The sequence below is a fragment of the Ferrimonas aestuarii genome, from assembly GCF_005116665.1.
Taxonomy (GTDB): domain Bacteria; phylum Pseudomonadota; class Gammaproteobacteria; order Enterobacterales; family Shewanellaceae; genus Ferrimonas; species Ferrimonas aestuarii.
On record NZ_SWCJ01000005.1, the window covers coordinates 229602 to 287073 of the forward strand.

At 51.5% G+C, this 57472-nt stretch carries 54 protein-coding genes (2 of these 54 only partly in view); 28 read left to right on the forward strand and 26 right to left on the reverse strand.

What is annotated here, in order from left to right; translation table 11 throughout:
• Positions 1-40, forward strand: the final stretch of a protein-coding gene (locus FCL42_RS09880; RefSeq protein ID WP_136863241.1) for a methyl-accepting chemotaxis protein. 1505 nt of this gene lie to the left of the window's left edge; the window shows 40 of its 1545 coding nt (coding positions 1506-1545); its start codon lies off the left edge, out of view; the stop codon is at positions 38-40.
• Between the two features lie 299 nt (positions 41-339).
• Positions 340-1239 carry a LysR family transcriptional regulator gene (locus FCL42_RS09885; RefSeq protein ID WP_169308354.1) on the forward strand — a complete coding sequence of 300 codons (900 nt, stop codon included), beginning with the start codon at positions 340-342 and terminating at the stop codon, positions 1237-1239.
• 63 nt (positions 1240-1302) lie between these two features.
• On the opposite strand, the gene FCL42_RS09890 is transcribed toward FCL42_RS09885, so the two are convergent.
• The 7 genes from FCL42_RS09890 to FCL42_RS09920 form a co-directional block, all read right to left on the reverse strand.
• On the reverse strand, positions 1303-2679 hold the full coding sequence (locus tag FCL42_RS09890; RefSeq protein WP_136863243.1) for a tetrathionate reductase family octaheme c-type cytochrome: 1377 nt from the start codon (positions 2677-2679) through the stop codon (positions 1303-1305).
• 52 nt (positions 2680-2731) lie between these two features.
• Positions 2732-4318, reverse strand: a complete 1587-nt coding sequence (locus tag FCL42_RS09895; protein ID WP_407644370.1) for a DUF3373 domain-containing protein — start codon at positions 4316-4318, stop codon at positions 2732-2734.
• A 32-nt stretch (positions 4319-4350) separates the two neighbouring features.
• Complete coding sequence (locus tag FCL42_RS09900) at positions 4351-4671, reverse strand: c-type cytochrome (protein ID WP_136863245.1); 321 nt, start codon at positions 4669-4671, stop codon at positions 4351-4353.
• Positions 4672-4947: 276 nt separating this feature from the next.
• Complete coding sequence (locus FCL42_RS09905; protein WP_136863246.1) at positions 4948-5700, reverse strand: META domain-containing protein; 753 nt, start codon at positions 5698-5700, stop codon at positions 4948-4950.
• Positions 5701-6014: 314 nt separating this feature from the next.
• Entirely contained in the window at positions 6015-6932 is a 918-nt protein-coding gene (locus tag FCL42_RS09910; RefSeq protein WP_205729253.1) for a helix-turn-helix domain-containing protein, read from the reverse strand.
• 97 nt (positions 6933-7029) lie between these two features.
• Positions 7030-7953, reverse strand: coding sequence for an alpha/beta hydrolase (locus tag FCL42_RS09915; RefSeq protein ID WP_136863247.1), 924 nt, complete (start codon positions 7951-7953; stop codon positions 7030-7032).
• Between the two features lie 311 nt (positions 7954-8264).
• Positions 8265-9728: an FMN-binding glutamate synthase family protein gene (locus FCL42_RS09920; RefSeq protein ID WP_407644371.1), complete on the reverse strand. Its 1464-nt coding sequence runs from the start codon at positions 9726-9728 to the stop codon at positions 8265-8267.
• Positions 9729-9915: 187 nt separating this feature from the next.
• Between FCL42_RS09920 and FCL42_RS09925 the strand changes: the two genes are divergently transcribed.
• The 9 genes from FCL42_RS09925 (at position 9916) to FCL42_RS09965 (ending at position 18643) form a co-directional block, all read left to right on the forward strand.
• Entirely contained in the window at positions 9916-11100 is a 1185-nt protein-coding gene (locus FCL42_RS09925) for a thiolase family protein (protein WP_136863249.1), read from the forward strand.
• Between the two features lie 205 nt (positions 11101-11305).
• Positions 11306-12799: a CoA-acylating methylmalonate-semialdehyde dehydrogenase gene (locus FCL42_RS09930; protein ID WP_136863250.1), complete on the forward strand. Its 1494-nt coding sequence runs from the start codon at positions 11306-11308 to the stop codon at positions 12797-12799.
• 11 nt (positions 12800-12810) lie between these two features.
• Complete coding sequence (locus tag FCL42_RS09935) at positions 12811-13968, forward strand: acyl-CoA dehydrogenase family protein (protein WP_136863251.1); 1158 nt, start codon at positions 12811-12813, stop codon at positions 13966-13968.
• A 94-nt stretch (positions 13969-14062) separates the two neighbouring features.
• A complete protein-coding gene (locus tag FCL42_RS09940; protein ID WP_136863252.1) occupies positions 14063-14836 on the forward strand; it encodes an enoyl-CoA hydratase in 774 nt (257 codons plus the stop codon).
• A gap of 14 nt (positions 14837-14850) precedes the next feature.
• A complete protein-coding gene (locus tag FCL42_RS09945) occupies positions 14851-15969 on the forward strand; it encodes an enoyl-CoA hydratase/isomerase family protein (RefSeq protein WP_136863253.1) in 1119 nt (372 codons plus the stop codon).
• Entirely contained in the window at positions 15970-16857 is an 888-nt protein-coding gene (gene mmsB, locus FCL42_RS09950; protein WP_136863254.1) for a 3-hydroxyisobutyrate dehydrogenase, read from the forward strand.
• 25 nt (positions 16858-16882) lie between these two features.
• Entirely contained in the window at positions 16883-17644 is a 762-nt protein-coding gene (locus tag FCL42_RS09955; protein ID WP_136863255.1) for an SDR family oxidoreductase, read from the forward strand.
• A gap of 165 nt (positions 17645-17809) precedes the next feature.
• On the forward strand, positions 17810-18322 hold the full coding sequence (locus FCL42_RS09960; protein WP_136863256.1) for an EndoU domain-containing protein: 513 nt from the start codon (positions 17810-17812) through the stop codon (positions 18320-18322).
• A gap of 24 nt (positions 18323-18346) precedes the next feature.
• Positions 18347-18643 (forward strand): hypothetical protein, encoded by a 297-nt coding sequence (locus FCL42_RS09965; RefSeq protein WP_136863257.1) that lies wholly within the window; start codon positions 18347-18349, stop codon positions 18641-18643.
• A gap of 7 nt (positions 18644-18650) precedes the next feature.
• Here the strand turns inward: FCL42_RS09965 and FCL42_RS09970 are convergent, their stop codons facing one another.
• Genes FCL42_RS09970 through FCL42_RS09980 form a run of 3 tightly spaced genes read right to left on the reverse strand, consistent with a single transcriptional unit; the run spans position 18651 to position 19715 of the window.
• Complete coding sequence (locus FCL42_RS09970; RefSeq protein WP_136863258.1) at positions 18651-18872, reverse strand: type 2 periplasmic-binding domain-containing protein; 222 nt, start codon at positions 18870-18872, stop codon at positions 18651-18653.
• 29 nt (positions 18873-18901) lie between these two features.
• Positions 18902-19270: a LysR substrate-binding domain-containing protein gene (locus tag FCL42_RS09975; protein ID WP_136863259.1), complete on the reverse strand. Its 369-nt coding sequence runs from the start codon at positions 19268-19270 to the stop codon at positions 18902-18904.
• A 28-nt stretch (positions 19271-19298) separates the two neighbouring features.
• Positions 19299-19715 (reverse strand): MAPEG family protein, encoded by a 417-nt coding sequence (locus FCL42_RS09980; protein ID WP_136863260.1) that lies wholly within the window; start codon positions 19713-19715, stop codon positions 19299-19301.
• A gap of 114 nt (positions 19716-19829) precedes the next feature.
• Here FCL42_RS09980 and FCL42_RS09985 point away from each other — a divergent pair, with 114 nt between their 5' ends.
• Genes FCL42_RS09985 through FCL42_RS09995 form a run of 3 tightly spaced genes read left to right on the forward strand, consistent with a single transcriptional unit; the run spans position 19830 to position 21825 of the window.
• Positions 19830-20327 carry a MarR family winged helix-turn-helix transcriptional regulator gene (locus tag FCL42_RS09985; protein ID WP_136863261.1) on the forward strand — a complete coding sequence of 166 codons (498 nt, stop codon included), beginning with the start codon at positions 19830-19832 and terminating at the stop codon, positions 20325-20327.
• 28 nt (positions 20328-20355) lie between these two features.
• Complete coding sequence (locus tag FCL42_RS09990) at positions 20356-21390, forward strand: murein transglycosylase domain-containing protein (RefSeq protein WP_136863262.1); 1035 nt, start codon at positions 20356-20358, stop codon at positions 21388-21390.
• 36 nt (positions 21391-21426) lie between these two features.
• Complete coding sequence (locus FCL42_RS09995; protein ID WP_136863263.1) at positions 21427-21825, forward strand: VOC family protein; 399 nt, start codon at positions 21427-21429, stop codon at positions 21823-21825.
• Positions 21826-21887: 62 nt separating this feature from the next.
• Here FCL42_RS09995 and FCL42_RS10000 read toward each other — a convergent pair whose 3' ends face one another.
• Positions 21888-23339 (reverse strand): methyl-accepting chemotaxis protein, encoded by a 1452-nt coding sequence (locus FCL42_RS10000; RefSeq protein WP_136863264.1) that lies wholly within the window; start codon positions 23337-23339, stop codon positions 21888-21890.
• A gap of 516 nt (positions 23340-23855) precedes the next feature.
• Between FCL42_RS10000 and FCL42_RS10005 the strand changes: the two genes are divergently transcribed.
• Positions 23856-24281, forward strand: a complete 426-nt coding sequence (locus FCL42_RS10005) for a hypothetical protein (protein WP_136863265.1) — start codon at positions 23856-23858, stop codon at positions 24279-24281.
• 75 nt (positions 24282-24356) lie between these two features.
• On the forward strand, positions 24357-24842 hold the full coding sequence (locus tag FCL42_RS10010; protein WP_136863266.1) for a GNAT family N-acetyltransferase: 486 nt from the start codon (positions 24357-24359) through the stop codon (positions 24840-24842).
• 146 nt (positions 24843-24988) lie between these two features.
• Here FCL42_RS10010 and FCL42_RS10015 read toward each other — a convergent pair whose 3' ends face one another.
• The gene (locus tag FCL42_RS10015; RefSeq protein WP_136863267.1) at positions 24989-25693 is read right to left on the reverse strand and encodes an SDR family NAD(P)-dependent oxidoreductase; all 705 of its coding nucleotides are present in this window, start codon (positions 25691-25693) and stop codon (positions 24989-24991) included.
• A gap of 148 nt (positions 25694-25841) precedes the next feature.
• Here FCL42_RS10015 and FCL42_RS10020 point away from each other — a divergent pair, with 148 nt between their 5' ends.
• Complete coding sequence (locus FCL42_RS10020; protein WP_136863268.1) at positions 25842-27167, forward strand: SLC13 family permease; 1326 nt, start codon at positions 25842-25844, stop codon at positions 27165-27167.
• Between the two features lie 60 nt (positions 27168-27227).
• Here FCL42_RS10020 and FCL42_RS10025 read toward each other — a convergent pair whose 3' ends face one another.
• Positions 27228-28184 carry an alpha/beta fold hydrolase gene (locus FCL42_RS10025; RefSeq protein WP_136863269.1) on the reverse strand — a complete coding sequence of 319 codons (957 nt, stop codon included), beginning with the start codon at positions 28182-28184 and terminating at the stop codon, positions 27228-27230.
• A gap of 755 nt (positions 28185-28939) precedes the next feature.
• Here FCL42_RS10025 and FCL42_RS10030 point away from each other — a divergent pair.
• The 10 genes from FCL42_RS10030 to FCL42_RS10075 all read left to right on the forward strand — a co-directional run bounded on the left by FCL42_RS10030 (position 28940) and on the right by FCL42_RS10075 (position 40087).
• Entirely contained in the window at positions 28940-30322 is a 1383-nt protein-coding gene (locus FCL42_RS10030; protein ID WP_136863270.1) for a Na+/H+ antiporter NhaC family protein, read from the forward strand.
• Positions 30323-30627: 305 nt separating this feature from the next.
• Entirely contained in the window at positions 30628-31620 is a 993-nt protein-coding gene (locus FCL42_RS10035; protein ID WP_136863271.1) for an AraC family transcriptional regulator, read from the forward strand.
• 270 nt (positions 31621-31890) lie between these two features.
• Complete coding sequence (locus tag FCL42_RS10040; RefSeq protein WP_136863272.1) at positions 31891-34584, forward strand: multiheme c-type cytochrome; 2694 nt, start codon at positions 31891-31893, stop codon at positions 34582-34584.
• Between the two features lie 84 nt (positions 34585-34668).
• Positions 34669-35478: a glutathione S-transferase family protein gene (locus FCL42_RS10045; RefSeq protein ID WP_136863273.1), complete on the forward strand. Its 810-nt coding sequence runs from the start codon at positions 34669-34671 to the stop codon at positions 35476-35478.
• Between the two features lie 191 nt (positions 35479-35669).
• On the forward strand, positions 35670-35999 hold the full coding sequence (locus FCL42_RS10050) for a hypothetical protein (protein WP_136863274.1): 330 nt from the start codon (positions 35670-35672) through the stop codon (positions 35997-35999).
• 24 nt (positions 36000-36023) lie between these two features.
• Positions 36024-36215, forward strand: a complete 192-nt coding sequence (locus FCL42_RS10055) for a hypothetical protein (protein WP_136863275.1) — start codon at positions 36024-36026, stop codon at positions 36213-36215.
• A gap of 1 nt (position 36216) precedes the next feature.
• Entirely contained in the window at positions 36217-36717 is a 501-nt protein-coding gene (sodN, locus tag FCL42_RS10060) for a superoxide dismutase, Ni (RefSeq protein ID WP_136863276.1), read from the forward strand.
• 9 nt (positions 36718-36726) lie between these two features.
• Complete coding sequence (locus FCL42_RS10065) at positions 36727-36951, forward strand: S24/S26 family peptidase (RefSeq protein ID WP_267873234.1); 225 nt, start codon at positions 36727-36729, stop codon at positions 36949-36951.
• A 522-nt stretch (positions 36952-37473) separates the two neighbouring features.
• Positions 37474-39432, forward strand: coding sequence for a methyl-accepting chemotaxis protein (locus FCL42_RS10070; RefSeq protein ID WP_136863278.1), 1959 nt, complete (start codon positions 37474-37476; stop codon positions 39430-39432).
• Positions 39433-39640: 208 nt separating this feature from the next.
• Complete coding sequence (locus FCL42_RS10075; protein ID WP_136863279.1) at positions 39641-40087, forward strand: hypothetical protein; 447 nt, start codon at positions 39641-39643, stop codon at positions 40085-40087.
• 163 nt (positions 40088-40250) lie between these two features.
• Here the strand turns inward: FCL42_RS10075 and FCL42_RS10080 are convergent, their stop codons facing one another.
• Positions 40251-41810 (reverse strand): SulP family inorganic anion transporter, encoded by a 1560-nt coding sequence (locus tag FCL42_RS10080; protein ID WP_136863280.1) that lies wholly within the window; start codon positions 41808-41810, stop codon positions 40251-40253.
• A gap of 435 nt (positions 41811-42245) precedes the next feature.
• Between FCL42_RS10080 and rssA the strand changes: the two genes are divergently transcribed.
• Positions 42246-43208, forward strand: a complete 963-nt coding sequence (gene rssA / locus FCL42_RS10085; protein ID WP_136863281.1) for a patatin-like phospholipase RssA — start codon at positions 42246-42248, stop codon at positions 43206-43208.
• Positions 43209-43236: 28 nt separating this feature from the next.
• Here rssA and FCL42_RS10090 read toward each other — a convergent pair whose 3' ends face one another.
• The 12 genes from FCL42_RS10090 to FCL42_RS10145 form a co-directional block, all read right to left on the reverse strand.
• Complete coding sequence (locus FCL42_RS10090) at positions 43237-43587, reverse strand: rhodanese-like domain-containing protein (RefSeq protein ID WP_136863282.1); 351 nt, start codon at positions 43585-43587, stop codon at positions 43237-43239.
• A 5-nt stretch (positions 43588-43592) separates the two neighbouring features.
• Positions 43593-43817, reverse strand: a complete 225-nt coding sequence (locus FCL42_RS10095) for a YgaP family membrane protein (RefSeq protein WP_136863283.1) — start codon at positions 43815-43817, stop codon at positions 43593-43595.
• A 202-nt stretch (positions 43818-44019) separates the two neighbouring features.
• Complete coding sequence (locus tag FCL42_RS10100) at positions 44020-45411, reverse strand: DUF1302 family protein (RefSeq protein WP_136863284.1); 1392 nt, start codon at positions 45409-45411, stop codon at positions 44020-44022.
• Positions 45412-45423: 12 nt separating this feature from the next.
• Positions 45424-46203, reverse strand: a complete 780-nt coding sequence (locus FCL42_RS10105) for an outer membrane lipoprotein-sorting protein (RefSeq protein ID WP_136863285.1) — start codon at positions 46201-46203, stop codon at positions 45424-45426.
• Positions 46200-48746 carry an efflux RND transporter permease subunit gene (locus FCL42_RS10110; protein ID WP_136863286.1) on the reverse strand — a complete coding sequence of 849 codons (2547 nt, stop codon included), beginning with the start codon at positions 48744-48746 and terminating at the stop codon, positions 46200-46202. The genes FCL42_RS10105 and FCL42_RS10110 overlap by 4 nt, the downstream gene beginning before the upstream one ends.
• Positions 48747-48866: 120 nt before the next feature.
• On the reverse strand, positions 48867-50102 hold the full coding sequence (locus FCL42_RS10115) for an OmpP1/FadL family transporter (protein WP_136863287.1): 1236 nt from the start codon (positions 50100-50102) through the stop codon (positions 48867-48869).
• A 442-nt stretch (positions 50103-50544) separates the two neighbouring features.
• On the reverse strand, positions 50545-51903 hold the full coding sequence (locus FCL42_RS10120; protein WP_136863288.1) for an outer membrane protein transport protein: 1359 nt from the start codon (positions 51901-51903) through the stop codon (positions 50545-50547).
• Between the two features lie 349 nt (positions 51904-52252).
• Positions 52253-53692: a sodium/proline symporter PutP gene (gene putP / locus FCL42_RS10125; RefSeq protein WP_136863289.1), complete on the reverse strand. Its 1440-nt coding sequence runs from the start codon at positions 53690-53692 to the stop codon at positions 52253-52255.
• A 530-nt stretch (positions 53693-54222) separates the two neighbouring features.
• Positions 54223-54921, reverse strand: a complete 699-nt coding sequence (locus FCL42_RS10130; protein WP_136863290.1) for a DUF3379 family protein — start codon at positions 54919-54921, stop codon at positions 54223-54225.
• On the reverse strand, positions 54914-55477 hold the full coding sequence (locus tag FCL42_RS10135; protein ID WP_136863291.1) for a sigma-70 family RNA polymerase sigma factor: 564 nt from the start codon (positions 55475-55477) through the stop codon (positions 54914-54916). The genes FCL42_RS10130 and FCL42_RS10135 overlap by 8 nt, the downstream gene beginning before the upstream one ends.
• Positions 55478-55680: 203 nt before the next feature.
• Positions 55681-57303 (reverse strand): BatD family protein, encoded by a 1623-nt coding sequence (locus FCL42_RS10140; RefSeq protein ID WP_136863292.1) that lies wholly within the window; start codon positions 57301-57303, stop codon positions 55681-55683.
• Positions 57297-57472, reverse strand: partial view of a VWA domain-containing protein gene (locus FCL42_RS10145; RefSeq protein WP_136863293.1) — the 3' portion only. The gene runs 1699 nt beyond the window's last position; the window shows 176 of its 1875 coding nt (coding positions 1700-1875); its start codon lies off the right edge, out of view; the stop codon is at positions 57297-57299. Before FCL42_RS10145 ends, FCL42_RS10140 begins: the two co-directional genes overlap by 7 nt.

Consider the following 57472-nt stretch of genomic DNA (forward strand, 5'->3'; position numbering starts at 1 on the left):
TGGGGTGATAGGCTCCCTGCATCTGAGCTTTAATCAGTAAATTCAAAGGGCGCCCACAGGCGCCTTTTTTGTGCCAAATGGGTTCAGGCAGCATCAAGGTTTAGAACGATGTGATGCAGGTGCAAGATGGGTTTGCTCGTGCTTCTCCTAATCAGTCTCCAAACCAAAAGACAAACGTCCAGTTTTACGAAAGGGCGCTGAGTAACGGCAGTGTACCACTGGTCATCTTGGAATAACCTTGGCAGGTGAGTGGGATCACATTGTGTACGCTGCCATTACTCAATCGATTCTCTTTGATGTAATCTAAATTAGAATTTTCTAATTTAAAGGGATCGAATGATGAAAACTCAAGATCTGAGTACCCTGGTGGCGGTTGTCGAACAGGGCAGCGTCACCGGTGCTGCACAGCGCCTTAACCTGACTCACTCTGCGGTCTCGCAACGATTAAAACAGCTCGAGTTACAGCTATCGACGCCTTTGCTCAATCGTCAGGTGACGCCGGTGCAGCCCACGGAAGCCGGCGAACGGGTGATTAAACATGCGCGGGAGGTGCTTCACTTAGAGCTGGAACTGCTGACCGACCTTAGACACAAACGTCAGCGGCCACTAAGGCTGAGCTGCACACCCGCTTTTGGAGCCTGCTTTCTGAGTGCGGCCTTGTCCGAATTTTCCCAATGTTGCAGTCACTCGGTGGCTTTTGATTATCAATCTGGTGAGTCCATTCTAAAGGGCTTACATCAAGGGCTTTACGACATCGCCATTGTGGAGCATTTAGAGCCGTTGGCCGAAACCGATTGGGCTCAGCCATTGCCGCCGGATCAAGTGGCGTTCGTGGGCTGTCCAGAGCGCCTGGCACGCTTGCAAGATGGAGACATCAGCAGCTTGTCATCTCAGCCTCTGTTTGTGGCGAAGCCCGGCTGCTGCTCTCGGGATCTGTTGTGTAAAAATCTGGCCACTCTGGGGCTGAATTTAGACCACTTTCAGGCGCTCACCTCTTGTGGCGATCTGCATTTTATGGAGCGAGCTCTGCTGGACGGTGCCGGAATCGGCTTTGTGTCCACTGCGTTGGTGAAATCCCACCTGAAGGCCGGTCGATTAGATGCACTGGAGTTGCCGGAATTCACCCATCGCTGTTACCGAAGCATGGTGGCCAGCGTCAGTGCGGTTGAGCAGCCCTGGTTTGCCGCCATGGTGAAAAGCATTGAGTCGGCTTTCTATACTTCAGCGAATCAAATATAAGAACGCCCGTTCCGTTGAGCGGGCGTTTGCGTTAAGGGCGCAGCAGGGAGTTGCGCCCGATTACTACTGAGCCGTGCGTTTTTTCCTCATGGGGTCTCCCTCATAGCCAAGCGCACTCCAATCTAAGCGCCCCTTTTTGCTATGACAGTCCATGCAGTTAAGCGCTTGCTCCTTTGGGGACACCATGTGGTTGAGCTTCCACCACATCTCGGTCTCGGCAAAGCCATAGTCGCCGCTATAGCTCAGGCCTTTGGCTTTCATGTCAGGGTGATCGTTCATGCCCAGTCGCGCGGCTTGATCCCAGTCGAAACTCTTCCAATAGCCCTGTTTGCCAAACACCTTGGTAGGGATAAATACCTGGTGCTTCACATCAAACAGCTGCTTTCCTCGATGCACCTTAAAGGGGTAGATTTTCGAGACTCCGTCATCCACTTGCCCTTTAGGTCGGCGCAGGGGCGTGACTTGAGCGGGATCCATCTTGTCCCCGAACAGGTAGGCTTCTGAGCTGCCGTTGTACCAGGCGTATTCTGGGGTAACGTTTTTGCCCCAGGTAAATTCCCCTTTCTTCTTCATGTAGCCTTTTTTGCCAAACTGGTCTTTGAACTCCTCTCGGTCTTCACCCGCCTTGGACCAGTCCCACCACAACTTGGTGGGCTCGACTTTGGCAAACTCGGGAATGTGGCAGGTTTGGCAGGCCACCTTTTCGGTGTGGCGATTCAGTTTGGCGTTGTCGTGAACGTCACCTTCGTGGCAATGACTGCACTCGAGGCGAGCACTGGTACGCATGCCTGGAGAGACGCTGGTCGCTTGCCCAAGAAGCTGATGTGACTCCTCTTGATGGCAATCCTGGCACTGAAAATCCATGCCATCGGCATCCATATGCACATCGGTGCTGCGATCTGGGTACGCCATGCTGGAGTCCAGATCGCCGTGTTTAACGCCATCGCCACCGCCGCCATAGAAGTGGCAGCTACCGCAGTTGTCTCGTACTGGTTGACCTACATTTTGCGCCACATTGACTAGGTTGACGCTTTTAAAGGGCAAGCCGCTGTTGTCTTTTTGATAGGTGCCGGTGGTGTCGTGACACACTAGGCAGTCCACCTTAGTGGCATCGGTGAAATCGAATGATTGGTCTTCCCAGCCATAACCTGCATGACATTGAGTGCAGCGAGCTTCGTTGCTGACTACGGAGACGCAGTAGTTGTTGATGGCGTTCTTCTTGCCTAGTTTGACCTTGTTGCCATCGATGTTTTGAGTTTTGTCCCAGGTCCAGTGGCTGGTCTGCATGAAGGACTCGGTGTGCTGTTCATGACACTGGATGCACTGTTCGGTGGCTTGTGGCCCAGTTTGGATCGGCCCTTCAATAAACTCTTGGTGAGGGTTTGCTAGCAGAGCCAGAGGCACCAGAGCCAGCATTGAGGCGAGCATATTGGGTTTCATGTGTATTTCCTTAACGCTTGAAATCGGCCCCCATGATGGATGCCGAGACAAGTTAGAATTTCAGGGTGATGGAGGCGTTGGCGTCCCACGCCGTATCGACAACAGGCATCATGGAGAACGCTTGACCGTCGATGACCTCATCGATGTTTTGAGGAGCGCCTACAGGGGAGCCGGAGCCTGAATAATCAAAGTCGTAATAGAGGCCAGCGACCTTTATGAACATCCGCGGGTTGACCTCATAGATGTAGTAGGCCTCGAACGCGTGGCCTCGGGTGGCCAGCTTGGAGCCGATGGGGTCGTCTTGGGCTTGGGTAAAGGGGGTCCAATACTTGGAGCCGTAGTTGTATTCCAGTCCCAGCTTTTGGTTGTCGGCGATGGGTAACTGGATGCCGGTGTAGATGGACCAAGCGTCGTGGGCTTCATTATCGGTGCTGCCGATGGGGCTCATGTCGACAGTGCCATCTGGGTTCATGGCATACAGGGGATCGGAGTTCATGCCGCCGAACATGCCAACGTTGCCATTGGGATCGGTTCGGGTCCAACCCAAAGAGGTAAACCATTTGAGGCCGTTGTCCTCCTCACGCACAAAGGTCAAGCCGCCTAGGTAGATGTCGCCAATGTTGGTGCTTGGCTGATAGCGGGTCACAAAATTCACGTTGGAGGGAACTTGCATGCCGGGCATCATGATGTCGATGAGCTCTTGGGGCATCGCCATGGTGCCTTTAAAGCCGTCGGCGACGTCCATGGCTGCGAATAACGTCATCTGCAGCACATTACTGCCATCATCAAGTAGATCGATATTAAAGCCGCCAAGGTGGGTGTCGTCGGTTTCGATGTTGCCAAACATCTCTCCATTGCCCCATTCGGACTCATAACCTTGGCCATAGCAAAAGCGCAGCACTTGGCCGTCGATGCCGGTGATCTCTCCCAGTTTGTAGCCAAGGGTGACGCCATCAAAATTGAAATTCACTAGGTGGCCCGATGGTGTGCCGCCACGCAGTTCGTTTTCCCTTAGGTTGGTCGGATACCCGTAACTCGAGGGACGGCGACCGATGGATAGGTAGGCATGGCTGCCGCCAATGTTTTTCCAATCGAAATAGGCCCGCTCCACGCGTAAAGTGTCACCATTGGGGTGACCACTGCTGGTGCCATCTTGGGTGAAGGAGTTCCAGGAATCGAACACATTGACTTCGGTGGAATCGCCCCAGTTTTTAAACATGGTGAGGCGTCCGGTGAAATTGACGTTGTCCCAGACCTTGGCTTTGATATTGAGGCGCAATCTGGTGGTGTAGAACAGATCGTTATCAATGTCCTTGGGCATCGGTTTTACCCCAGGGCCAAACATCGACATCGCCATTCGCTGACCGTCAGGCGTTTGCACTGTCATGCCGGGGCCCCAGCTAACGTCTTGATAGTGCAGTGAGTGAACTTTAGTTCGAAAGTCGCCGGTGATGGCAACGCGATCCGTGGCGGCGTGGGTTTCCGGTCTATCGACTCGTTCTGACAGGTACTCCACTTCTTCCATCAGCTCAGCTAACTGACGCTTTAAGGTGTCAACATCACTGGAAGTGTCTTGGGCCATGGCTTGGGGCCAGATTAAAACTTGGCTAATTATCAGTGCGAGGGCGGTGGGTTTCATCATCATTATCTCCCTATATCTGTTGTTATGGTTTAGCCACAGGTTGCAGGCTGGTCGGAGTCTGCGGCGTGGTTGTAGAGAAACTGCTGAATATCAAGCAGAGCTTTGTCGGCAAGCCCTTGAAACACCTCTGGTTTGGCTTTGTGCTTGTTGCGTTGGAAGAAGCGATCCCACTGAGCCATGGTTTTGGACATCGGGGTGAGCTCACCCCCTTGTGCACTCTGGCTGTGGCAGGCTTTGCAGTGCTTTTTGTACAGGTGTTTGCCCTTCTTCGGATTGCCGCCTTCGACGGCAATGGCGCTGCAGCTAATGGCAAGTGCCAGAGAGGAGACGATCAGAGTGTGTGTTTTCATGGTGGTATTTCCATTTTCATTTGATTCAGGAAATACTTTATTAGATCTGTCTAATGTTTTCCGTGGACAATTCTAACGGTGACGTTAGCGAATCTGACGGCGGAGCGAGGAGGCGGGGAGGAGCTGTGATCCGATTATCACTTTAGGGGGAATGGGGATCTTAATGGCGTAAAATTAGGTGCTAAATTTTGGTTAAAACTGTGAACAATAACTGTGGTTTGGAATGGAAAAGGCCACCTTTGGATGGCCTTCTATTAAGGGCAAAATATCATGGACTTATTGCTGTTTTTGATACTCCACCAACAAAGAGTCTCCTTGCCACCACTGCAGTTTATCGTCGTCGACTGTGGTGTGGTCAGCTTGGCTAAAGGCGCTCATCAGCAGCTGCTCTTGCTTTGACATCGGTTCTGGGCAGGCCATCATGGTCATGCCTGCTGAATCCAGCCACAGGGCGTCCCCGGCGGCGGTCAGTTTGCCGAAGAATCGATTGCAGCCACTGTCGCCACCGGCTTTACCCTCGGTAATATCAATGGACAGCTCCGGCGCTTTCTCGTCATTCATGCTGACGATGTCCGCCATCCCCTGAAGTGATACTAGGGTCCAGTTGCCATTTGCCTGACGGAAACTGTCTAGGCTTGTGGGTTTGTAGGCTTCCAAAATGACTTGGTCGTTGTTGAGAATCTGCAGGCGGCCATGTTGCACTTGGTAACCGGTGGCTTTAGCCATCGCTTGATTGTAGCGCTGTTCATAACCCGCAACCGGTTGCTGGCATCCCATTCTGGTGCTCATCTGAGGACCAAAGCTCTGTCCCGCTTCAGGCCACTGACCGTTAATGCGGTTACAACCAAAATAGGCCTGCATTTTGCCTTGTGCGATGGTGAGTTCCGCTTGGTTGTCCCCGGAGCCTAAGCGAACCGCTTCACCTTGTAGTCGGCCAATTGTCCACTGGCCGTCAACTTGAACAGGCTCAGAAGTCATGGAGGAGCAACCAGCTAGCAGCATCGCTGCCATTACAGCAGTGGATTTCATAATGACTCTCGATATCGGTAAATGGAAAAACTAATAGTGTAGTTAGTGACTGCAACTTTAGAGTGCGGGCACCATACAGAAGAGGTTTCATTATAGAGCCGGACAGTGGGTTTCAATAAGCGATATTTGTGTCAGCCGGTAACTGAAACTTACAATGCTATGACTTTGTTATTTGAGGCTTTGCTAGGGCTGCATATCTTTTTGATTAAGGCAAACGCGCAAACGCATAGTGGCTCGATATTGATTCTGAACTCGAAAATCAATGACTGGTGTAAAAACGAGCATGAAAGGTCAATACTCCCTATATTGCCCTGCTAATGCGCCCGATTCTCAGCTCGATATTCAGAGGGAGTCAATCCGACCTTGTTCTTGAAGAGCCGTGAAAAATACTGCGGATAATCAAAACCCAGTCCGTAGGCGATGGTTGCCACAGAATCCGATGTCGACAGCAGCAGATCTTTAGAGCGTTCTATCAGAGCTCGATGGATCCAATCTTTGGTAGTTTTTCCGGTTTCCGCTTTCAAAGCGTCGCTGAGGTAACGGCTGGTCATGTTCATCTTTTGCGCCAGCTCTTCCACTTCAGGCAGGTTCATCGATTCCGCCTCCAGTTGCTGCATACGCTGGTCCAGTATCTGGGCAAAGCGTTCATACACCGATGAGCTGGACTCTTTACGCATCAGGAACTGGCGATGGTAGTAGCGATTGGCATAGCGAAGCAGGGTGGATAACTGGGATAGGATTAGCTCTTTGGTGAACGCATCTTGATTATTGTGGTATTCCGCTTCGATGGCATCGAAGATGGCGGCCATCTGCTTCTCCTCTTTAGGAGACAGGTGCAGCGCCTCGTTAACCGAATAGTTGAAGAAGTGATATTGCTTGAGCTGCTGCTGAATTTCATGGCCACGAATGTAGTCTTCATGGAAGCAAATGGTGCGAGCCACCGAGCTTACTTTTACCCCTCGACTGGCGATCTCTTGTTCTGGTGCCATGAAGATCATAGTGCCGTTGGAGCAATCGTATTTGGTGCGGCCGTAATGGATTTCGCCTTCGGTAATGTGCTTCAAGGAGATAGAGTAGAAACTGGCTTGAAGAGACAGGTTCTCAGTACAAGCAAACTCTGATTGACGCTCATCGGAGTTGAATTTCATCACGTCAATTAGGGGATGCTCCGGTGGCCGAATTCCAAAAGCCTGGTTCTGTTCGGTAATGGATTTGAAGTGGTACTTTTTCACGACACTACCCTACCTTTCACGGTGTTAACCTTTTAAAGCAAAGCTCAGGTGCCACTATGCACCTGAGCCTGTGTGAGCATTGCTAGTCTTGGGTTCCTTAAAGCGCTTTAAAGAACTGATCAATTTGCTCTACAGCTTCGGTGACGTATGGCTCAACATCATACAAGTCTACATGAGAGGCGCCAGCAACTCGATGCAGCTGCTTGTGAGAAGCGACCTTGTCGTAAAACAGCTCGGTGAAAGGGGCGGTATCGGCGTTGCCACCAACAATGCCAATATAGGGTTGAAGCATCTTATCGGCATAACGTTCGCCGATGTTATATACCACCGTCTCATAGATATTGCTTAGAACTTGGTTGGAGAACCGTGGGTAAGTGATGCTGCCCGCACGCTCTGTACCATAAAAATCATAGCCTTCTAGAGCCGCCGGTGATGCCTCTGGATGGTTATCGATATAGTTAGGGTCGTCATAACCGAATAGGTCGAATACCTCGGCTTCCCCTGATTCATACATGCGCTGGCGAGCGTCGTTGGCAGTGGTGATCATTGCTCTGAATGCTTGTGGGTCTGCAAAGAACAGACTGTCTGTGGCCAGCATGGCGCTGATGGAGGCAAAAGCCTTAATTCGCAGATCTGTGATTAATACACCGCTCATGATGGTGCCGCCACCGCAGATGCCAAGGCCGTAAAGGCGCTGGTTGTCTACTTGAGGCAAGGCACACAGATAAGAGATGGCGCTGCGCAGATCTTCCTGCTTTCTAAAGGCGTGCTCATCATTACTTACCCCTTGAGCGTAGCTTTGAGATTCGCCTTTGGAGTTGTAATCAAAGGCGAAGAACAGATAGCCCAGCTTGGCAAACTGCGGGCCATAAACAGCAGGCGTTTGCTCCTTGATTTGATGAGCTGGGGGAGTGACAACGATGGTTGGGTACTGGCGGCTCTCATCATAGCCTTCAGGAAGGTACAGATTACCGACCAGATTTAAACCAACACTCTTGAATTCAACTTTTTGTACCTTCATAACAGACTCCGCGTCGTCATTAACTGATGCCACCATGTTACTCAGTGGCGTAAATAGGTCAGTGCACAAAAGTGTCGAATCTGTATACGCAATGACGGACTGGGGTCATTGATGGCATTTTGAGTTAAAGGGGAGGCAGTAGTTGATGATGGTTGACGCTTGGCGCCTTCTGCAGTGTAGTTGGCATGTTGTGCTAGTGATGACGGGTGAGGTCGGCGTTAAAGTAACCCTGTTCCGTTAAACAAGGTTTGAGGTTACGAAGATGTCTATTACTCCAGAAGCTCAGCAAGTTTAAAGGCCCTTTTAAGCGGTCAGCGAATCGCTTCCGGCAAGCCGTGATCGTTGATCACCTGAGCGTGGTCTCGGCGCAGTAGGCGAGGTTCCTTGACGCCACAGGAGTGCGCAATCACGCCAACTTCATGTTTGAGGTTCAAGGCGTAGTGGGCCACTCGCTGTGATTTGTCGTTTACCTCTAACCCTTTCTGCAGCTTGGGATCATGGGTAGTGATGCCGGTGGGGCAACTGTTTTTATTGCACTGCAGCGCTTGAATGCAGCCAAGGGAGAACATAAACCCTCGAGCAGACACCACCGCATCGGCGCCGACACACAGCGCCCAAGCCACATCGGAGGGGTTCACCAGCTTGCCAGATGCAAACACTTTAATTCGCTGCTTAAGCTGATGCTGCTCTAAGGTGTCTATCAGTAGCGGTAGGCTGCGCTTTAGAGGTAGCCCCATAAAGTCCATCAGTGACTGGGGCGCTGCGCCGGTACCGCCATCGGCAGAATCGAGAGTGATGAAATCCGGTGCGCAGGCCTCGCCTCGGGCTTTGATGGCAGCCATCAAATCTTGCAGCCAGCCGGTGTGGCCGAGTACCGCTTTAAAGCCACAGGGCTTGCCGGTCACCTTGCGAACATGGGCTACCATGTCGAGCAGATCATCCACGTTTTTTATCTCCGGGTGGCCGTTGGGACTGATGGAGTCTTGCCCTTCAGGAATGCCGCGAATCTTGGCGATCTCCGCCGTGACCTTACCGCCGGGCAAGATGCCGCCTTTGCCGGGCTTAGCCCCTTGGCTCATCTTAATTTCAAACATCTTCACTTGAGCGTGACGGGCCACTTCAGCCAGCTTATCGTCGTTGAGGCTACCGTCATCATTGCGCACTCCGTATTTGGCGGTGCCGATTTGAAACACGATGTCGCAGCCTCCTTCTAGATGGTAGGGCGACAGGCCGCCTTCACCGGTATTCATCCAGCATCCCGCTTGCTTTGCGCCAATGGACAGCGCCCGAACCGCAGGCACCGATAGCGCCCCAAAGCTCATGCCGGAAATATTAAAGAAGCTGTCGGTGGTGTAGGGCTGGGGAACAATGCCTTCTCCTATGGTGAGAGGCGATGCTGGCACCGCATCCTCTTTGAGGGTGGGGAACAAGCAGTTTAGGAAGATGATATCCCCCGGCTGGTTCAGTGGTCTGGTTGACCCAAATGCAATGGTACTGTCGACGTTCTTGGAGGCGCGATACACCCAACTGCGCTGGGCGCGGTTAAAGGGCATCTCTTCCCGATCTTGGGCAAAAAAGTACTGGCGGAAAAACTCCCCCATGTGCTCAAACCAATAGCGAAATCGCCCCACGACTGGGTAGTTTCGGCGAATTGCTTGTTTGGTTTGGGTGACGTCTCGAATGTAGAGGTAGATGACCACTAGCACGGCCAAACCCAAAACAAAAATAAGTAGGGCCGCGCTGAGTTCCAGTAGCCGAGTTAACCAGCTCACCATCATTTGACCATTGTTATCCATTGAGTTGCCATCAGTTTGTAATCAGATTCCCTAAGGATAGTGGACAACCCTGTGGTCGGGCTTGTTAACCCGTGGGTGAACAATAGACAATTAAACCAAAGTTTACGTTGCCGTAAACGTCACATTTCAAGTAACCTGTCTTTAACCTGATTACAAGGAGTTTGTCATGTCTAAGCAACAGCAGGTTGTCATCGCTGCCGCCAGCCGCACCGCCATGGGTGGTTTTCAAGGGGCATTGAGCGGCGTCGCTGCAACTGAGCTCGGCGCCGTAGCCATTGAAGCGGCATTGAAACAGGCGGGAATTGCCCCGGAGCAAGTGGATGAAGTGTTCATGGGGTGCGTGTTGCCTGCAGGCCAAGGCCAAGCGCCAGCACGTCAAGCCACCTTAAAGGCGGGATTGCCCCAGTCCGTAGGCGCCACCACTGTGAATAAGGTGTGCGGCTCCGGCATGAAAACCGTAATGTTGGCTCACGATCTGATCAAAGCTGAGAGCGCTAAGGTCGTCATTGCTGGCGGCATGGAGAGCATGAGTCAGGCACCTTACCTGTTAGATAAGGCCCGAGGTGGCATGCGCATGGGCCATGGCCAAGTATTGGATCACATGTTTCTAGATGGCCTAGAAGACGCCTATACCGGCAAAGCCATGGGCGTATTTGCTCAGGGTACGGCCGATGAGTACGGCCTCACTCGTCAGCAGATGGATGAGTACGCACTAGAGAGCCTGCGCCGCGCCAACGCCGCCATCGAAGCGAAGGCGTTTGACGACGAGATTGCTCCGGTAACCATCAAGACTCGCAAGGGCGAGGTAGTGGTAGACACTGATGAGCAGCCAGGTAATGCCCGCCCCGATAAGATTCCAGCCCTGCGCCCAGCTTTTGCCAAAGAGGGCACCATCACCGCCGCCAATGCCAGCTCCATCTCTGATGGTGCCGCGGCCGTTATTGTGACCACTCAAGAGTACGCTGAGGCCAATGGTTTGCCGGTACTGGCCAAAATCAGTGGCCACCACACCCACTCTCAAGCCCCCGAAGAGTTTACCATTGCGCCCATCGGTGCCATGACAGGCCTGCTGGATAAGCTGGGTTGGAGTAAGGATGAGGTAGACCTGTATGAGATCAACGAAGCCTTTGCCATGGTGACCATGCTGGCCATCAATGAATTGGGACTGGATGCGACTAAGGTCAACGTTAATGGCGGCGCTTGCGCCCTCGGCCACCCCATTGGCTGCTCTGGTACCCGCTTGCTGGTAACACTGATTCATGCTCTGAAAGCCAAAGGCTTAAGAAAGGGCGTAGCGTCATTGTGCATCGGTGGCGGGGAAGCCACCGCCATGGCGGTTGAACTGGTGTAACTGCCTGCTGATTGCGATGCAAGGCGTGGCCTTGCATCGCAATGACGCAAACCAAGAGCAAACCCGATTGCACTCAAGTTGAACAACAGGACAATCAATCGATAAGCATCATTGTTAAAAAAGGACCGGCTGCCCAGAACCTCCACAGCATCAAATATAAGCCGAAAAGGCAGGAGGGGCGGCTTTCATGAATGGGAGAAGCAACATGACACAACAAGTGAACCACCTTATCGGTGGCGAGTATTGCCAAGGCAGTGGTGACCAGCAGATTGCGGTGACCAACCCTGCCAACAACCAACCAATTGCCACCCTCAACTGCGCCACTGAAGCGGAGGTCAACCAAGCGGTAGCCTCTGCCGTGGAAGCTCAGAAAGCTTGGCGTGAAGTGCCGGTGTCTGAGCGTGCTCGAGTGATGCTGCGTTATCAGCAGCTGCTTAAAGATCATCACGATGAGCTGGCCACCATTTTGGCCAAAGAGACCGGTAAAACCTTTGCCGATGCCAAGGGCGACGTATGGCGCGGCATCGAAGTGGCGGAGCAAGCGGCCAACATCGGCTCAATGATGATGGGCGAAACCGTGGAAAACGTGGCTCGTGGTATCGACACCTACAGCTACACCCAGCCTTTGGGCGTGTGCGCCGGCATTACCCCATTTAACTTCCCGGCGATGATTCCCCTGTGGATGTTCCCGCTGGCCTGCGCCTGTGGTAATGGCTTCGTGCTTAAGCCCTCTGAGCAAGACCCGATGACGCCGATGCGCTTGGCTGAGCTATTCGAGGAAGCGGGCGCTCCTAAGGGCCTGCTTAACGTGGTTCATGGCACCAAAGAGGCCGTTGACCAGATTCTGCATCACCCAGAGATCAAAGCGATCTCCTTCGTCGGCTCCGTGCCTGTGGGTCAATACATCTACAAGACCGGCACCGAGAACCTCAAGCGGGTTCAAGCCTTTGCCGGTGCCAAAAACCACATGGTTATCATGCCGGATGCCGACAAAGCCACCGTGATTAACCAACTGGTTGGCTCCTCTGTGGGCGCTGCGGGTCAGCGCTGCATGGCGATCTCTGTGGCGGTATTCGTTGGTAATACCAAAGAGTGGATCCCAGAGCTGAAACAGGCGATGGCTAAGGTTCGCCCCGGCCTGTGGGATGACGAAGAGGCCGGCTATGGCCCACTGATTAACCCTCAGTCTAAGGCTCGAGTTCTGGACATCATCGCCTCCGGTAAAGAGGAGGGCGCCAACTGCTTGCTGGATGGCTCCGACTTTACCGTACAAGGCTATGAGTCTGGTAACTGGGTTGGCCCAACGCTATTTAGTGGCGTGACTAAAGAGATGCGCCTCTATAAAGAGGAGATCTTCGGTCCTGTGCTGTGCACCATGGAAGTGGATACGTTGTCTGAAGCCATTGAACTGGTGAACGCCAGCCCATTTGGTAACGGTACCTCCATCTTCACCAACTCCGGTGCGGCTGCTCGCAAATACCAACATGAGATTGAAGTGGGACAGGTTGGCATCAATGTGCCAATTCCGGTGCCACTGCCGTTCTTCTCCTTTACCGGTTGGAAAAACAGCTTCTATGGCGACCTGCACGCCTACGGTAAACAGGCGATCCGTTTCTATACCGAAACCAAGACCATCACCGCTCGCTGGCCTGAGTCTGGCATCGTTGAAGGCCAGAACCTGACCATCGCATTGAAGTAGTGGAGGCACCGATGAACTTTAACCTAACCGAAGACCAGCAAGCTTTTGTTGACGTGGCGCAGCAGTTTGCCGAAGCCGAACTGGCGCCCAATGCGGCTCAGTGGGACAAGGAGCATTACTTCCCCAAGGAGGTGATTCACAAAGCTGGCGAACTGGGTTTCTGTAGCCTTTACACCCCAGAAGAGGCCGGTGGCATGGGATTGTCTCGTTTGGACAGCGCACTGATTTTTGAGGCGCTCTCTAAAGGCTGTACTGCTACTACCGCGATGATCACCATCCATAACATGGCCACCTGGATGGTGGCCTCTTGGGGCTCCGACACCTTAAAGCAGCAGTGGTGCGAATCGCTAACTACCGGCAACAAGCTGGCCTCCTACTGCCTGACTGAGCCCGGTGCGGGTTCCGACGCCGCCAGCCTGCGCACCACCGCCGTTCGTGATGGTGACGACTACGTTCTTAATGGCGCTAAGATGTTCATCTCTGGCGCGGGTAGCACCGAACTACTGGTGGTGATGTGTCGTACTGGCGGTGAAGGCCCGAAAGGGATCAGTGCCATTGCCGTACCCGCCGATGCCGAGGGCATCATCTATGGCAAAGCAGAAGAGAAGATGGGCTGGAATGCTCAGCCGACTCGTCTGGTGACTTTAGATAATGTGCGGGTTCCTGCCGCCAACCTGCTTGGTGATGAAGGCCAAGGCTTTACCTTCGCCATGAAGGGGCTTGATGGCGGCCGCATCAACATCGCTGCCTGCTCATTGGGGACGGCACAAGCGGCACTGGAGCGTGCCCAGCAGTATATGACCGAGCGTAAGCAGTTTGGTAAACCGCTGGCGGCGTTCCAGGGGCTGCAGTTTAAGCTGGCTGACATGGCGACTGAGCTGGTTGCTGCCCGCCAGATGGTGCGTTTGGCCGCTTTTAAGCTAGACAATAACGACCCGGAAGCCACTGCGTACTGTGCCATGGCCAAACGTTTTGCCACAGACATTGGCTTCACCGTGTGTAACGAAGCTCTGCAGATCCACGGCGGCTACGGCTACATTCAGGAATACCCGCTGGAGCGCCACGTTCGTGACGTTCGAGTGCATCAAATCCTGGAAGGCACTAATGAGATCATGCGCCTGATTATTGCCCGCCGTCTGCTGGACGAGAATGCCAGCGCCATCCTGTAATTCGCGATAAATGGTGCAGCTGCTGAGTCCCAGTTCTCAACGACAACTCAGCCGCTGCGCCAGTTAGGATTCCCTTATCAATAAGGAGAGAGAAATGGATTTTTTGAAACTCGAGCGCCGTGGCAATACGGCGCTGGTGACCATCAATAACCCGCCGGCCAACACTTGGACCCAGCAAAGTTTGGGCGAGCTGGAAACCTTGGTTAGCGAGCTCAACAACGATCGTGATGTTTATGCGCTGGTATTGACCGGCGAAGGGGAGAAGTTCTTCTCCGCCGGTGCGGATCTGAAACTGTTTGCCAGTGGCGATAAAGGCGTTGCCGCCGACATGGCCCGCGCTTTTGGCCGAGCGTTTGAGGCGCTGTCGGGCTTTCGCTGCGTATCCATCGCGGCCATCAACGGTTATGCCATGGGTGGGGGATTGGAAGTGGCTCTGGCCTGCGACATTCGCATCGCTGAAGCTCAGGCGCAGATGGCGTTGCCAGAAGCGACCGTTGGATTGCTGCCTTGTGCTGGCGGAACCCAGAACCTGACCGCCTTGGTTGGTGAAGGTTGGGCCAAGCGCATGATTCTTTGCGGTGAGCGCATCAAAGCGGAGCAGGCTGAGCGCATCGGTCTCGTGGAGCAGGTGGTGGAAACCGGCACCGCCCTTGAAAACGCATTGGCACTGGCTGAGAAGGTCGCCAAGCAGAGCCCAGTGGCCGTGGCCTCTTGTAAGCAGTTGGTGCAGGCGGGTCGTAATATGCCGCGCAATCAGGCTCTGGTGGTAGAGCGTGAACTGTTTTTGGATCTGTTCGACAGTGAAGATCAGACCGAGGGAGTCAATGCCTTCCTTGAGAAGCGTGCACCACAATGGAAAAACTGCTGAGGGAAGCGATGCCAATGACAGATTTAGTATTGGTTCAAACCCATGAAGCGGCCGATGGCTCGCTGATTGGCCACCTTACCCTCAATAGTGAGCGCTCGCTCAATGCGCTATCGCTGGCGATGGTGGATGCCCTATTTAGCCAACTCACCGCATGGCAGCAGGATGAGCGTATCCAATGTGTGCTACTCGATGGCGCTGGCGATAAGGCCTTTTGTGCCGGTGGCGACATTCGAGCCATGTACGATGCCTGTGTGGAGAAGCCAGGCCAGCGCGTGGCCGAGGTGGAGGAGTTCTTCACCAAGGAGTATCGCCTCGACCATCTCATTCACGTCTATCAAAAGCCGATCGTGCTGTGGGGCAGTGGCATCGTGATGGGCGGCGGTGTTGGCCTAATGGCGGGCGCCTCTCACCGAGTGGTCACCGAAACTACCCGTATGGCGATGCCAGAGGTGAGTATCGGCCTGTTCCCTGATGTGGGCGGCACCTATTTTCTCAACCGTATGCCCGGTCAGTGTGGCCGTTTCCTTGGCATGACCGGCTATCAGATGAACGCTAAAGATGCCTGTTATGTGGGTCTGGCGGATTTTGCCTTTGGCAGCGATCGCCGAACCCAGCTATTGGACGACCTGAAAGGGCTTAATTGGCAGAGTGAACAGAGCAGTCAACTGCTGGTGAGCCAACTGCTTAAGGGCTATCAGGATCTGGATAGTGGCAAGTTGCCCGATACGGTACTGGGCGCTGAGCAGGCGCGCATCGATGGGATATTTGGCGGCGACAGCTTAGACGCCTTGGTTGAGCGAGTTGCCCAAACAACCAGCGACGATAAGTGGCTGTCACGAGCGCTGGCCACCATGCTTGCTGGCAGCCCGATCACTTGGCATCTGGTGTGGGATCAGCTTAAGCAGAGTACGTTGAATCTGGAGCAGGTGTTCCAGTATGAGCTGACGTTAGCCGTTCGCTGCGCCGAAATGGGCGATTTTATCGAGGGAGTTCGTGCCCTACTTATTGATAAAGATCGCAGCCCCAACTGGCGTTTTGCCAATGCTCAATCGGTACCCGCGGCGCACATCGATGCCATGGTGACTCCACCCTGGAGCAGCCACCCACTACAACAGTTAAGCAAGGAGGCCTAAATGGCAACGGTAGCTTTTATTGGTCTGGGTAACATGGGCGGCCCGATGGCCCTGAACCTAGTGAAAGCCGGTCACACCGTGAAGGTGTTCGACCTGAGCCAGGATGCGATGCACGCCGTGGCGGAGCAGGGTGCTATCCCTTGCCCATCAGCCTGCGGAGCGGCCGCCGGCAGCGAAGTGGTGATCACCATGTTGCCTGCGGGCAAACATGTGAAGGGCTTGCTTCTAGGAGAGGACGGCTTACTGGAGACGGTGGCCAGCGATACCTTAATTATCGACAGCTCCACCATCGATGCGGGCAGTGCCCGTGAGGTGGCGAGTGCGGCGAAAGCCAAGGGTTTAGATTTTGTGGATGCGCCGGTCTCAGGTGGTACCGCGGGAGCTCAGGCGGGCACCTTGACCTTCATCTGCGGCGGCAGTGACACTGCCTTTGAGCGTGCCAAGCCGATTCTCGATGCCATGGGCGCCAACATCTTTCACGCTGGTGAAGCCGGTGCCGGTCAGGTGGCCAAGATCTGCAACAACATGCTGCTGTCGGTATTGATGGCAGGGACGTGTGAAGCGCTGCAGTTGGGAATGGATAACGGTCTGGACCCCAAAGTGCTATCGGAGATCATGAAGGTAAGCTCTGGGGGCAACTGGACACTGGATAAGTACAACCCCTGCCCAGGAGTGATGGAGACCGTGCCAGCGAGTAATGGCTATCAAGGGGGCTTTATGGTGGATCTGATGTGCAAAGATCTAGGCCTTGCTATGGAAACGGCGACCCAGAGCGCCTCTTCTACGCCGATGGGGGCGCTGGCCACGAGCTTGTATCGCCTGCACCAAGGGCAGGGTAATGGCAGCCGAGATTTCTCCAGCTTGTTTGAGCAGTTCACCAAAAAATAACCAGATTAAAGACGAGAAGGTACACATGGAATTACGAGACAAGCTGGTGGTGATCACCGGCGGTGGCCGAGGATTGGGCCTAGCAATGGCTCAGCGTTTGGGCAAGCAGGGTGCCAACTTGGTGCTGTTAGACATTCAGTCTGAGGTGCTAGAAAGCGCCTGTCAGCAGCTGTCGAATCAGGGCATTCGAGCCACCGGATTTACCGTGGACATCACCGAAGAACCCCAAGTAGAAGCCACTTTTGCCAACATCAAAGCCAAATTTGGCCGTTTGGATGTACTGGTTAACAACGCTGGCATCTTGAAAGATGGCATGTTGATCAAAGCCAAAGAGGGGGAAGTTACTGCCAAGATGTCGTTGGCGCAGTTCTCCCAGGTGCTTGATGTTAACCTGATCGGAACCTTCCTGTGCGGCCGTGAAGCGGCAGCGGTGATGGTGGAAACGGGCAGCAAAGGGGTGATCGTGAATATCTCGTCGCTGGCAAAGGCAGGCAATATCGGTCAAACCAACTACTCCGCTTCCAAAGCGGCGGTGGCCACCATGGCGGTTGGCTGGGCCAGAGAGTTAGCGCGTTATGGCATTCGTACCGGTGTGGTTGCGCCTGGAGTGATTAAAACTGAGATGACCGACGCCATGAAGCCAGAGGCGCTGGCTCGACTAGAAGGGGCGGTGCCAGTAGGCCGTTTAGGTCAGCCTGATGAGGTCGCCCAAGCGGTGGAGTTTATCATTCAGAATGATTATTTCTCTGGTCGCTGCATCGAGGTGGATGGCGGCATTCGTCTGTAACCTTTTACTAAAAGCTGAATAGAGAGAGCCTTGCGCTCTCTTTTTTGGTTATGGACTACGACCTTGATGGAGACTGGCCTACACAGACTTGAGTTAGGAGGACTGGCTGAGAGTTTTAAGCTGAACTAGAACTTTGGGTAATTCAATCAACACTGGGAAAGTACCATGCGAATGACCAATTTGTTTTTCAGCCTGATCGTTTCAACTTTGATTTGGAGCTCCGTAACTCAGGCCAAAACCTGCCATCAAAATCACACCGCTTGGAGCAACACCAAGCCAGCGGTGAATGTCGGCCATGTGATCACTGGTGAGATCAACAAGAATGGCAAAGCGGTGGGCTTTCACAGTCGAAGTGGTGGCCATGATCCAGCGGGCGCAAACATGATAAAGGTGCTAAAAGGCCCTAATGCCAAAGGGATCTATACTGGACAAGTGACGCTGTGCAATGGTGCTGGTTGGACAGCGAAGAACGGTTTTAGCTCTTTCTTTCCAGACAGCTGGACCCAAGATCAGGTAGTGCAAAAGATAATCGAAGCCCATGCGGCAGCGGGAAGTCCAAAGACTGGCAAATTTAGTGGTAAGGTGGATGGCATTACTATCGAAGGCTATATGTGCAATGAAGGTCAGGCAAATTGTCCTAAGGGTAATATTAATACTGCCTACCCACTGTTTCTATAACCATAGGGTTCAAAAAGGGGCGAGATGAAGCTGTATCGAGATCAAGATGGCGTTGCTAGAGCAGAGGCTGATTCACCGCAGGTGCTGCTGGCTGAGTTTCTTGCTTCGGATATTCAAGGGGATACGGTAATGGTCGCCCACGTTATCTCCCTTTGTCTAAAGGGGCAAGGGGAGCTGACTGGCAACGCCTTCAGTTTTGAATTATCCGAGGGACAAGTGAACTTAGAGAACCTGTTCACTGAAGAGGCCGCTCAATACCCAGTTGAACAGGTGCTGTTAAGCCTTCAAAAGTGGCAGAAGTTTATCCAATGCTCTGGTTAAAACAGTCTCAGATATCGAGAGAAAACCGCTGCTGATAGCGGTTTTTTACGTAGTCGATGATGTGCCGAATCTGGCTATTGGCGTGACGCCGGCCGAGATAATAGGCGTACATCTTTCGGGTTTTTGGAGTCAGTCCTTCCATAGTCAGTTCGACCAAATTGTCACTATCAACCATCATTTTCGGCAGCATCGCCAGATGAGCGTTCTTTAGTAGGCTGTGATAGGACAAACCGAGATCATCTACGCAGAGTTCAGAGTTCAGAGTTCAGCATTCGGTGATAGCAGCTCCGCCTGTCGACTGCTGTCCATAAATGCCCACTGCTTGGCGGGTAGAGTGATGGTGCCGGGCAGGGTTTTCAGCTGCTCGACCGAGATGGCATTGGGATTCAGTGTAAGTGCTTGAACTAAGTCTTTATGAGCATACAGTCCGTAGGGAATATCCCATAAATGAACCGCAATGGCGGAGGAGTCCACCAGTGGTCCAACCCGAAAGGCCAGATCAATTTCATCTTGAACCAAGTGCTGGTTCACGTTGGACAGCTCGATATCCAGCTGCAGCTCTGGGTGATCGGCACTAAAGTCGATGAGCCAGCCACCGAGCAAATTAATGCCCGTTCGCGTGGGCATTAAAATCTGGGGTTGGCTCTTTGTCGATTTAGATAAGTGTCAGCCCAAGGTTAATCAGCAAACCAAAGTTAGCGAAGAAGCCAATGGCAAAGAAGTAGCTTCGCGGGCTTGGGTTTTTCTCGGTGGCGATGGCGTAATACAGCACCATGTGAAGCAAGCGAGCGATCACAAACACCCATGTGAATGCCGCCAGCGAAGTTGGGGTCATGCCCACAAACATGGAGGTTAGAATGGTGAGCGCCATCAGTGGTACGTTTTCCAGTGAATTTAGAAAGGTGCGGTGACTGCGAAACACGAAGGAATCGTGACCTAGGTTTTCATCCACCACTCCTGGTACATAATGGCTCTGCTTACGGTGGGCCACCATGGCGATGGTGCTTTGCATAAACATGGTAAACAGCATGAGGGCGAGAGCAATTAGGGTCAGACTGTACTGTTCAAACATGGTGGTTCCCTTATAGGTCGATGAGATGAATGATTTGAATTGTGCACAATTTAAATTGTGCGCAAGGCAGTTGTCAAGTATATTGTGCACAACTTTTATAATGCTGAGGTGTCTATGCCAAACTCGAAATCTCCCAATCATCAGTCTGCGCAACCCTGCTCGCCTCAAGCGCAACAAAGCCAAGTGGTAGACGCTCAGCTATTTGATAATCAAGTTTGTTTTCCTCTTTACAGTGCCGCTAATGCGGTCACCCGAGCTTATCGTCCTTTGCTGGATGCCATCGATCTGACCTACCTGCAATACATGGTGATGATGTTGCTATGGCAACACAAACAGATGAACGTTAAGGAGCTGGGAGAGCAGATGTACTTGGACTCCGGCACGTTGACACCGCTGCTTAAGCGGCTGGAAGCGAAAGGGTTCGTGGAGCGTCGCCGCAGTGAGCTGGACGAGCGAGTGCGGTTAATCTCCATCACCGAGGCTGGCCTAGAACTGAAATTCAAAGCCCAATCGGTACCGGGAGAGCTGGCCTGCAAAGCAGACATGAGCCCGGAGCAGGCGATGGAACTGAAACGGCTGTGTCAAACCTTGCTGGCCAACTTAGGCAGTTGAGCTTCGTTAGTTGCTTACTGGTCAAGCTATGAGAATCCTCCACCTGTTTTTGCTGCTGGCATTCATTCCGAGTGCTGGTTTCTGCCTTGATTTTAAGCATTACGATGCCGATGTGGCGGCGCTGCTCAAAGAGTATCAACGCCAAGGCAGCTCGTTAGAACAAGATGAACTGGGTGACGATCCGGCTTTGATGTCGGTGGAGTATGACAACGGCAGCCACACAGTGGTGGACTTTCGCCGTGGTGCCATCTCGGTCAGTGCAGCGGGCTTGGGCGAGCTTAAATGGACAGTCAAACAGCTACTTCTGACTCAATTTGACCCCAGTGATTTGTACGTTAACTTGGTCGAGGAGTTTGGTTTAGTTAAACAAGGTAAGGCTAAGCCATTCTTTTATGGGCAAATAGTCGATACCGATGGTCAGCCTATCGCCTATGAATGGCGAGCCAATCGTTATGCGGATCATGTGCTGGCCCAAGCGTCATCTACTGATGATGGCCGTTATCAAGTGACCATACCTCTGGTGAACAATCACAGTGAGATTGCTGGCGGCAGGTATGCTCAGTGGGTTAGGGCGGCTGGCGCTCGTCATCGAGTTAAGTTTGATCTGATGATGGCGATCATGGAGACCGAAAGTGCGTTTAACCCTAAGGCTCGTTCGCGCTCCAACGCGCTGGGGCTGATGCAGATCAAAGCCAATACCGCAGGGCGTGATTACTTTGCCATTCACAAAGGCTACAAACACACGCCGTCATCGGCATACCTTTATGATCCCAAGAACAACATTGAGGTGGCGGCAGGCTACATTCAGATTTTGCAGAGCCGATACCTCAAGGGCATCAACCATCCAACTAAACTGGAATACGCCACCATCGCCAGCTATAACGGTGGCAGTGGCAACCTGTGGAAGAGTTTGGACTCTCGAGGCAATCAGCGGCGGGCGATTGAACGTATCAACCGGATGTCGGTGAAGGATCTCTATTGGTTTATTACCAACCGCCACATTCGCCAAGAGACCCGAAATTACTTAAAGAAAGTGGCCAGCAAGCAGCCTAAATACCGGTAGCGCCGTTTAGTTGAACCTGAGCCAAGGAGGTGAGCCATGAAGATCATCGGAATCGATCATCTTGTATTGAGAACCTGTAATTTACCGAAGATGCTGAGGTTTTATGAATCTATCCTTGGGTGTTCTGTGGAGCGTCAACTGCCTCCTGAGCTTGGATTAACCCAGCTTCGTGCGGGTAATACCCTGATTGATCTGGTGACAGTGGACAGCGAACTTGGCCGTCTGGGGGGAAAACCACCGCAGCAGGATGGTCGTAATCTGGAGCACTTTTGTCTGCGGTTGACCGGCGTGAATCAGTCGCAATTGTTGGCGCACCTTAATCACCATCATATTGAAACCGACGCTTTTGAAGAGCGTTATGGCGCCACTGGGTTTGGGCATTCGGTGTACATCAAGGATCCCGAAGGTAATGTGGTGGAGTTAAAACTTGATTAGACAAAAAAGAGGAGCGCAGGCTCCTCTTTTTCTTGGTTGGCTTTTAAGTGTTAGCGGGTCGCCTAGGTACGGTACTTTTTCAGGATTTCACCAAGCTGCAATGAGCTCTCTGCCAGTTCACTGACACTCACCGCGGATTGCTCGGCGTTGGTGCGAATGGCGGTGGATTGACCCCGAATGTCGTACAGCTCAGAGGCGATCTCGTTGGCGGCTGCGGTTTGCTGCTCTACTGCCGCCACAATTTGGGCGCTCATCTCCATCACCTTACGGGCAGAGTCCGCCATGTCATTCACATCTTGGCCAATGTCACTGATCAGCTCGCGGCTATGGTGAGCTTGTTTCAGGGTATGGCTAGTGATGTCGGCAATACCGCGGGTTTCCGTTTGCAGGTTGTCGATCATCGCCTGAATCTCTACCGTGGCCTGCTGTGTGCGACTGGCCAGAGTACGAACCTCATCGGCCACCACCGCAAAGCCTCGGCCTTGCTCACCGGCTCGAGCGGCTTCAATGGCGGCGTTAAGTGCCAGCAAGTTGGTCTGCTCGCTGATGGCGTTGATGGTGGTGATCACCTCATTGATCTCTGTCGCCTTTAGGGTCAGGTTATTGACTGTTACCGAAGCTGAGTCGGTTTTATCTGCCAATTCAGTGGTTTGAACGATGGCATTTTGCACCTTCTCATTACTTTGGGCAACCTTCTCGCCATCTTGCTCCAAACGAGAGCTGGTTTGCTGAGCCAGGCTGGAAATGTCTTTGGCGGTGGCGCTCATCTCTTCCATTGCGGTGGCAACGGAGTCCAGTGAGCTGTATTGAGAGGTGATCTGCTGCTGGCTACTGCGGCTATCTTCACTGAAAACCGAGGCGCTCTGATTCAGGGTGGCGGAGCTGCTTTGCACGGTGCTAACCAGTTCGCTCAGAGTATCCATGGTGCGGTCCAACTGATGACCAATGATGCCGAACTCTTCTCGGCCAAGGTGGAAACCCAGGCGGGAGGTGAGGTCACCGTCGGCAATTCGTTGAATGGCTTGGTGTTTAACCCATAGGGCGCCGCCTAGGAAGGTTGCAAACCAGTAGCTAAGCAGGGCCAATGGAATCAGTAGCAGCGAGGAGAGCCCCAGTTGAGTCAGTGCTTGGGATTTTAACTCCGCTTCCTGTTTAGGAGCGTTGAGGGTGAGCTGGGCGTAGTCACCACTGGCCAATTGGGCGCTTACGGTGATGCGATCCCCTTGGCGTTGATACGGTGGGTTTGCGCCTTGGCCTGTTGTAATCCCTAGAGCTTTCTCAGCTTGAAAGCGCGCGTCGCCATCGAGCCGATTAAGGGCATTCACGGCAGCATTTAGTTGGCCGTCAGCAAAGGCAACGCTGTTTTGTTCTGCTTGGTGGTTGAGATCCAAATACCCCTTAAACGCCACGCCCATTACCGCCAATGCGGCCACTAGGAACAGCATCCAAAACTTCTCATTTAAGGTGAGCTTGATGAATAGCTTATCTATCGTTCTGAATTCTACTTCTCTCATGTGACCCCATTCTGCCTTGATATTGGTGTAAACACGTGATGTTTGATTGTATTTTTGCCACTACGAGGGGGCAACATTAAATTCTAACTGAATTACATTTTGGTAATTTTGATCACGATACTCATAATCCGCTTTGCCAATGGCACCACTCTTGCAGGTGGTGGTTTCCGGATTTGTAAAATAAATACAGCAAGTTGCCATCACTTACTGCTGGTGATCACCGCTTGAATCTGGCTCACCTCTAAGTTGTTATCGTCCTGTGAATCCAAGATCTTTAGCGGATTTGATAGAAATGACGTTCAAATGCGTGATAATTGACCAGTATTTAAGTCTTGCTTAGATGTGGATATTGTTTTGCTTATCTTTTCTTCGGAATTACTTAAGAGCATCAGGGGGTTGCTGTGAAAAAATAACCACAACAGTGCAACTACCCCAAACTAATAAAATTGCTGTTTTTTCGCTGCTTCGTTGTTCTAGACTGTCGATAATCTCAACCTTTGTATAAAGAATATGATTATGAGAAAACAGATAGCGGTACTCATTGCTGTAGCGGCCCTTGCGGGCTGTGAAGACGCCTCTAAGGCGATTGATCAAGCTCAAGAGGCTGCCAATGCGGCCGTCGATGGCATGCAGGAGAAGATGGCGTCACTGGACTTGAGCCAGCTGGATCTTGAACAGTTTGGCGAAGCTGCCGATTCGGCCGAGGCGTTGGCGGCGTCGTTGCAGGAGGCGGTTAATGTGGATTTCGCTGACATGGAGGCGCTGACTGAGGTGCAGGAGCATGTGGCGAATGCGTATAGCTGTTTGGTGGACGCCACTTCAGAATCGACCGCCGATAAGCTTGTGAATAGCATGATGGCGACACTTGGGGACGAGCAGGCAGAGTCTCTCATTGAGCGGGGCATTGAAAAAGCCAAGGCCGCAGGCCAATGCGTTATCTAATGTGGAAATGATTTCACTTATACCTTGGCGAGCTCTGTTATAAGCTCGCCTTTTTAATTGCGTAAAGGGAAGCAGATGACAATCGAAATTGTGCGTGTAGATTATCATGATGAAACACAAGGAAAGCAGCTGGTCGAGCTGCTAAATAACTACGCTCAAGATCCTATGGGGGGCGCAGAGCCATTAGCTAAGGCAACTCAGCAGCAGCTTACCGGCGAGTTGGCAAAGCGCTCTGATGCCATTAGCCTTATCGCTTACGTTGGCGACCAACCTGCAGGCCTGCTAAATGCGTTCGAGGGCTTCTCTACTTTTAAAGCCAAGCCACTGCTGAATGTGCATGATATTGCCGTAAATCCTGAGTTTCGTGGCCTAGGATTAAGTCACAAGCTGTTGGACGCACTGGAGGCAATCGGCCGTGAACGTGGCTGCTGCAAGATGACTCTGGAAGTGCTCAGCGGTAATACCGTAGCGTGCGCCAGTTACCGCAAATTTGGTTTCAGCCCTTATGAGCTGGATCCTAAGATGGGCGGCGCTGAATTTTGGGAGAAGCCCCTTAACTAGGGGCGGTTGAACTTCCGTGATCAAAGGTTAGTCAGGCTGTGCAGCACGCCCGGCCTTCCTTTGCCTGCTATCTAAGTCATCTACACGATTGATCTAGGGCCAGGCAACTGAGTGTCGGGCTAAAAGGTCGACAAACCCAAGAGCCTCTACCAAGGGATCGTCTGCCCTCGGTAATCTAAAAACTGGCCGCTGGTTTCAGCGGTCGTATCTTCAATGACTTTTATGAGTGCGTTGGCGCAATCCGAGGCCTGCTGCAGCTGTCCTTGAGGCAGTCGCTGTTGGAATGGTTTGGACAGTCTGCTGTCGACGGTGCCCGGATGCAGCATCAACACACCGCAGTTGGGCAGCATTCGTTGCCACTCGATACTTAAGCTTTTCATCCCCATGTTAAGGGCCGCTTTGGAGATGCGGTAGCTGTACCAGCCGCCAAGACGGTTGTCTTCTATGCTACCTACTCGAGCAGAGAGCACCACAAATTTGCTATTAAGGCTTTGCTTGAGCGCAGATTGGCAATGCTTGGCAACCAGCAAGGGAGCCAAACTGTTTATCTGCAGTGAGGTCATGCCCCACTCACTGTCGAACTGGTTGATGCTCTTCTCGGGGCGATGTCTTTCCTGATGCAGCACTCCCGCGGCATAGATAACCCAATCTAGCCGGGTAAACTGTTGGCAAAGCTGAGTAATGGCCTGATTGTCCATCAAATCCAGCGCATGCCAGTGAATCTGCGTGTTGCTATGGGGTTTGTGTTTGCCATAGGTACCGTGAATCAGAGCCTCTGGGTAACGTTCGCTAATGCTCAGCGCCAAAGCGTGGCCAATACCGCCGGATGCGCCGATGATGAGAATGTTCATGCCAAACTCCAAGACCAAAATTAGTGATTACTACGGACAAAATTGAGATATAGATTTCTGATGCGGTAGCAAAGGCGTGCACCTAGGCTCAGTTTTTTGAATCTGATTTGGTTACACTCTGCACGATTTTTGTTTGAACCGGTAAGTCATGGCTACGATTCGTCACTCCTCCCTTTTCAGCATTGTGATTGCAGCACTGTCTTTATTGCTGCTGACACCTCTAACCTCTGAATTTCAGGCGTTGGGCTTGTTGGTACTGGCCATCTTTTGTTGGGCAACCTCCTGGCTAAAACCGATACATGCTGGGGTCATGGTGCCCATAGTCGGCCTGATGTTGGGGGCGGTCTCGATGGAGGAGGTCGCCACCAAAGCGTTCAATCCGGTGGTCAGCGTCTTCGTATTCGGGTTTGTGTTTGCTCACCTATTTCGCCGTGCCGGCCTAGGGAATTGGGTCCAAGCAACGGTGCTTCGCCTCAGTGGAGGCAGTCAGCCTTTGGCGTTAATGGGCTTTGCGCTATTGGCTTTTGTCACCTCCATGGTGGTCACTAACGTCGCTACCGTGGCGCTGATGTTTCCCATCGCCTTGAGCCTAGCGCCTTACACTCCGGGAGAGCGAGGGACACCGCTGCAAAAATACATCGGTGTGGTAATTGTTCTCTATGCCACCATGGGGGGCATCTCCTCCATCATTGGCAGTACCACCAGTTTGATTGTCTCTGGGTTAACTGACATTGAACTGTCTGAGTGGACGCTGCTGATGCTGCCCATCACCTTAAGTATTACGGCGTTGGGTGCCATCATGGCGGCTTGGGTATTTCGGCCAGAGTTTGGTGCTCTGGAACAGCCTTTACCAACAGCCCCTTCACTAAACCCGCGGCAAAAGCGGATATGTGGTGCCATTGCACTGGTATTACTGTCTTGGTTTGGCTGCTATCGCTATGGCGGCGAAACCGGCCGAGTGGTGGCGACGCTCATCCCTTGGCTTAGTATTCCCCTGTTGGCGCGCATCGCTAAGGACAGAGTGTCGTCACTGCTGGCAGGAATTAAGTGGTCGGTGGTATGCATCTTCGTGAGCGCACTGATCTTAAGTACCATTTTGAGGACCCATGGGCTGGCGGATTACCTTATCGTTGAGATGAGTGATTTTATCGATGCGCTGCCCAGAGAGATTCACATCTTGGGCATGTTGCTGACCATCATGCTGTTTACTGAGTTCGTCAGTAACTCTGGCACCGTTGCTATCTGGGGTCCCTTTGTGCTGTTTCTGTCTGCGCCGCTGCAACTGGATTTGGCTCAAGTGGCCATCATTTTGGCCGTGGGTGGGTCTAGCTCGTTTATCTTACCTTCGTCGACGCCAGGCAATGCCATCTTGTATGGCGCTGGCGTGGTCACCACCAAAGAGATGGTGCCGCTGGGGTATCGTTTAAAAGCGATTACGCTTCTGGTGTGTGTGGTGGGATTGTTGTACTGGTAGTCATCAAAAAAGGGCAAGCGTTACGCTTGCCCTTAATCACTACTTGGCCAAAGCTTCTGACTAGAGAGCTTCTGTGTTTTCCAAATTGGCCACTTTCTCTGTTTGGCCTTGAGTTAACCAAGCTTCCACTTTCTGATTGACCAGATCCGGTGAAGATTGCATAAACCAGTGGCCACCAGGCAGGCTATCTACCTGACCTTTACCTAGCTCGACCACTTGCTGTTCCCAAGTTTTGGCGTGGAACCATACTTTCTTGTCTTTGCCATATAGGAACAGGAATGGGGTGGCGTACTCCTCCACCTCGGCGGATTTGCCGATGGATTTGGTCAGTACCGCATTCCAAAGGTGGTAGTAGGGGTAGGTCATGCGTGGGTCTGGACGCAGGTCGTCCACGGTCTTATTAGGATCCACATCGGTGATGTTTAAGATGCTACCAGCGGTGTACAGCGCCAGTTTTTCCCCTAAGGATTCAGGCAGGTTCCAGGCCACAGCCAGTGCGAAGGTGTACTTTACATTGATGGCTGGACGCTCCTCTTTGCCGAAGCTGCCAATATCAAAGAGTACGACGCGGTCGACTAAATCGTTTTGTTCAAGGTATTTAAAGGCATAAACCGCACCCCAGTCATGGGCCAGTACCGTTACTTTGTCTTTGTTTAGGCGTTTGATGAACTCATCGGTGATCATTCGAATCTGTTTGATGCTGTAGCTTGGGCGCTCGCCACTGTCATTCAACTCGAAGCCTGGCAGGGTAAAACGAGCCACGGTGTAGTCTTTTTTAAAGTACTCCGCTTGTTTGTCCCATAGCTCTAAGCTGTCTGGATAGCCGTGGATCATCACTAAGGCTTCTTCGCCATCGCCCTCAATTTTGGTTTCTAGATTACTCACAATGGTGGGTAACTGCTTTTGAAACTCGTCATCGGGCATGGGGCCAGTCATCGTCAAGGCATAGATGATGTACAAAATGGGGGAGAGTAACAGCAGCACCACGCCGAGAGTGATGGTTAGCTTTTTCTTCATAACGGTTCCCTTAAACTATGAAAGATTTCTTATGTAGCCCATTGATTTAAATTAGAAAGGCATCTTCCCTGCCATCTATGCGACCTTAGGGCGAACGGACTGTAAACACGGTCGGCCGTACACGCTAACGCTGCAAATTAGAAAATGCTTTCTAAGACGCCAATTGCTCGACGTCTCTTAGGGCTAACGTACACGCTTGTGTATCGAGATTTGTTGCGCCAGATCAGTGTTTAGAGTAAATGCTCAGTTTGGTTTGTGCCCATAGGTGGAATACTTGACGTTGGTCGAAGTCATGGCTCCATGCAGGCTAAAATGAGCGGAGAGATGGCATTAACAATTTGCTGGGATTTATCAATAAAATGTTTGAAAACGTTAGTTTTCATTGTCGCTGTTTATGAATCGGCAATCTACTAGCAGAGCCTATGATATCAAGGCATTAGCCGGATATTGGAAGGGTGATTTCGGGGTTGTTATTAAAGCTGGGTTGTTTCTTTTGTTGTTAACAAAAATTTTACTCGATCAAGTAAAAAATTAAATTGACTCACCCTGAAATCGGATTTAAATTCCGCTCGATGTTTTGACCAAGGCACTTACAAAAGCGGCAAATTGACCGTCTGGAGGCAGGCCCCAATATAAAGCAGAAGTTCAGTGCCTCTACATTCAACTTAACTTACTCGGTCAACAAAATAACCGGCGAATTGGCACTGTTCCTGTAACAAGCCCTTTAAGGCATTACATTACGAGGATTTAAGTGCATGTCTACTCTGACATCGTTAAGTCTGGTGCCACCTGCGGTGGTATTAATCCTGGCCATCTGGCTACGTCGTCCTATCTTTGCACTGGTTATTGGTACCCTTGTAGGTCTGCTGTTGGTGGATCCCAAGTCGGTACTGAGTAATTTTGCCGACATCTCATTAAGCGTTATGGGCGATGAGACCATCGGTTGGTTGTTCTTGGTGTGTGGTAGCTTTGGCGCCCTTATCTCCCTATTGGTTCGAACCGGTGGCGCCAATGCCTTTGGTCGTTTGGCGCTGAAATTCGCCAAAGGCCCTAAGTCGTCACTGTTTATGACCTTTGTGCTGGGGGTGATCATCTTTATTGATGATTACCTCAATGCGTTGACCGTAGGCTCTACCATGCAGCGGGTAACCGACAAATATAAGCAGTCTCGAGAGATGCTGGCTTATGTGGTGGACTCTACCGCAGCTCCTATCTGCGTGCTGATCCCACTGTCAACTTGGGCGGTGTTTTTCGGCGGCCTGTTGGTAGATAACGGTGTGGCCGCAGAGGGGCAGGGTATCGCAGTGTACATGGAAGCCATTCCTTACATGCTTTATCCATGGCTGGCGGTTGCTATGGTGATGTTGGTGATTACCGGCATTATTCCGGCGTTTGGACCGATGAAAAAGGCCCAGCAGTTAGCCATGCAGGGTGCCCCTGCGCTAAAGCAGGTGGACTTGGATCAGGTGCAAACCTCAGATGAGTATGCTGCAAAGGCGATTGAGACCGAATTTGCCAATGCCGATAGCGACGGTAAGCTGCACAACTTTTTTGTGCCGATTTTGCTGCTGGTGGGTTTCACTATCTATTTTGGCATCGATATCTGGTTGGGGTTGATTGCCACTTTAGCGATTACATTGCCCTATTACGCAGTGCAGCGTTTGATGCCATTGTCTGAAATGATGGATCAGATGATTGACGGCGTGAAGAGCATGCTGCCGGCCATTGGTACGGTAACTGCGGCGTTCGTATTCAAAGATGTGTGCGACATGCTGCATCTGACTGAGTACGTGATACAAGCGCTCAGCCCCTACATGACCGCACAGATGCTACCGGCGGTGGTGTTTGTGGCCATGGCGTGTCTGGCATTTGCTACCGGTTCCAGCTGGGGCATTTTTGCGGTATCGATCCCAATTGTGATGCCGCTGGCAGTCTCGATGCAGGCGGACATTCCGCTGGTCATTGGTGCGCTGTTATCGGCGTCCTCTTTTGGCAGTCAGGCGTGTTTCTACTCTGACTCCACGGTATTGGCCGCGCAGGGCTCTGACTGTAACTTAGTGAGCCATGGGGTAACTCAACTGCCTTATGCTCTGCTTGCCGCAGTGCTGGCCTTCTTTGGCTTTGTACTGTTGGCTTAACAAGGCTCCAACTATGAGAAAGCCGCCTATCTAGGCGGCTTTAAACCCATGACAAACCCCACTTTGAAAAAGTGGGGTTTGTCATGGGTCTGAGATTGCATTAGCAAGCTTTGTTGTTTTTGAGTGCGCATTATCCAACGGTTATAGTCATAGTCGTTAAATTTATGCTGCCTCAGTAGAGATCTATTACGCATACTTTAAGCTTACTTGTTTGTTTACAGTGGGGTTGGTGTATCATCAAAACCCAATTATGAATCTGGACTTAAAAAGCCAGAGTCAATGCTGTATACCTTGGAGGGGCGGGAATGACTAAGAAATATCTTTCTCATCTACTTAAACTGGAATTAGATATTTTTGGTAGAGAAGTTGAAGAAAGCACCTTACTTGACGGAACCGGTCTGGAGAGAGACTTCTTTACAGATCCCTATTTCATGGTTGATGAATCACAAGTAAATCGCTTTCATAAGAACTTGCTACAATCTATAGATCCTAAGTTGGCAGGCATTAAGGTTGGGAAAGCTCTGAAACTCTATAATTTCGGACCCTTCGGGCAACTACTCATGTCGTCAAAAAATACCGACCAGACTAATGGATACAAAGAGCTATCTGAAAGACTATTTTATTTACCTTTAGAAGTTAACCATGATGCCGATAGTAAATTTATTTATAAAACAGTCGTAGCTGACAAAGGTGACACCTCTTATTATCGTTTTAATGTTGAGCGTGGTTTGTCATTTTTATACAGAACCGTGAGCATCTTGTGCCCTGAAGCCAGCCAACCGTCATGGATCTGTTTGGACGCAAAGGAAAATGATGACAAGCAGGCTTTGGAGGCGCATTTCGGCTGTGAGGTCCGCTTTAATCACCCGAAGCCAATGATTGTTTATCCAAAGTTGGAAAATGGCCGAAACATAAGGAACCCTGATAGTAGGGTGAATAACGCCATGCTGTCTTTGGTTGAGTCTTTGATAGATGAAATGAAATGCCAAGGTAATATTGAGTCAGAAGTGCGAAAGTTATTAAAGGAATGCCAAGGAGACTTTCCATCATTAAGCGATATAGCGGTAGTGTTAAGGATGTCTGAGAGAACTTTGAGTAGAAAGCTAAAAGAAGAAGCTTGCAGTTATCAGCATCTTCTTGACGATGTGCGAAAATTAAAGGCTATAGACTATCTAAGACAAGGCAATAAAACGGTGCAAGTTGTTAGCGATTTATGCGGCTTTACGGATGTGAAAAGCTTTGGCAGATCTTTTAAACGATGGACTGGTAAATGCCCATCAGAATATAAAGGGAAATAAGGCTACAACCCTGAATATAGCGAATTGCTGATTTTGGCAAATATATTGGCTGTCGATCACATTTCTTCTTATTGGCGAATTTTGCCACCCTGATTGGCGTAATTGAGCGGTGCTGGGCGTTGGGTCAACTCTATAGACTCTTGGTTGCAGATTACAGTCGGCTTTCTAGTTTTTTAAGGCCAATCATATTGCCTACAATGGTTGGTGCTCTTAAGGTATCTACGAGGTGTGTGGCTGCGATCTGTTGATTATAGAAATCAGGAGATTATGATGAAACGAACTTATACGAGCCTGCTTATGTCGTCGCTATTTGCGATTGCCATTGCCGGCTGCAGTGATGGTGATCAAGGACCCAAAGGGGATAAGGGCGATCCTGGCGATCCTGCACCGGACGTAGGTGCAACCCTTTCTCGAGTAGCTGAGGCTAGTATGGTGTCAGCTGCCTTTGAGCTGGCAGACGTTAATTTAGCCGCAGGACAGAAAAATCTTTTAAAGTTTCAAGTTTCTGCCAAGAGCGATACTGGAAAGATGTTGCCGTTCGTTGGCTTGAAGACAGTCATTTTGTATGTGGCCAGTGAGCACAGCAACAACTCTGATCCATTAGTGGGTGCGCCCGTGCAGTGGGTAAGCCATACTCAATACAACAAGGCGGGCAACGGCCTTTCTTGCGGCATTGATGGGCAGGGCCTGGACCAGGAAAATGTCTCTGTGGAGACCCCGTGTCACCTGATTGCTGATGAGAGCACACCTGGTCAATACTCCCTGAAGTGGCAGGGAGAGGGCAATGCGCCTGTGGTGATGGCGGAAAACTCCGGCCAAGAGGTGCATCGTATTATGCTGCAGTTGCAGGGTATTCGTGCCCCTCAGGGTGAGTTTCTCAATACCAAGGTGTTAACCAAACCCGTGGACTTTTTGCCTGCTGATTCCAGTTTGGCTACGGCAGAGCGCAGCTCTGTGACCGATGCTGCCTGTATTCGATGCCACAAAGATCTGGATGGTTACCCCGAGGGTGACTTGCGCATCGATAATTGGAAGGCCCACGATAACTTCCAAAAACTGGAAAATTGCAGTGTCTGTCATACCCCAGCGGTTGCCGGTGGTGAAAATGACCCGACGATTGGCTGGAACGCGGACTTGGGCCCCATGATCCACCGCATCCATCGTGGCTATGATAACTTACATTGGCTGACTGGAGAGGCCAAAGAAAAGTTCGCCATGATCTCCTTCCCTGGTGAAATTCGTGAGTGTACCCGTTGTCACGATAATGGCGATGCTTACAAGACTGCGCCCAGCATGGATGCCTGCGAAGCCTGTCATGCTCAGCCCAAGGAAGAATGGCCCAACACCTTTGTTGACCACAGCACCATGGAGAATGATGAGGCCTGCTCACTATGCCACAGCCCCGATAAGATCTCGCGTGATCACCATGTGGGTGACCGTGCTAAGGCGAATAAGCGTCTGAAGGTTGAGATTGTCGGTGTGGAATACTCCGAGGATACCGGCACCATTGATCCTTATGGACAGGTTCGTGATGAGCTGTCTTTGACCCTGAAAGTTACCAAGGACGGCCAGCCAGTACCCGACGGCTTTGACTTCAAGGATTACTCCCCTGTCTATCAAAAAGGGGTGGGCAGTCGCCTGTCAAAACTGAGAATCGGTACCGTCGATGTACATGGTATGCCGACTCGTGCCTCTGAAGCTCACAATGTCTTCGACAATACCCAATTGGGTGAGGTGGACATCAGTGGTACCCCATCTGTTGGTGGTTTGATCAAGCTGCCTGCCAGAAACTCTCACCTGAACCTCAAGGGTAAGAGCTTCTACATTGCGCCTCAAATCTCCCTGTGCACTAAAGATGGTGATGTGGAGCCGTGCCCCAGCGGGTTTGACGCGATTAAGCAGAAAGCTTGGATGCAAGAGGGGTTGATCGACGCCGTACAAGTAGACATGCAGAACTACTACTTCGATGAGCCTTCCCTGGATATGGGGCTTGAGGTGAGTCAGAAGAACGCCATTCTGCCTCGTCAGGCCAAGGAAGACAGCATCTCTGTGAATGAAAGCCGCTGCCAGCAGTGTCACGATAACATCCCCGTTGGGAAGCTCTATGGGGTGTCTCACTTAGGCCAGTGCTTCGATTGCCACAACAACAACTGGGCAGGCTCCTTCCATCCTGACTTCGAGCATGATATGGGCGAACATTACCCAGATGACCTGCCACTGCCTTATGGCCCATTGTTGGCCGGTTTGCCTAAGTTTAAGCGTATACCGGAAATTCAGTACAATACTCGTGACTTTGCAACCGCAGTTCACCGTCGCCATAACGGTATGTATGACCGAAAACCTGCGCATGTAGGCCTGCCTGAAGTGCACAGGGATGAAAATCTGGAACTGGTAAGCTTCCCGGCTCGTGAAACCCGCTGTGATACCTGTCACCTGGAAGAGCAGCCTCTCTTTGCCGAAGATGGCGGCCTGAGATCCGGACGTCGTTATGTGTTTGTTGGTTCAAACACCTACAACAGAAGCATGAGTCCTATTATCTTGAAGGTTGGTGAGATCACGCAACAGCTGATGGCCGACGGTATGCCCCAGGAGCAGGCGCAGCTTGAAGCCTTTAAAGTAGCCTATGAGCTGCCAGAGGACGAAAAGCGTGAGATGTTGAAGTCACAGGTAGATCTGCTGTGGAAGGGCTATGTGTCGCCTACCGCCGAAGCTTGTAGAGGTTGTCACGCTCATACAGACAAAGCTGCGCTGGCCCACTTTAAGAGCAATGGTGCCACCGTGGTTGAGTTTGATGGCAACAGCTATCTGCGCGACGAAAACGGTGATCCTCTGCCCGATGCTGGAACCGACAACTGGGGACCCGGGCTGGCTCAGTCCAAAGAGGCCCTGGGCGTAGAGTCGTGCGGTGTTTGCCACGGCAGTGGTAAGCAATACGACGTATTGAAGGTGCACAACAAGCATTAATTATTGGTCGTCACTGTAGTCAAAAGCAAAGGCCATTGTGCCTTTGCTTTTTTCTTTTAATCATTGTGACCATTGGAGGTATACATGGCCATTGAACAGTTAAGGTGCAGTAAGTTGGCCTCTTTGCAAGGGGTGCACTATTACGGTGGTGCTTATTCCAACAGCTGCATGAGGGTAACCCTCTTGATGGAGGAGAAGGGGCTCAATTGGCGGAGTCATGGGGTAAACCTTATGCGTTCTGAGAATTTGCAAGAGCCTTATACCTCGATCAGCCCCGGTGGCACTATACCGGCCATTATCCATAATGGAGTAGCCGTCAGTGACTCTTTTCATATTCTGAAGTATCTGGAGGAACAGTTTCCAGAACAGAGATTTTTACCCGAGAACGAAAGTGACATCGAGCTGATGTGGAACAGCGTCCGTTTGGCTTGTGACTCTCATATTGATTACAACAAGTCTTATTTTTATGCGGTCGTCGGAGGCAGGCCTTGCTCGCAGCCGGACCTGGAGTGGTACCGGAAACATAACCCTGCACTCTATGAATTCCACACCAAATATCCTGATGGGATGACCTCAAAGCAAAAGCTGGAAGTTATAGAGCGAATATCAAAACTCTGTGCTCAGATGGACGCAGAATTAAAGGGTAAAGATTATCTTATTGGGAATCGCTACTCCCTGGCGGATATTGCCTGGATTGCAAACTTTCTGTTTCTTGAGGTCCTGAATTTCGATCTGTCTTCTTATCCTTACCTGGTTGCCTGGATGGCGCGAATCAAGGCCAGGCCAGCTTACAACAGCAAAACCCGAATTCCTAATGTGCCGCTTTGGTTGATGAAAGTTATGTTGTTGATAAAACGCACATTTTTAAGGATAAAAGGGGCTGCTGAATCTTGAGAACAGTTCTATTTCGGTAGTTTATCTAGACCTGTGTATGAAGAAGGCATATTCGAATCTTAAATCGCAAATGAACCTCGGTGACGGATAGCGGCTATTCAGTACTTTGAAGGCGGTTTTTTTGTGTCCTGTGGGCTGCCATCGTTCATCATCGTCAAGCATCTATCCTGGCACAGCAGCAGTTTAATGCGGTGTTTTCGGAACAGCCTCAACGAGCGCTTGCTCAGGTACTTCTCAGCCAATTTTATCTTATCGATTGTCATCGTGAACTTGGGGATGCCGACGCCTGTGTCAGGCAGTTTGAGTTCTGTCTCTCTACATTGAACAGTCTTTGTGGTCGTCCCAGCAGCCAGACCCAGCAAGTGGCATTGGTGACCGGCATCTCTCAAGTCACGGTACAGTGGAATCAATTTTTAAATCAGCAGGTGAGTAGCGACCTAGGGCGCTTTGTGGTCGACGGCAAAAAAAGATTGAAACGACTGACTCACACCCTCAATGAATTACCAAAACGGATTCATTAATTTCATCTCGACATGGAGCGTGATATGCGACTATTTATCTCTCTAATGGCTTTAGTTTTTTCCAGTGTGGCTGTGGCTCACCCTGGCCATGACCACTCCCACTGGATCAGCAATTTTGTGCACTTGGGTTTTGCGCTGAGTATCGCCGGTGTCATTGGCCTTGGGGTGTTTTTGTGGAAGCGAAAAGGCCAAATTCGCCGAAAGGAGGAGCAATAATATGCTGCATTCGATATTGGCGCGGCTGGATAAGGTGATGAAGTTTGAGCAGGCTTCTGCTCATTGTGACATTCCATGTAAAATTTACGATCCGTCAACGGCGCAAATTGGTGTTCTGACCATGATTCGCATGGTGGATTTGATTCAAGAGCTTGAAGCTAAGCAGCCTCTGAGTTTGTCAGAGCAAGCCACTTTGTCGCGCTTGGTGACGCAGAAAGAGCAGCACGGGGTTGAAGTTAAAGAAGCGATTCGCGTGATTTGGGGTGATTACTTTAAACAACCTCAGCTCGAAGCATTTCCACAGATTCACCAGCTTACTCATAACATTATGCTGCAAGCCTCTAAGGCGAAGCAGCATGTAGACCGAGACATGACGGTCCAGCTATTGGCGTTGGTCAACGAATTTGCGGATATATTCTGGCAGACCAAAGGAGTAACTACTTTCACAGCCACCTGTCCGTATCCTCCTGCGGAAGAGGTTGTGTACCCTAAACTGGATTAGAATGCCATGATGTGGCCGTTTCGTATCATTAGGCTTAAAGGCCAAAGTATGGAACCGGATCTTGCTGATGGTGATTTTGTGGTAACCAGCCGCCTGTTTTGGCGGCTTAAACCTGGGGATAACATCGTGTTTAGTCATGAGTGTTACCCAATTATGGTTAAACGCGTTGTCGAAGTGGCCAGCAATGGTGACGTTTGGGTTCGTGGAAACCATCCAGCCAAATTGGTTGGATAAAGCCGCAGCAGATCCGTGCTAAGGTAATCTTCGCGGTTCGACACGATCACTAACAGGGCGCCTATTCTTCGATATTTTGAGCCATCATTGTGGTTTTCGCCTTGGCTCAACTCTCTCAATCACACCGATAGACATCAAATGAGAATTTGGTGAAGATTTGAATTTTTAGCATTTAAATCTGACAGCCATTCGAGTCAGTGATGCATTTCTGTGATGTCATCCTTGAATAATTTTTTCAACTTCTCGTTCGCTATTGTGATTCCGATTTAGCTCGTCTATTAAAGAGTCATTTTTATCATGTTTCAGTTGTGGACATAATTTGTACCGAATTCCAAATTGTGAGCGTCACGGGCAAATTTAGTCGCCAAGTCTAAATTTTCTACGACCAAAAGTCGCAGTTACTTAGAATGAACATTGATGGTGTGTTCTTTATAAAACGTTATATATCTTAAGTGCGGTTTCGCGTTCTTAAGTCTTCTTTATTGTGGATAGTGTCAGTTCAGATAAGCGAACAGAGAGTATATGAGTATTAAACAGAAGCTATTATTTAGCTTAATTGCCGCAGCTTTGTTGCCTTGTCTGGTGGTGACTGGCTTTGTGATGAATCGAGTCCAAGAGCAGGCTCTTACCAGTTTTGTCGAGCGCAGCAGTGCGGAGATGAAGCATGTTGATGAGCTGGTAAGTGTTTACTTTCAAGAGATCGAGAACAACGTCAGATCCTTGCTAGAAGGTGAAGAGCTGTATCGTCTCGACGACAGTGTGACCAGCTATCTATCGGCACCGGAAGGGCCAATGACGCCAGACGAAAATGGTTGGGTTGAGCAACAAATTTTCGAGCGTTTAAGACAGCTTGGAGATTCCCATTCTAATTACGCTTACGTGCACGCAGCTGGCGAACAAGGGGAATATATCCAGTGGCCAAAAGGCAATAATATTGCAGGCTATGATCCTAGGGTTCGCCCTTGGTATACCACAGCAATAAAAAATAATGGAAATCTAGCGAGAACGCCTGCTTATTATTATTCGGGGGATGATGTCACTTTAGTTGGTACTGTGATTAGTTATCCTCGGAAAAACACCACTGACTTAGGAATTACCGGGATTGTTGTTTCTCTTAATGACCTTACCAATTTGGTTAAAGAGATCCGCATCGGTAAAACCGGCTACGTCATGATGGTTGAAGATACAGGCAATGTGTTAGCCGATGCCAAATACCCAGACAACAATTTTAAAAATATTGCCAGTTTAGGAGAAGGCTATCAGCTGCTTGGGCAAACCAAACATGGCGTGATTGAGATTGAGCTGGATGGGGAAACCTATATGGCCAACGTTCATTACTCTGATGCCCTAGGCTGGAAGTTCATCGGTCTAATCAGCAAAGATGAAGTGATGAGCGCCAGTTACACCATGGTTGAGGTGATGCTGGTGATCATGGCCGTGCTAGGGGTGATCTGCACTGCAGCGGCATTGCTATTGTCTAACGTTATTGTGAAACCTTTAGCGGAAGTGGGTGGAAGCCTAAGGGAAATAGCCGAGGGTGAGGGCGATCTCACCAAGGAGCTTGAGGTGACTTCCAACGATGAAACTGGGCGATTGTCTCGTTACTTCAATGAATTTTTGCGATCCATTAAGCAGCTGATAATTCAAATTGGGCACTCTGGCGAGCAGGTGACCGAGGTTGCTCAGGGGGCGAACACGGTCTCTTCGGAGTTAAAACAGGTGGCTCAACGACAGAGTCAGGTGGTGGAGATGGTGTCAACGGCCTTCAATGAGATGGTGGCTTCGGCAAATGAAACCGCCAGCTTGTGTACTTCTGCAGCGGATGCTGCCAATCACAGCCAAGGCATGGTAACTGAGGGGCAGCAGAGCATACATAAAGCCGTAGAAAGCGTGAATTTATTGGCGTCTAAGATTGAATCATCCACCCAAGTGATTAAAGAGCTGGAGCGAGACAGTCAAAACATCACCTTAATTTTGGACACCATTCGCGAGATCGCGGAGCAAACAAACCTACTGGCACTCAACGCCGCCATTGAGGCCGCTCGAGCCGGAGAGCATGGCCGTGGTTTTGCCGTGGTGGCCGATGAGGTGCGAGCGCTGGCGAAGCGCACACAGGACTCAACGTCAGAGATCAATGCCTTAGTACAACGTCTGCAAAATCGTACCGATGAGGTCTCTAAGCAGATGGGGGAAAGCTTGACGGCGTCAACGGATACGGTTGAGGTGACCGCATCAGTGGATCAGACCTTTAACTCCATATCCGACTCTGTGGTTGCCATTCATGAGATGAACACCCAGATTGCCACAGCTACAGAGGAGCAGCATCTGGTGTCAGAGGAGATCAATCGCAGCATCCAGAATATCCAAGAGGAGACGCAAAATGTGGAGCGGATCTCCGAAGGGGTACACCACAATGCGGAAACCCTGACGCAATCAGCTCAGGAGCTTAACCAGATGGTGAGGCGATTCAAAACGACTTAGTTCAGAATACAACAGGGCTCGCGTTAGCGAGCTTTGTTGTTTTTGAGCTCGCGTTATTCAACGGCAATGCCCATTAAATTTGTCGCGCCATAGTAGAGATCTCTTACGCAGACTTTGAACTTACTCGCTTGTTTACAACGGATTTGGTAACCACGCTTAGTGAGTCAACGAGATTGGCAATCATCAATTTCTTAGTGGTGGAGGTAACATGGACGTTAATGACATTGTCGCTGTGGTCAATAATCAAAAGGCAGCAGCGTTAAGCTTGAGTAAAGGCGGTTGGGAAGGTTGGTTGCAATGTGAATTGTGGTACTACTTGAACGTCACTAAGCAACCTGCAGAGTCGACAGAGCGAGAAGTAAAATACCCCAATAACCCACAGTATTGCGACCTTGTTAGTGGTAACCAATGGATAGAGTTGAAGGCCTTTGGTGAGTTCAGGGAGGGCGACGAACAGCGCTTTATGGACAGTGTCGCTCAAGATGTCCACAAGCTGGGTAACATTCCTCATGGTGCAAATGGGTTTGCCGCGGTTGTGGTGTCCAAGTCGATTGGGGACGCTGTGCGTCAAGCCTTTATCAATCGTGGTTGGCATGGGTTTACTCGAACTGATGCTGAGTATGTCAGTATTTTTTCGCTAACAACACAGGCTTAGCATGCTAGAAAAAAGCCCCTTAGGAAAATCCTAAGGGGCTTTTTATTATTACCGTTATGGTGTTAACCGCATTAGCGTAGCCAATGGGAAGCGTCTTAAACTACAGCAACTTCTGTTTCGGAAATTTCCAAAAACAAAGCTAACCAAGTTCTGGCTACTTCGATTAACCACCTAACTCATCGGCGGCAACCTTATAGGTTGGATCTTCCATCACGTTGACTTCCACCAGATCACCGGCCTTTTGCAGCAGCGTGCGGCATTCGTCAGACAGGTGACGCAGATGCAGGTGTTTACCCTGCTTCATGTAACGCTCAGCTAGGGTATCGATCGCTTCCAGTGCCGAGTGATCACACACGCGGGAGCCAGCGAAATCGATGATCACCTCTTCAGGGTCATTGTTGGCATCGAAACGGTCGAGGAAGCTGGTGGTCGAGGCGAAGAATAGCGGACCTTCCAGTTTGTATACCTTACGGCCGAACTTATCGGTGCTGGTGTGGGTGGTCATGTGAGTCGCGTGCTCCCACGCAAAGCGCAGGGCGGAGACAATCACACCCACCAATACGGCGATGGCCAGATCGGTTACCACGGTTACGGCAGAGACCAACACAATCACAAAGGCGTCAGATTTAGGCACTTTGCGCATGATGCGGAAGCTAGACCACTCAAAGGTGCCCAGTACTACGATGAACATCACGCCCACCAGTGCCGCCAGCGGAATCATCTCAATCAAGCTAGAGCCAAATAGGATGAAGGCCAGTAGTGCTACGGCGGCGGTGATGCCGGACAGGCGCGTGCGACCACCAGAGTTAATGTTGATCATGCTCTGGCCAATCATGGCACAGCCGCCCATGCCGCCGAAGAATCCGGTTACTACGTTGGCCATACCTTGGCCTACACACTCGCGGTTACCTTGGCCACGGGTTTGAGTGAGTTCGTCAACCAGCGTCAGGGTCAGCAGCGACTCAATCAGGCCGATGGCAGCCAAAATGAAGGCATAAGGCAGGATGATCCACAGGGTTTCTAGGGTAAATGGCACCATCGGGATGGCAAATTCAGGCAGGCTTCCTGACAAGCTAGCGTTCACATCGCCGGTCATGTTGCGAACAAAATCGATAACGGTGCCGGTTTCAATGCCCGCAAGGTGAACCAGTGCGGTAACGGTTACGATGGCAACCAGAGACGACGGTACGGCGGTTGTTAGCTTAGGCAGGTAACGAATGATGGCCATGGTCAGGGCAATCAGGCCCAACATGACATAAAGCTGGCTGCCGTGCATCCACACCATTTCACCGGCTTCGTTAGCCACCTTAAACTGCCCAAGCTGAGCTAGGAAGATGACGATGGCTAGGCCGTTTACGAAACCCAACATCACCGGGTGGGGGACGAGGCGGATAAATTTGCCCAGTTTAAAGGCACCGGCGGCGATCTGGATGATCCCCATCAGTACGACGGTGGCAAACAGATATTGGACACCGTGCTCGGCAACCAGGCTGACCATCACTACGGCCAGCGCACCGGTGGCTCCAGAGATCATACCTGGGCGACCACCAAATACGGCGGTAATCAGGCCTACCATAAAGGCAGCATACAGGCCCACCATAGGTTCGACACCCGCGACAAAGGCGAAAGCCACCGCTTCGGGAACCAAGGCTAGGGCAACGGTCAATCCGGAAAGGATGTCGGCCTTAGCCGACGCATCGGGATTACTTCTAAGCTCAAACATTGCTTAATGCACCACGTGATAAGAGTTGATTGACGACTAAAAAGTCGGCGAGTCTGCCATTATTCGTGAGCTTAGTCAAAAATAATTACATTTTGACAATGTTAGCTTAGGTCTGAGTTATAACCGCGCATTCGTCAAAACGAATGCGGCTATCTTTGGCCATAAAGTCAGGTCTGCTATTAAATTTCAGGATATTAACCTTATGAAATATAAGTAAATGTGGTTCGAGTTCAGGGTTAATCTGGCTTTGTTGTTGTTAGCGGGTATATTTGCGGGAAATTTCTATTAATTCAGCGGATGATAGTGCCGGAAACACCTAAGGATTATTGGCCATTGAATAGTTGTTGGCCACAGTGGGGCTCTCCTATTTATGACTTTGCTACTTCCTGATAGTTGATATGATGGCAACAGTGGACAGGACGAGGCAGATTCAATATGTCAGAACCAAAGATCGGTGTCGCGCTGGGAAGCGGCGCAGCCAAAGGCTGGGCTCACATCGGTGTGTTAAGAGGCTTAAATCGCATCGGCATTATGCCGACCTATGTGGCCGGTTGCTCCGTCGGTGCCTTTGTGGGTGCCGCCTATGCGGCGGATAAACTGGATGAGCTGGAACAGTGGGTTCGCAGTTTCTCCAGTTGGGACGTGGTCAGTTTGATGGATCTCTCCTGGGGCCGCGGTGGGCTGGTGTCTGGTAATAAGTTGTTTGAAACCGCCAGTGAAACCTTAGGGATCGGCTGCGTCGATGAGCTCAATAAGCCGTTTATTGCGGTAGCGACGGATCTCTATACCGGACAGGAGATCTGGCTGGATCAAGGCTCGGTGCAGGACATCGTGCGTGCCAGCTGCTCCATTCCTGGCTTTTTGGAGCCGAAAAAGGTTGGCGAACGGTATCTAGTGGATGGCGCTGTGGTTAACCCAGTACCGGTTTCCGCCTGCCGAGCCTTGGGAGCCGAATTGGTGATTGCCGTCGACCTGCATGGGGACGCGCTAGCGGGAGAGGCGCGTCATCGCAATAGTGCGCCAGTGCGTCTTGAGCCGGTGCCGGTGCAAGCGTTACCCCAACCGGAAACGGAAACCGGCTCCAATGGCTTTATGGATCTGCTGGCCAGTGGCAAAGAGCTGATCAGTGAGTTTACCGAGCGCTTTTCCAGCAGCGATGAACAGGTCAAGCGTCAGCCGAATATGCTGGCGGTGATGCACCAATCGATGGAGATTTTAGAGCAGCGTCATAAGCGTGCCAGATTGATGGGCGATCCCCCTGATGTGTTGGTGATGCCCAGAGTCGCCGAGATCAACACCATGGAGTTTCAGCGAGCGGCGGAAGCGATTCAGGCGGGGGAAGAGGCGGTAATGCGAATTCAACATGTTATCGAAGCGGAAGTGAATCGACTCAGCTAAATTCGCACAGCGTTTGAGTCAGAATGGCTTAGCGCTGAGCCTCCAGCATCTCCTCAATGCCGCCACCATTGACCACATTGGTAAAGCCTTTCTGAGTCAGGGTATCTAAAGCGATACCGGAGCGACGGCCGGAACGGCAGTACAACACGATAGGTTGAGTTTTATCCAGATACAGGTGACTGATGGCTTCACCGATGCTGTCATGAGGGAGGTTAATGGCGCCCTTTAGGCGCCCCCCTGCAAATTCACCTGGGCTGCGTACATCAATGATCACCGCATCTTGTTGCTTTATCAGCTGCCATGCCTGCTCGGCACGTTCACTGGCAAAACTCAATGGTGAGGCGATCAATAAAACCAAGGCAAGCAAGGCTCGAATCATAGTGTCTATTCTCTTTTATGGGCTAGTTGTTGTTCTGTTTTCATGCCCAGCTTTTTCATCACCCAAATGGCGGGACAAAAGCCGGTAAATGAGGATTGGATTAGGTTAGCACCGATGAATACTGTGAACCAGAAGAATAGCGGTGAAACCCAGTGGGTCAGGCCCACAGATACCAGCACCATGATACCGGCAAACAGAAGGGTGCCCCGTTCGGTGGAAAATTGACTCATGTTGTTCTCCTTAACATTATGCCAATCTGAATAAATATTGGGTCACTATTGCTTGCTTAAATCGACTCACTCTTCGTTGCGAGATTTATTGTTAGAACCACTAGCAATCGCATCTCGCGCCTTAATTGAATCGATTTCCTCATCGCACTAGACAGACCATTTACCTATCCAGATTGGTATTGGTGATAGAGGCCATAGGCGCTCAGTAGTAGTAACGCAGACGCATCCAGCCATTGCTGTTTTCCTCTAGCTGGCCGAAAAACGTATGTTGCTGTTTGCCATCCATCCAGTTGACGCCAGCACTCAGTTGCCACTGATCACTGAGGCGGTAGCTGATGGAGGGCTTGAGGTAAAAATCCTCGTCTGTGGGGGAGTAAAACCCGAAAAAGTTGAGGCTAAGGCGGTCTTGCAGGGCCAAATAGCCCAGTCTCAAGGTCAGTAATTGGCGGTTTTGATCACTGGCGTATTCCGGGTGTGTCTGTGCATCGACATAGCGCTGATAGTGTCGAATGTGCTCTAAGTAGTACTGCAGTGACAGCGTTAATCCCGTACTGATCTCTTGCTGATAGCCGATCAATGCCAGCACCTTATCTTCAGGTACGTCGCCTTGTGGCGGTTCCTGGTTGTCGTTATCGAGGTTTGGGTAACAGACATTTTGGTTACAGGGGCTGTTGTCACCAAGGCTTTGATGATAGCTAAGTTCCATATTCACCAAACCGCGACCAACCGGTGAAAGGGCACTAATACCGTAAGCGTTTAATCGGCTGTGAACCGCTTCACCTTGGGGCGTGGTGGCTACCGGTTGTCCGGTGTAGCCCCAATAGCCGTACAGAGCCAACTCGACGCCCTGCCAGTCGCCGTAGAGCCGCAGCGCCCCAGCGTCGTCATTGGGTTCTTCAGCGCGATAGTTTGGCGCCACCAATTGGCCTTGGTTTGGGCTGAAGAAGTAAAATCGCTCGCCAATTAAGGCGTTGTCAGCTTCAAACTCCGGCATGTAGACCAGATCCAGATAGGCGCTTCCAAGGCGTTGATTCAGCTTGATGGCGTTTATTGGTGCCTTGAGGTATTCGTCGTCCTCTCCGGCAAAAAAGGCTTGCCAATCTTTGGGAAACAGGTCGTTAAGAAACAGGTAGTCACCGGTGCCCCAAGTCAGTACTTGTCGCCCCAATTTTAGAGCGGTGCTGCTGCTGATACTGCTGGTCACGACCAGCTCTCGAAACTCGCTAATGGCATCTTCCGTTACCCAGTCGTAACCAAGCTCGCCTCGAAAGCTGATGGTGGCCGACTCGCCGTCATAGCCGCCCTCAAGGCGCAGCCGACCCATGCCCAAGGTTGAGCTGCCTAAATGATCGTTTGAGAGCGATGGTTGAGATTGCAGGCGGCTGCCGCCGCCTAGCTCACCAAAGCCGGTGATTGTGCGCCAAGGGCTCGTTTGAGGCTCGGACCACTCTTGCTCCCACTGCTCCCAGTCGTCCTCGGGATTGGTCTGTGCCCAGCCGTCATTGGCCGTTTTATCAAGGCGGGGCGAGCTCTCAGCCATGGCGATACTGGGCAGGGTGAGGAGCACGAGCCCTAGGGGCAAAAAGGCGTTCATTCAGTGGCAACCCTATTTGAGGAACTCGTTGGGCACCTGGCGCATAGACTGCTCGGTGAACAGGGTGTCCGGCAGCCCCAGGTTGTATTGCACACCGCGAAGCTCCATCAGGGTGTATCCGCCGGACTTAAGATCGCTGACTTTGGAGCGCACGACGGTGGGGTAGCCGTCGACTGTCTCGACTTTTACGGTTTCGACCTGGCGGTAGGCTTGGTCTTGGTCATTGAAGTAACGCACGATGCTGGGTAGCCAGCTTTGTTTGTCTATCCACACTTGATAGCGGCTGAATTCCACCTCGGCTGGGTGTTTTGGGGTTGCAGCAATCAGGTAGTGGCTGTCGGTCTCCTCAAGCAGTGTAAAGTTATCCTCTTTGAGGCTGCGGCCCGAGACGTCCTCATAGAAGAAGTGACTGCCCACAAATGAGGTGCGCTTGTCGCCACTGCTGATCCGTTTGAGCAGATCCAGTCCGGGCAGGTAGAGCCAGCGGTCATCCAAGCTCTGCGGGTGTTTCTCTACCCGAAAGACGGTGCCTCGTACGTCGGAGGGACGAGAGAAGTGCACCAGCATCTGTTGATCCCCTCCTTGCTCTAAGGTGCGGCGGAGGATGGTGAATTGGCGGCTCTGCTTGCGTCCTTGGCCATCCACAATCAGCATTCGAGCTTGGCTGCGGCCATCTTGACCGGAGTAGAAAGAGGTCAGGTTGGCTTTGTCGACGATCTCATCGGCGGTGAGCGCCCAAGCCAAATTGCTGAGCAGTAACAGCGGCAGAGCGAGGGGGAATAGGGGTTTCATTTTGACTCTCCTTGCAGAGCCTCAGGGGCATTAATGCCGCTGGGGTGAATGACAGATCGAAGTAACCACAGGCTGGCGGGTAACAGCAGCAGGGTAGTAACAGCTGAGATCGCCATGATGCTGGCCAGCAGCACACCGACGGTGACGTAGGGCACCAGAGGGGAGAGCAGCAGTGGCGTGAATCCCAGTGCAATCACGATGGCGTTGCGACTGATGGCACGGGCTGGCTCCTCAAACATGGCGGAAAGGGCGAGTCGCACATCACCAAGTTGCTTGAGCTGCTCGCGAAATCGCTCTAGAAAATGGATGGCAAAATCCACCGATAGCCCCAGCGTCAGTGCGGACAGCACCGCAATGGGCATGTCGTAATCTTTGCCAAGCCAGCCAATTAATCCGTAGATCAGGCTGATGGTCAGAGTTAGGGGTAACATCGCCAACACGCCGTAGAGAGGCGAGCGGAACAGCAGCACCATCATCACCAGTACCACCACAAAGGCGGAAATTAAGCTTTCGCCCATGCCACTGACCATCGCCTGTTGCCAAGCCACATTGATGTAGGCCTTTCCTGCCCAGTCGATGTCGATTCCTGCCGGCAGCGGGTGCTGAGTGAGGTAAGCGGAAACTTCGTCCATCACCTGACTCATATGCTGATTGTCGCCGGAGGTGAGCTGCAGCCAGATAAGTCCATGGCGGTAGTCAGAGGTAACAAAGTGCCAGAGATCCTGTGGCCGATGGCTAGACTGATATTGCAGTAAGGCTTGGGCGACGCCTTGAGCGCTGGTGGGCAGGGCGAGATCGTCATCTGTACCACTATGCAGGTCCCGATTGACGGTTTTGGTGACGTCCACCAAGCTGTTGCTCTTGCCCACTAGACCGGTTCGATCCAGATGTTGCTGCAGCGCCTCCATCCAGCTCAGCAGTGCTGGCGACAGAAAACGGCGCTGGCGTTCGGCGAACGTTTCCCATTGCGCTATCAGGGGTAATAGCGCGTCAGAGCCACTATCAAAACTGGCGTCTTCTAGCGTCATGAGCAAACGGTCTAACGCTTCGTTGTCCCCTTGAGCGGCGAGCATAACGGTGGCACTAAGTGGCGCTTTTAGCTGTTTGATGGTCGCTTGGGTTAGCTCATGAGGAGCTGAGCTGGGTATGCTGGTCAACACCAGATACCCATCGTAGGTGCCAGCAAAGTGATGATTGAGGGCGCTGTCGGCGATTCTTAGTGGGTGATCCGATTTAAACCAGCGAATGGGGTTATCGTTAACGCGGATCTGGCTTATTCCCCACCAGCTAAGACCGAGGAGCAGCGCACTGACGATGGCGATGCCCTTACTGCGGTGCACGGTTTGCGTTGACAGCCAGCCAAGAGCACCGGCAAGCTGAGAAGGCCGGCGCTTAAGGCGGCTTTGCATTGCGCTAAGGGCGCTGGGTGACATCCTAACCAAATAGGCCGGCAGGATCAGTAGGGTGAGGAGCAGAGCCAACAGAATGCCGCCGCCAACAAAGGCGCCAAACACTTGAACCGGCGGGATTGGGGTTAGCATCAGTGAAACAAAACCCACCGCCGAGGTGATGGAGGTAAACAGCATCGGGGTGAATAGATCATTAACCACCTTGGTGATGACGGTTTTCACCTTGTCACCTGGTTGGTAGTTGTCTGCAAACTCGCTCATGATGTGAATGGAGTCCACCACGGCGATGGGCATCAAAAAGATGGCGATCATCGATGACATGATGTGGACGGTGTACCCCAAGCCAATGAGGGTGCCCATGGTGATGATTACCGTTGCCATTGCCACCAGCATCGGGGCGATGACCAGCGGGATGGAGCGGAAGAAGTACCACATCAACAGAAATATCATCAGACCGGCCAGAGGGGCGGCCACCGCCATCTGCACAAACATCTCGTGGCCAAATTGATTTTCAGCCACCGGCAATCCGGTAAGGTGGTAATCATCCTGAGGCTGTTGATCGGCGATGATGGCCCGAATCTGCTGAGCCACCTCGAAACTTAGCGATTTGTCTTTCAGTGGCACATAGATGGCTGCGGCTTTTCCGTCGGCAGAGACCAGAGTGTTATTGAGTAGGGGCAGGCGCTGCAATGCACGGCGTATCTGGTCACTGCCTGCTTGATCTGTGGGGGCGCTACGCATCATGTAGTCAAAGTGAATGGTTCCCGCCCCCTGTTGACTGATGTTGTCGACTGTGGAAAGCGCCATGAGATCGGCCGCCACCACACCGTCTAGAGTCAAAATCTGCCGAGTGATGGCGTCCATTTGAGCCAGAGACACCGGATTGAATACCCCATTTTCCGATTCATTGATGGCGCCAATGACGATGGAGTCATAGAGGGCGAAGCGGGCTTTAGTCATGGCGTCAAACACCCGAACTGGGTGAGAGGCGGGCAGCATGTTTTCTGGATCCGTATCGATCGTCAGTTTGGGGATTTGGCTGGCGGCAATCAGAGTCAGCGCGATGATCAGTAGATACACGCGTCTGGGATAGGTGGTGGCGACATGGCTTAACCAGGCTTTGACTTGATTCATCTGCTCACATTAGAAGTTCCTAATTAATGAGGTGATAATAAATTAGCAAAATCTAATATGCAAGCTATGAAAAAGGCGAGAGTAAAATCTCGCCTTGTGTCATTGCCCGTTTAGCTCGCCTTAGAAGCGGTAGCTGTACTGAACTGACATGTAGGTAGCACCTGAGGTGGTGTGAGCGGTTAGGTTATTCCCCAGCAAGCTATTCTCAACCACTTCCGTGGTCTCGCCCTCTACTATGGCCACACCTAGGTCAATGGTGGACTTTGGTGACAGGTTGTAACCCACGCCGAAGGTGTACCATGCGCGATCTGAGTCAGGAATCGAAACCGATGGGTAATCGTTGACTACGCCCTGATCGTGGGCGTAACCGGCGCGTAAGGTCCACTTTTCATTGATGGTGTAGGTACCGCCGATGGATAGGAACCAAGAATCTTCCCAGTTGTATACTTTAAGGGCGGTGCGGTCTGAGTCGTTATTGTAGACGTCGATCTGATCGAAGTTGCTCCACTGGGTCCACTGGGCGGTGTAATGGATGGCAAATTTGTTGTTTAGCTGATGGAAGCCGGCGATCTGGAAGATGTCGGCTAATGGCAGCTCCAGATTGTCAAAGTTGGTTCCAGCCATGGCAACGTCGCCGTCGGCTTCTACGTCAGGGCTAAAACGATAGGAAGCGCCAATGCGGTGGTTGTCGTTGAATTCGTAGGTGGCAGACACGATGCCGCCAAAGCCTACCCCAGATGCATCGACGTCAACGATGGAAACAGGCAACGCCTGAGCATCACGGGCGATCTTGCCTCCGCCGGTGATGACGTCCAAACCGGCGCCCAAGCTGAGGTGCTCGTTTACGCGCATGGAGACCGAGGCGTTGATGTTGATGGTGGTGACTTCGGTGTTGCCAAGCAGATCCGCCGCAGCGTCTGAGCCGCGCTTCAGATCGGTCATGTCGGTACCGGTTCCGAAGTTAGAGAATACCGCGACACCCCAAGCCCAAGTGTCATTTACCGGGTGAATGTAGAATGCGTTAGGGATGATCTTGTCATCGGCTGCGTCACTGAGGTGGCCAAGGTTGGCATCACCGATGTCATTAGGTAGCCCAGAATCAAAGTAGGCATCTTCCACTTCCACGGTGGTAGCGGCATAGGTAATACCCAGTGATAGGGCGGAGCTGTCAAACAGTGCCATGGCGGAGGGGTTACGAGCTAGAACAGAGGCGTTATCGGCAATGACGGCGTCACCGGCCATTGCACGACCGATACCGGTTGCCGATTGGCTGTTTAACTGAAAGCCGGCAGCGAAGGCTTGGGTGCTGGCTAGGGTCATCGCAGTGGCGAGAATCGTCTTGTTAAATGTTCTCATTGAATACTCTTTTATTGTTCTTGGGCTTTTGAGTGCGCCCAAATTCGCGTCATCATCTACGCGGTTGTGGCGCGTTATGGTTATCCCCTGGGTACCGTTGGGTTACCGAGAGCTAACCTTGTTTATTGATGCCATTTTACTGAGCTGAAATGAGGGTAACTGCTCCGACCAGGGTTAAATTGGTGGAGATATTGCGCTTAAAATTCACGATTGTGATTATATGTTTTAGCGTTTGATTGATTGTGAATGACTTGTTTGGGAAAGCTCGGATTTTAGAGCAGCTAATCTAAGCGTTGCAGTCACTGGGCAGTGTAACTAAGCGGGAAGTTAGGGCGGTTGTTGCGAGCGAAAAGAGGGACACACTAAGAGGGCGTTAGATGAACAAAAACAGCCCAGCGATTTGCTGGGCTGTTGGGTGGAGAACCGATCGCAATCTATAACTTTAGAAAGCGTAGTTAAACTGGGCACCGATCAGGATGGCATTCCCTTCTGAGTTGAGTACGAAGCCATCTTCATTCACTGTTACCTCTTCACCATCGATGAAGGAGAAGGCCAGATCGATGTCGGCACTGTCACTCAGGCGGTAGTTGGCACCAAAGCTGTACCAAATACGGTCTGAATCAGGGATGGAGATTGAACGGTGAGTCTCAGGCACTGGAGTCTCATCATAAGCGATACCCGCGCGCAGAGTTACCTCTGGGCTTACCAAGTAGGTGGCACCTAGGCCAAAGCGCCATGCGTCTTCAAAGTTTTCGTGCTTCAATAGCACGGTATCGCCAGAATTGATGGTACAGCCACGAGGATCCAAGCCGCAGATGCCGCCGCTGAAGGTCACATCTTCGCTGGCAACACCTCGGATCTCTTCAAATGCGCTCCAGCCAGACCACATTACCGTGGTGTGCAGTACCAATTGGTCGTTCAGTTTGTGGTAACCGGAGAACTCAATCAGATCAGGCAGTTCAACGTCTAGAGTACCGGAAACACTGTTGCCACCAGTGCCTTTGGTGTACTCGTCCAATTGCAGGCCCTGAGGCAGGCCGTTGGAGTATTTGCCCTCAAGCTCAACGGTGGTTTGAGATTTGTAGGTCAGAGCCAAACGGTGGTTGTCGTTCAGTTCATACAGTACGCCGACGTTAAAGCCATAGCCCCAACCATCGCCACTCATGTTGGCCAGATCACTGCTTGGCTCTAGGGTATTGAGACCCGGAGGTAACTGGCTGTTCAACGGTGTCGCCAGCGCACCTAGGTTACGGATAAGTTCGGCATCGCCATAAACCGCGTTAAAGCCGGCACCGACGCTCCAGTGGGCGTTCAGGCGGTAAGAGACGCTGGCATTCAGGTTCATGGTCAGAATTTCAGTTTTACCGCCAATTGAACCGGCATCGTAGGCTTCGCCAAAGTCGGTACCCAGGCCAAAGTTAGAGTAGGCGGCAACACCCACGGCCACTTTGTCATTCAGTGGGTGAATGAGGTAGGCGGCTGGCACGAAAGCTTCTGGAGCGGCACCGTCAATGTTCAGGCCGCTTGGATCCGTTGGGTTAAGCGGGTTGGTAACCCCTTGCATGTCCACGCCTGGATCGATGTAGGTGCCCACCAAGGACAGACTGGTCTTATCAAATAGCGCCATCGCGGCTGGGTTGCGTGCCAGTACGGCGGCATCATCAGCGGTAGCACCTTCACCGGCGAAGGCGCGGCCAAGGCCGGATACTGAGGTTTCGTTTAGCAGGAATCCAGCTGCAGACACGTTACCTGCCAACGTCATCAACGCGGTTGCAAGAATCGTCTTGTTAAAGTTTTTCATAGCTCTCACTTGGTATGGCTTTTTATTTTTTTGGATTGAGGGAAGTTTCTATGTCCAGCTCACCAAACTGGCGAACGATTAGAAAATTCTGCCGTCATCCATGATTTGAACTTAGTTCTAAAATGTACGAATCGTGTGCAATTTTGAGGCTAAGTTCGGCAAATGTGGGCACAAAGTGCCATCAAATTATGCCAAAGTGAAGCACTATTTAAATCTGTGTCTGGAATGTAAAAAATCGAGTTTTTTTAGAGTTTTGACTCGGGAATGGGGCTTTGCCGACAATATTCGTTTCTTTGGGCGTATTTTTAGAGAATTGTGCGGGAGTGAGTACTCCCGCACAGGGGAAGAATTAGAGCTGCTGCTCAAACTCAGCGTGTTGCTGTTGAGAGTTGTTATCGGCAGGTAAAAACTTGCTGACTACTATTCCAGCGATGCTTGCAAACAGGAAGCCAGGCAGGATTTCGTAAAGGTCGAAAATTCCACCATTTATCTGTTTCCAGATCACCACGGTAGTCGCACCAACCAGGATGGTAGCAATGGCACCGAACCGGCTATATCCACGCCAATAAAGCGCCAGCAAAATCACCGGACCAAATGAGGCGCCAAAACCTGCCCAGGCGTAGCTAACTAATTCGAGTACGGTGCTTTCAGGATTCAGAGCGATGATGGTGGCGATTACGGCCACACTCAATACCGTTAGGCGGCCAACCATTACCTTTTCACGCTCGCTGGCGTTGGGGCGCAGCCACTTTTTATAAAAGTCTTCCGTTACCACCGATGAACACACCAGTAGCTGAGAGTCGATGGTACTCATGATGGCGGACAAGATGGCGGCGATCAGAATGCCGGCCATCCACGGGTTGAACAGCACCCGAGACAGCTCTAGGAACACGGTTTCTGAGTTTGCCAGCGGTTCGCCGTGGAAGTAGACCGCACCAGCCAGACCGGTTGCTAAGGCACCGATCAACGAAAGCACCATCCAGCTCATGGCGATGCGGCGAGAAAGCGGCAGGTCTTTCACATCGCCGATGGCCATAAAGCGACTGAGGATGTGAGGTTGCCCGAAGTAGCCCAAGCCCCAAGCCAGCAGAGACAGCATGCCGATGGTGGTGGTGTTATCAGATACCAACTGAGTCATGTTGCTTGGCAGGTTATCCAGCACATGGGCATCACTGGTGAATACCACGGTTGGTACGAGTAGAAGGGCGAACAGCATCATCAGCCCTTGCAGAAAATCGGTCCAGCTTACGGCAAAGAAGCCGCCAACAAAGGTGTAGGAGACGATGATGGCGCTGCCAATCATCAACGCGGTGGTGTAATCAAGGCCGAATACCTGTTCAAACAAGATGGCGCCGCCAACCATCCCTGAGGAGGTGTAAAACACGAAGAATAGTAGGGTGATGGACGCGGCCACTAAGCGCAATGCGCCTTTGTCGTGAAAGCGTTTTTCCAAGAAGTCCGGCATGGTTAACGCGTCGTCGGTGAACTGAGTGTAGATTCGCAGACGTTTGGCGACGATGAGCCAGTTCAGCCAGGCGCCAAACAGCAGACCGATGCCGATCCACATCTCCCCCAAACCGGAGAGATATACTGAGCCGGGTAGGCCAAGCAGTAACCATCCAGACATGTCGGATGCGCCCACACTGAGTGCCGTGACCGCGGGGCCCATTTTTCGGCCGCCAAGAATGTAATCACTGGAGGTGGTGGTGGCTTTGTAGGCAAAGGTGCCAATTACAAGCAAAAGGATGAGGTAACCAAAGAAGGTTATCAAAGCTGGGGTTGAAATCATGAGATCATGTCATTTCTGTTGTGAGTGGGTCAGGCCTAGGCGTACCTTAAGGTCGCAGAATTGCGTTAGTGCTGTGGGTCAACGCGATTGAGTCGATGACCGGAGCCAAGGGCAATTCAATTTAGGCCTCGAAGCCCGTCTTACATTCAGCAATGCCTTTTGCTGTAGACGGGGAGTGTGGCTAGCAGTCGTGCCAATTAGATTGGTGTCTGAGCCGAATAGTTCGATCCTACCAAAGAGATCTATGTGTGACCAGCTTCACAAGCTTGGCTCAGTGCTCGGATGACCTCCTATTGCTTAATAAATCAGCAATTAGTTCGATTCACTGCGCTGGTTTCGTTGATGAGTGTTTTTGTTGGATTTAAGCCGGATTTGCAATTGAATCAAAGTGATATTGGAAATTCATTTGCGGTCTTCATGGCTGGTACGTTGATCGCTGATCAAGACAGTAAGGAGCGTTGGAGTTTGGTAAGGGTTGATAGGGTGTGAGAAACAGGGGCTGCCGTTTGCTGGCAGCCCCAATGCTTACACTAGATGGCTATCAGGCTGTCTTTAATCTCTTTGATCACCGGTTCCAGCTTCTGCAGTTTTCCGCCAACAACGGCGACTTGAAGTTGAGGCATATCGAAGGCTTTGCCTTTGTAGGCATCATTAGCAAACTTATCCACCATCTTCTGGCTTTGCTCCTTGGGAATAAAGAACACCGTCATGCGCCCTTGTGGGGTATCGATGATGGTGTGTAGGCTGCGCACGCCGTCGAAGTCACAGTAATTGGCGTAGTAGATGTGGCCACTGCTGTGGGTCAGCTTGCCGCCGAAACTGGCCAGCTTCACGTTGAGAGCGTCTAAACTGACCTGCTCGTCCACACGATCCGCAAACCCGGCCTCGTGAGCAACGTGAGCCAAGGCGTGATCGCCGATGTCCATTGGCTGACGGATTAAGGTAAACGACAAGCCGATGGCGAAGGCCACGGCTGCTGCCGCCGCGAGTTGCAAACGGTGATGACGCTTGCTGCTCTGGAACTGCGTCAGGTTCTGCTGTAGCAAGATACGCTCAGCTAGGTCCTCAGGAGGATCGACCTTCATGGCTGAAGCCATCTTTTGATCCATCAACTGCAGCTCCTCCACGAAGGCTTTGCGGCTGGCTTCTTGGTTCATTGCGTCGATAAACGCCGGATCATCACTGTAGGGATCGGCGTATGCTTGACGGCGAAACTCGAGTTCATCCATTGTTTAACTCCCGAGCTGGTGATTGTTCCAGCTTCTCACGTAATTGGTTTCGGGCACGAAACAACCTGGTCATCACGGTGTTGCGATTCAGGCCCATGATGCTGGCGATCTCTTCCCCATTAAATCCGTGCTGAACTTGCAGCACCAGAGGCTCTCGATACTCTTCGGGCAGCTCGGAGATCTGCTTGCGAAGCAGGTCGTTATCCACCTGCTGCTCAAGGCTGGTTCCTTGAGCATCGGCAACCGGATGGTCGTCGATGTCGGTCAGGTCAAATTGTTTTCGTTCAAAGCGGCGGGCATTTTCCCGGCGCAAAATCGTTATCAGCCACGCTTTTGCGGCTTTGTCATCTTTAAGAGAGTCCAGGGCCTTCCAGGCTCGCAGGAAAGTTTCCTGCACCAGGTCATCTGCGACAGTAGGATCGCCACTTAGCCAATAGGCGTAGCGGTAGATCTCTGTGCTTAGGGCTCGCACTAAACTCTCGTAGCGTCGTTGTTTACTCACCATGTCATCTAAGACCGGAGAGCGCTCCTTTTTCTTTCGCAACAATCTCAACATTTTTTCTGCCTATTCTGGGCGCTGTTGATTGGGATGCCGATCCACGTGGTTACGACACAGTAAATGGATGTCATTGTACGATGAATTTTAGGTTAAGTTTCAATGATTAATTGCGATTGGTGCTTGAGGTAATCCGAATCGTAATAAATAGAGAAAAAAGCCGCCTGTTGGTTCAGGCGGCTCAGATGAGAGTGTGGGTTGAGTTATTGCGGGTTTAATGGCCCAAGGGAGTGCCTGTGACTCTGCTCAGACTTGGATAGCGTATTTAACGCTTTGCTGAGAGGTTTGAGATCGATTGCGACACCTTGACCGCTGTAACGTTGTCGCTCAAGGTCATCCAATATCACCTTCAGCTCAGGAAAGCGTTGTTTTACCTGAGCGAGGGTGTGTGTTTCGCCTCGAAGCCCATCCAGTTGCCCCGGCAACATACTCAGTACCTTGCCAAGCTGGTTGTGTTTGAGCAGTTCATCGAAGTTGGCACTGAGATTGTTGTCCGGCTTGCTGTGCGTTTGTTCGATGGCTGGCGCGGTATGACCACGGCGATAGCCCCAGATAAGACTTAGGATCAGCGCTACCCACAGAATTAGGCTTATATAAAACCACAGATTTTTATGCCATGGCGTGGCCACTTCAACGGTGGTCACCGTGGCTTCTGGCGTAACGGCCACAGGTTGTGGAGCGTTCGCCGATGGCTCAACGGTCAGTGTGCGTGCCGGTAAGGTGGCGTATTCTTTTCGATTGAGCTTGGCGTTAAACCAAGCCACTTTTACCTCTGGAAGGGTATAGGTTCCCGGTTTGTTTGGCACAATCGCGGTGCTTTGACTTAAGCGTGCCACCACCTCTTGCCCTTGAATATCATCGCTACGATCGGGTTTATCCGGGTAGCTTTTTAGGCCGTCAGGGTAACTGATCTCCAGATTCGGCAGGGCCGCTTCTGTGGTGCCAATGGCCGTCAGGGTGACGATGCGAGATAGGGGCTCTCCCACCTTAATGGTTTGTTGTTCAGGAGACCAAGTCTCATTGAGAGACACCAGATTGGCCACCAACCATGGTTCGGTGAAAGACGCAGGAGGCTGTTTTACCTTAAGCTCCAGCGTGTCCCCCATCAGTTGTACCGGCGTAGACAGGCTGCGGGAGAATAGATCTCGGCTTCGATTTGGCTTGAGAATGTCGCCGCTAAAGTCGGAGCCCTTCAGTTGATGGCTGCCTGCAACCTGAGGCGTAACCCCGTAGTGGCGCTCGATGACCCGATAACGACGGCCGTTGATCACTTCAACGGTATTGCTGTCGGCACCTTTTTGTTGGATCAGTGCGCTTTCTAGCTCAGGCTCTGACAGGACGCCTCGTTGCAGCTCGCCTGCCAAGTAGAGTTTGACCTGATAATCGACCGTTTGCCCAAGCCATACCTCATCGCTACCCAGCTCTGCTCGCAAGAATACTTGTGGCAATTGACCTGCCGAGCTGGCATTGGCAACCACCTTCAGCTGAATCGGTTTGGATTGCTGACCGGCGGCAGTGAGACTGGGGATCAGAAAGTTGCCCACTTTTTTGGGGATCAGTACCACCTGCCAACGGGTTTCACGGCGAGTATCGAAATTGATCATTTGAGTGGAGCGACTGACGTTGGTGCGCGCCACCACAAAGTCGCTGTTTAGGGGGCCGGTATCCAGAGCGTTGGCATCGATTTCGTCATCGGCAACAACGGTCAGCACGAAGGATTGCTGCACCACCACAGGGTTAGCATCAACGCTGGCTTCTAGGTTGCTGTAAGCCCAACCACTGTGGCTGAAAAGCAGCAAGCTTAACAATATTAGGCGTTTTACCATTGGGTGAGCTCCTCATTGACCTTACCTTGGCGTCTGCGCCGTTCGTATTCTAGTTTCATTTTATTTCTCAATAAGATGCTTGGGTCATCTTGAATTCGTTGCAGCAGCTTGGGATCGATAGGCTGCCCATCTGGGTTGGTGTCGTCCGTCAGTTGAGCCTCTTGAGCCT

What these genes read in the sequence shown, in the direction of transcription:
- FCL42_RS10030 (WP_136863270.1), top strand. Translation starts at nt 28,940, where the DNA reads ATGTCTACTCTGACATCGTTAAGTCTGGTGCCACCTGCGGTGGTATTA.
- FCL42_RS10000 (WP_136863264.1), bottom strand. Translation starts at nt 23,339, where the DNA reads ATGAGAGAAGTAGAATTCAGAACGATAGATAAGCTATTCATCAAGCTC.
- FCL42_RS10140 (WP_136863292.1), bottom strand. Translation starts at nt 57,303, where the DNA reads ATGGTAAAACGCCTAATATTGTTAAGCTTGCTGCTTTTCAGCCACAGT.
- FCL42_RS10040 (WP_136863272.1), top strand. Translation starts at nt 31,891, where the DNA reads ATGAAACGAACTTATACGAGCCTGCTTATGTCGTCGCTATTTGCGATT.
- FCL42_RS10015 (WP_136863267.1), bottom strand. Translation starts at nt 25,693, where the DNA reads ATGAACATTCTCATCATCGGCGCATCCGGCGGTATTGGCCACGCTTTG.
- FCL42_RS10070 (WP_136863278.1), top strand. Translation starts at nt 37,474, where the DNA reads ATGAGTATTAAACAGAAGCTATTATTTAGCTTAATTGCCGCAGCTTTG.
- FCL42_RS10100 (WP_136863284.1), bottom strand. Translation starts at nt 45,411, where the DNA reads ATGAACGCCTTTTTGCCCCTAGGGCTCGTGCTCCTCACCCTGCCCAGT.
- FCL42_RS10055 (WP_136863275.1), top strand. Translation starts at nt 36,024, where the DNA reads ATGCGACTATTTATCTCTCTAATGGCTTTAGTTTTTTCCAGTGTGGCT.
- FCL42_RS09895 (WP_407644370.1), bottom strand. Translation starts at nt 4,318, where the DNA reads ATGAAACCCACCGCCCTCGCACTGATAATTAGCCAAGTTTTAATCTGG.
- FCL42_RS09955 (WP_136863255.1), top strand. Translation starts at nt 16,883, where the DNA reads ATGGAATTACGAGACAAGCTGGTGGTGATCACCGGCGGTGGCCGAGGA.
- FCL42_RS09990 (WP_136863262.1), top strand. Translation starts at nt 20,356, where the DNA reads ATGAGAATCCTCCACCTGTTTTTGCTGCTGGCATTCATTCCGAGTGCT.
- FCL42_RS10090 (WP_136863282.1), bottom strand. Translation starts at nt 43,587, where the DNA reads ATGATTCGAGCCTTGCTTGCCTTGGTTTTATTGATCGCCTCACCATTG.
- FCL42_RS09940 (WP_136863252.1), top strand. Translation starts at nt 14,063, where the DNA reads ATGGATTTTTTGAAACTCGAGCGCCGTGGCAATACGGCGCTGGTGACC.
- FCL42_RS09905 (WP_136863246.1), bottom strand. Translation starts at nt 5,700, where the DNA reads ATGAAATCCACTGCTGTAATGGCAGCGATGCTGCTAGCTGGTTGCTCC.
- FCL42_RS09995 (WP_136863263.1), top strand. Translation starts at nt 21,427, where the DNA reads ATGAAGATCATCGGAATCGATCATCTTGTATTGAGAACCTGTAATTTA.
- FCL42_RS09915 (WP_136863247.1), bottom strand. Translation starts at nt 7,953, where the DNA reads ATGAAGGTACAAAAAGTTGAATTCAAGAGTGTTGGTTTAAATCTGGTC.
- FCL42_RS10130 (WP_136863290.1), bottom strand. Translation starts at nt 54,921, where the DNA reads ATGGATGAACTCGAGTTTCGCCGTCAAGCATACGCCGATCCCTACAGT.
- FCL42_RS10010 (WP_136863266.1), top strand. Translation starts at nt 24,357, where the DNA reads ATGACAATCGAAATTGTGCGTGTAGATTATCATGATGAAACACAAGGA.
- FCL42_RS10025 (WP_136863269.1), bottom strand. Translation starts at nt 28,184, where the DNA reads ATGAAGAAAAAGCTAACCATCACTCTCGGCGTGGTGCTGCTGTTACTC.
- FCL42_RS10120 (WP_136863288.1), bottom strand. Translation starts at nt 51,903, where the DNA reads ATGAAAAACTTTAACAAGACGATTCTTGCAACCGCGTTGATGACGTTG.
- FCL42_RS10080 (WP_136863280.1), bottom strand. Translation starts at nt 41,810, where the DNA reads ATGTTTGAGCTTAGAAGTAATCCCGATGCGTCGGCTAAGGCCGACATC.
- FCL42_RS10110 (WP_136863286.1), bottom strand. Translation starts at nt 48,746, where the DNA reads ATGAATCAAGTCAAAGCCTGGTTAAGCCATGTCGCCACCACCTATCCC.
- FCL42_RS10075 (WP_136863279.1), top strand. Translation starts at nt 39,641, where the DNA reads ATGGACGTTAATGACATTGTCGCTGTGGTCAATAATCAAAAGGCAGCA.
- FCL42_RS09930 (WP_136863250.1), top strand. Translation starts at nt 11,306, where the DNA reads ATGACACAACAAGTGAACCACCTTATCGGTGGCGAGTATTGCCAAGGC.
- FCL42_RS09945 (WP_136863253.1), top strand. Translation starts at nt 14,851, where the DNA reads ATGACAGATTTAGTATTGGTTCAAACCCATGAAGCGGCCGATGGCTCG.
- FCL42_RS09925 (WP_136863249.1), top strand. Translation starts at nt 9,916, where the DNA reads ATGTCTAAGCAACAGCAGGTTGTCATCGCTGCCGCCAGCCGCACCGCC.
- FCL42_RS10135 (WP_136863291.1), bottom strand. Translation starts at nt 55,477, where the DNA reads ATGTTGAGATTGTTGCGAAAGAAAAAGGAGCGCTCTCCGGTCTTAGAT.
- FCL42_RS10065 (WP_267873234.1), top strand. Translation starts at nt 36,727, where the DNA reads ATGTGGCCGTTTCGTATCATTAGGCTTAAAGGCCAAAGTATGGAACCG.
- FCL42_RS09965 (WP_136863257.1), top strand. Translation starts at nt 18,347, where the DNA reads ATGAAGCTGTATCGAGATCAAGATGGCGTTGCTAGAGCAGAGGCTGAT.
- sodN (WP_136863276.1), top strand. Translation starts at nt 36,217, where the DNA reads ATGCTGCATTCGATATTGGCGCGGCTGGATAAGGTGATGAAGTTTGAG.
- FCL42_RS10045 (WP_136863273.1), top strand. Translation starts at nt 34,669, where the DNA reads ATGGCCATTGAACAGTTAAGGTGCAGTAAGTTGGCCTCTTTGCAAGGG.
- FCL42_RS10035 (WP_136863271.1), top strand. Translation starts at nt 30,628, where the DNA reads ATGACTAAGAAATATCTTTCTCATCTACTTAAACTGGAATTAGATATT.
- FCL42_RS09900 (WP_136863245.1), bottom strand. Translation starts at nt 4,671, where the DNA reads ATGAAAACACACACTCTGATCGTCTCCTCTCTGGCACTTGCCATTAGC.
- FCL42_RS09920 (WP_407644371.1), bottom strand. Translation starts at nt 9,728, where the DNA reads ATGGTGAGCTGGTTAACTCGGCTACTGGAACTCAGCGCGGCCCTACTT.
- FCL42_RS10020 (WP_136863268.1), top strand. Translation starts at nt 25,842, where the DNA reads ATGGCTACGATTCGTCACTCCTCCCTTTTCAGCATTGTGATTGCAGCA.
- FCL42_RS09885 (WP_169308354.1), top strand. Translation starts at nt 340, where the DNA reads ATGAAAACTCAAGATCTGAGTACCCTGGTGGCGGTTGTCGAACAGGGC.
- rssA (WP_136863281.1), top strand. Translation starts at nt 42,246, where the DNA reads ATGTCAGAACCAAAGATCGGTGTCGCGCTGGGAAGCGGCGCAGCCAAA.
- FCL42_RS09985 (WP_136863261.1), top strand. Translation starts at nt 19,830, where the DNA reads ATGCCAAACTCGAAATCTCCCAATCATCAGTCTGCGCAACCCTGCTCG.
- putP (WP_136863289.1), bottom strand. Translation starts at nt 53,692, where the DNA reads ATGATTTCAACCCCAGCTTTGATAACCTTCTTTGGTTACCTCATCCTT.
- FCL42_RS10005 (WP_136863265.1), top strand. Translation starts at nt 23,856, where the DNA reads ATGAGAAAACAGATAGCGGTACTCATTGCTGTAGCGGCCCTTGCGGGC.
- FCL42_RS09980 (WP_136863260.1), bottom strand. Translation starts at nt 19,715, where the DNA reads ATGTTTGAACAGTACAGTCTGACCCTAATTGCTCTCGCCCTCATGCTG.
- FCL42_RS09960 (WP_136863256.1), top strand. Translation starts at nt 17,810, where the DNA reads ATGCGAATGACCAATTTGTTTTTCAGCCTGATCGTTTCAACTTTGATT.
- FCL42_RS09890 (WP_136863243.1), bottom strand. Translation starts at nt 2,679, where the DNA reads ATGAAACCCAATATGCTCGCCTCAATGCTGGCTCTGGTGCCTCTGGCT.
- mmsB (WP_136863254.1), top strand. Translation starts at nt 15,970, where the DNA reads ATGGCAACGGTAGCTTTTATTGGTCTGGGTAACATGGGCGGCCCGATG.
- FCL42_RS09975 (WP_136863259.1), bottom strand. Translation starts at nt 19,270, where the DNA reads ATGCCCACGCGAACGGGCATTAATTTGCTCGGTGGCTGGCTCATCGAC.
- FCL42_RS10095 (WP_136863283.1), bottom strand. Translation starts at nt 43,817, where the DNA reads ATGAGTCAATTTTCCACCGAACGGGGCACCCTTCTGTTTGCCGGTATC.
- FCL42_RS10105 (WP_136863285.1), bottom strand. Translation starts at nt 46,203, where the DNA reads ATGAAACCCCTATTCCCCCTCGCTCTGCCGCTGTTACTGCTCAGCAAT.
- FCL42_RS10115 (WP_136863287.1), bottom strand. Translation starts at nt 50,102, where the DNA reads ATGAGAACATTTAACAAGACGATTCTCGCCACTGCGATGACCCTAGCC.
- FCL42_RS09935 (WP_136863251.1), top strand. Translation starts at nt 12,811, where the DNA reads ATGAACTTTAACCTAACCGAAGACCAGCAAGCTTTTGTTGACGTGGCG.